This is a genomic window from Pseudomonas bijieensis, assembly GCF_013347965.1.
Taxonomy (GTDB): domain Bacteria; phylum Pseudomonadota; class Gammaproteobacteria; order Pseudomonadales; family Pseudomonadaceae; genus Aquipseudomonas; species Aquipseudomonas bijieensis.
On sequence record NZ_CP048810.1, the window covers coordinates 1,612,331 to 1,669,860 of the forward strand.

General features: G+C 59.0%; 54 protein-coding genes and 1 pseudogene (2 of these 55 running past the window's edge). 22 read left to right on the plus strand and 33 right to left on the minus strand.

Annotated features, from left to right (window positions below):
• From GN234_RS06735 to GN234_RS06755, 5 genes are all read left to right on the plus strand, one after another.
• A protein-coding gene (locus tag GN234_RS06735; RefSeq protein WP_116832069.1) for a polyphenol oxidase family protein crosses the window boundary here: on the plus strand, nt 1–126 show its 3' portion. Its footprint begins 606 nt before the window's first position; the window shows 126 of its 732 coding nt (coding positions 607–732); its start codon lies off the left edge, out of view; it ends in the stop codon at nt 124–126.
• Nucleotides 127–454: 328 nt separating this feature from the next.
• The gene (locus tag GN234_RS06740; RefSeq protein ID WP_176688127.1) at nt 455–925 is read left to right on the plus strand and encodes an SLATT domain-containing protein; all 471 of its coding nucleotides are present in this window, start codon (nt 455–457) and stop codon (nt 923–925) included.
• Entirely contained in the window at nt 922–1,980 is a 1,059-nt protein-coding gene (locus tag GN234_RS06745; protein ID WP_122425323.1) for a nucleoid-associated protein, read from the plus strand. The genes GN234_RS06740 and GN234_RS06745 overlap by 4 nt, the downstream gene beginning before the upstream one ends.
• Nucleotides 1,977–2,981 carry a GTP pyrophosphokinase gene (locus tag GN234_RS06750; protein WP_176688128.1) on the plus strand — a complete coding sequence of 335 codons (1,005 nt, stop codon included), beginning with the start codon at nt 1,977–1,979 and terminating at the stop codon, nt 2,979–2,981. Before GN234_RS06745 ends, GN234_RS06750 begins: the two co-directional genes overlap by 4 nt.
• A gap of 220 nt (nt 2,982–3,201) precedes the next feature.
• The gene (locus tag GN234_RS06755; RefSeq protein WP_176688129.1) at nt 3,202–4,044 is read left to right on the plus strand and encodes a hypothetical protein; all 843 of its coding nucleotides are present in this window, start codon (nt 3,202–3,204) and stop codon (nt 4,042–4,044) included.
• Nucleotides 4,045–4,238: 194 nt separating this feature from the next.
• Here GN234_RS06755 and GN234_RS06760 read toward each other — a convergent pair whose 3' ends face one another.
• The 10 genes from GN234_RS06760 to GN234_RS06805 form a co-directional block, all read right to left on the minus strand.
• Nucleotides 4,239–5,546, minus strand: coding sequence for a hypothetical protein (locus GN234_RS06760; protein WP_176688130.1), 1,308 nt, complete (start codon nt 5,544–5,546; stop codon nt 4,239–4,241).
• Nucleotides 5,547–5,982: 436 nt separating this feature from the next.
• A complete protein-coding gene (locus tag GN234_RS06765; RefSeq protein WP_163854189.1) occupies nt 5,983–7,401 on the minus strand; it encodes an aldehyde dehydrogenase family protein in 1,419 nt (472 codons plus the stop codon).
• 14 nt (nt 7,402–7,415) lie between these two features.
• Nucleotides 7,416–8,741, minus strand: coding sequence for an omega-aminotransferase AptA (gene aptA / locus GN234_RS06770; protein WP_176688131.1), 1,326 nt, complete (start codon nt 8,739–8,741; stop codon nt 7,416–7,418).
• A complete protein-coding gene (locus GN234_RS06775; protein WP_176688132.1) occupies nt 8,738–10,252 on the minus strand; it encodes a serine hydrolase domain-containing protein in 1,515 nt (504 codons plus the stop codon). Before GN234_RS06775 ends, aptA begins: the two co-directional genes overlap by 4 nt.
• A gap of 67 nt (nt 10,253–10,319) precedes the next feature.
• Nucleotides 10,320–11,600 carry an OprD family porin gene (locus GN234_RS06780; protein ID WP_109755231.1) on the minus strand — a complete coding sequence of 427 codons (1,281 nt, stop codon included), beginning with the start codon at nt 11,598–11,600 and terminating at the stop codon, nt 10,320–10,322.
• A 128-nt stretch (nt 11,601–11,728) separates the two neighbouring features.
• Nucleotides 11,729–13,360 (minus strand): ABC transporter ATP-binding protein, encoded by a 1,632-nt coding sequence (locus GN234_RS06785; protein ID WP_176688133.1) that lies wholly within the window; start codon nt 13,358–13,360, stop codon nt 11,729–11,731.
• 2 nt (nt 13,361–13,362) lie between these two features.
• Nucleotides 13,363–14,232, minus strand: coding sequence for an ABC transporter permease (locus GN234_RS06790; RefSeq protein WP_109755233.1), 870 nt, complete (start codon nt 14,230–14,232; stop codon nt 13,363–13,365).
• Nucleotides 14,229–15,170, minus strand: a complete 942-nt coding sequence (locus GN234_RS06795) for an ABC transporter permease (protein WP_116832059.1) — start codon at nt 15,168–15,170, stop codon at nt 14,229–14,231. Before GN234_RS06795 ends, GN234_RS06790 begins: the two co-directional genes overlap by 4 nt.
• An 11-nt stretch (nt 15,171–15,181) precedes the next feature.
• Nucleotides 15,182–16,750 (minus strand): ABC transporter substrate-binding protein, encoded by a 1,569-nt coding sequence (locus tag GN234_RS06800; protein ID WP_109755235.1) that lies wholly within the window; start codon nt 16,748–16,750, stop codon nt 15,182–15,184.
• A 126-nt stretch (nt 16,751–16,876) separates the two neighbouring features.
• Nucleotides 16,877–17,743 carry an alpha/beta hydrolase family protein gene (locus GN234_RS06805; protein WP_116832057.1) on the minus strand — a complete coding sequence of 289 codons (867 nt, stop codon included), beginning with the start codon at nt 17,741–17,743 and terminating at the stop codon, nt 16,877–16,879.
• A 131-nt stretch (nt 17,744–17,874) separates the two neighbouring features.
• Between GN234_RS06805 and GN234_RS06810 the strand changes: the two genes are divergently transcribed.
• Nucleotides 17,875–18,753 carry a LysR family transcriptional regulator gene (locus GN234_RS06810; RefSeq protein WP_116832056.1) on the plus strand — a complete coding sequence of 293 codons (879 nt, stop codon included), beginning with the start codon at nt 17,875–17,877 and terminating at the stop codon, nt 18,751–18,753.
• A gap of 244 nt (nt 18,754–18,997) precedes the next feature.
• On the opposite strand, the gene GN234_RS06815 is transcribed toward GN234_RS06810, so the two are convergent.
• Nucleotides 18,998–19,762, minus strand: coding sequence for an SDR family oxidoreductase (locus GN234_RS06815; RefSeq protein WP_176688134.1), 765 nt, complete (start codon nt 19,760–19,762; stop codon nt 18,998–19,000).
• Between the two features lie 25 nt (nt 19,763–19,787).
• The gene (locus GN234_RS06820) at nt 19,788–20,588 is read right to left on the minus strand and encodes an SDR family NAD(P)-dependent oxidoreductase (protein ID WP_176688135.1); all 801 of its coding nucleotides are present in this window, start codon (nt 20,586–20,588) and stop codon (nt 19,788–19,790) included.
• Nucleotides 20,589–20,698: 110 nt separating this feature from the next.
• Here GN234_RS06820 and GN234_RS06825 point away from each other — a divergent pair, with 110 nt between their 5' ends.
• Nucleotides 20,699–21,649, plus strand: a complete 951-nt coding sequence (locus tag GN234_RS06825; RefSeq protein WP_134923816.1) for a GlxA family transcriptional regulator — start codon at nt 20,699–20,701, stop codon at nt 21,647–21,649.
• Between the two features lie 81 nt (nt 21,650–21,730).
• Here the strand turns inward: GN234_RS06825 and GN234_RS06830 are convergent, their stop codons facing one another.
• Nucleotides 21,731–22,291, minus strand: a complete 561-nt coding sequence (locus GN234_RS06830; protein WP_116832052.1) for a TetR/AcrR family transcriptional regulator — start codon at nt 22,289–22,291, stop codon at nt 21,731–21,733.
• 81 nt (nt 22,292–22,372) lie between these two features.
• Here GN234_RS06830 and GN234_RS06835 point away from each other — a divergent pair, with 81 nt between their 5' ends.
• Together GN234_RS06835 and GN234_RS06840 are read left to right on the plus strand one after the other, a co-directional pair.
• Nucleotides 22,373–23,038: a DJ-1/PfpI family protein gene (locus GN234_RS06835; RefSeq protein ID WP_232200092.1), complete on the plus strand. Its 666-nt coding sequence runs from the start codon at nt 22,373–22,375 to the stop codon at nt 23,036–23,038.
• Nucleotides 23,039–23,155: 117 nt separating this feature from the next.
• Nucleotides 23,156–23,686 (plus strand): DUF2867 domain-containing protein, encoded by a 531-nt coding sequence (locus GN234_RS06840; RefSeq protein ID WP_109755242.1) that lies wholly within the window; start codon nt 23,156–23,158, stop codon nt 23,684–23,686.
• 90 nt (nt 23,687–23,776) lie between these two features.
• On the opposite strand, the gene GN234_RS06845 is transcribed toward GN234_RS06840, so the two are convergent.
• On the minus strand, nt 23,777–24,673 hold the full coding sequence (locus GN234_RS06845; protein ID WP_176688136.1) for a LysR family transcriptional regulator: 897 nt from the start codon (nt 24,671–24,673) through the stop codon (nt 23,777–23,779).
• Between the two features lie 227 nt (nt 24,674–24,900).
• On the opposite strand from GN234_RS06845, the gene GN234_RS06850 reads away from it, so the two are divergent.
• The 7 genes from GN234_RS06850 (at nt 24,901) to GN234_RS06880 (ending at nt 30,571) form a co-directional block, all read left to right on the plus strand.
• On the plus strand, nt 24,901–25,557 hold the full coding sequence (locus GN234_RS06850) for a hydrolase (protein WP_176688137.1): 657 nt from the start codon (nt 24,901–24,903) through the stop codon (nt 25,555–25,557).
• A gap of 103 nt (nt 25,558–25,660) precedes the next feature.
• Entirely contained in the window at nt 25,661–25,963 is a 303-nt protein-coding gene (locus GN234_RS06855) for an ArsR/SmtB family transcription factor (protein WP_163854209.1), read from the plus strand.
• A 61-nt stretch (nt 25,964–26,024) separates the two neighbouring features.
• Entirely contained in the window at nt 26,025–27,038 is a 1,014-nt protein-coding gene (locus GN234_RS06860; protein ID WP_163854211.1) for a zinc-dependent alcohol dehydrogenase family protein, read from the plus strand.
• Nucleotides 27,028–27,342: an antibiotic biosynthesis monooxygenase family protein gene (locus GN234_RS06865; protein WP_163854214.1), complete on the plus strand. Its 315-nt coding sequence runs from the start codon at nt 27,028–27,030 to the stop codon at nt 27,340–27,342. Before GN234_RS06860 ends, GN234_RS06865 begins: the two co-directional genes overlap by 11 nt.
• A 175-nt stretch (nt 27,343–27,517) precedes the next feature.
• Nucleotides 27,518–27,973, plus strand: a complete 456-nt coding sequence (locus tag GN234_RS06870; protein ID WP_176688138.1) for a GNAT family N-acetyltransferase — start codon at nt 27,518–27,520, stop codon at nt 27,971–27,973.
• 76 nt (nt 27,974–28,049) lie between these two features.
• On the plus strand, nt 28,050–29,903 hold the full coding sequence (locus GN234_RS06875) for an ABC transporter ATP-binding protein (RefSeq protein WP_176688139.1): 1,854 nt from the start codon (nt 28,050–28,052) through the stop codon (nt 29,901–29,903).
• Nucleotides 29,904–30,001: 98 nt separating this feature from the next.
• Nucleotides 30,002–30,571 (plus strand): DJ-1/PfpI family protein, encoded by a 570-nt coding sequence (locus GN234_RS06880; protein ID WP_176688140.1) that lies wholly within the window; start codon nt 30,002–30,004, stop codon nt 30,569–30,571.
• A gap of 114 nt (nt 30,572–30,685) precedes the next feature.
• Here GN234_RS06880 and GN234_RS06885 read toward each other — a convergent pair whose 3' ends face one another.
• From GN234_RS06885 to GN234_RS06920, 8 genes are all read right to left on the minus strand, one after another.
• Nucleotides 30,686–31,876: an ABC transporter substrate-binding protein gene (locus GN234_RS06885; protein ID WP_176688141.1), complete on the minus strand. Its 1,191-nt coding sequence runs from the start codon at nt 31,874–31,876 to the stop codon at nt 30,686–30,688.
• The gene (locus GN234_RS06890; RefSeq protein WP_176688142.1) at nt 31,873–32,847 is read right to left on the minus strand and encodes a CobW family GTP-binding protein; all 975 of its coding nucleotides are present in this window, start codon (nt 32,845–32,847) and stop codon (nt 31,873–31,875) included. Before GN234_RS06890 ends, GN234_RS06885 begins: the two co-directional genes overlap by 4 nt.
• A complete protein-coding gene (locus tag GN234_RS06895) occupies nt 32,844–33,143 on the minus strand; it encodes a hypothetical protein (protein ID WP_109755249.1) in 300 nt (99 codons plus the stop codon). Before GN234_RS06895 ends, GN234_RS06890 begins: the two co-directional genes overlap by 4 nt.
• Before the next feature lie 13 nt (nt 33,144–33,156).
• Nucleotides 33,157–33,906 carry an SDR family NAD(P)-dependent oxidoreductase gene (locus GN234_RS06900; RefSeq protein ID WP_163854228.1) on the minus strand — a complete coding sequence of 250 codons (750 nt, stop codon included), beginning with the start codon at nt 33,904–33,906 and terminating at the stop codon, nt 33,157–33,159.
• 136 nt (nt 33,907–34,042) lie between these two features.
• Entirely contained in the window at nt 34,043–34,804 is a 762-nt protein-coding gene (locus GN234_RS06905) for an SDR family NAD(P)-dependent oxidoreductase (RefSeq protein WP_163854230.1), read from the minus strand.
• 10 nt (nt 34,805–34,814) lie between these two features.
• A complete protein-coding gene (locus GN234_RS06910) occupies nt 34,815–36,155 on the minus strand; it encodes an MFS transporter (protein ID WP_176688143.1) in 1,341 nt (446 codons plus the stop codon).
• Nucleotides 36,156–36,183: 28 nt separating this feature from the next.
• Nucleotides 36,184–37,062, minus strand: coding sequence for a polysaccharide deacetylase family protein (locus tag GN234_RS06915; RefSeq protein WP_176688144.1), 879 nt, complete (start codon nt 37,060–37,062; stop codon nt 36,184–36,186).
• A gap of 41 nt (nt 37,063–37,103) precedes the next feature.
• The gene (locus tag GN234_RS06920; RefSeq protein WP_109755305.1) at nt 37,104–38,480 is read right to left on the minus strand and encodes an amidase; all 1,377 of its coding nucleotides are present in this window, start codon (nt 38,478–38,480) and stop codon (nt 37,104–37,106) included.
• A gap of 329 nt (nt 38,481–38,809) precedes the next feature.
• On the opposite strand from GN234_RS06920, the gene GN234_RS06925 reads away from it, so the two are divergent.
• Nucleotides 38,810–39,802, plus strand: a complete 993-nt coding sequence (locus GN234_RS06925) for a GntR family transcriptional regulator (RefSeq protein WP_411828804.1) — start codon at nt 38,810–38,812, stop codon at nt 39,800–39,802.
• Nucleotides 39,803–39,816: 14 nt separating this feature from the next.
• Here GN234_RS06925 and GN234_RS06930 read toward each other — a convergent pair whose 3' ends face one another.
• Nucleotides 39,817–40,269 carry a MarR family winged helix-turn-helix transcriptional regulator gene (locus GN234_RS06930; RefSeq protein ID WP_176688145.1) on the minus strand — a complete coding sequence of 151 codons (453 nt, stop codon included), beginning with the start codon at nt 40,267–40,269 and terminating at the stop codon, nt 39,817–39,819.
• A gap of 62 nt (nt 40,270–40,331) precedes the next feature.
• On the opposite strand from GN234_RS06930, the gene GN234_RS06935 reads away from it, so the two are divergent.
• Complete coding sequence (locus tag GN234_RS06935; protein ID WP_176688146.1) at nt 40,332–40,892, plus strand: PaaI family thioesterase; 561 nt, start codon at nt 40,332–40,334, stop codon at nt 40,890–40,892.
• 39 nt (nt 40,893–40,931) lie between these two features.
• A complete protein-coding gene (locus tag GN234_RS06940; protein ID WP_176688147.1) occupies nt 40,932–41,936 on the plus strand; it encodes an aldo/keto reductase in 1,005 nt (334 codons plus the stop codon).
• A 383-nt stretch (nt 41,937–42,319) separates the two neighbouring features.
• Here GN234_RS06940 and GN234_RS06950 read toward each other — a convergent pair whose 3' ends face one another.
• The 10 genes and pseudogenes from GN234_RS06950 to GN234_RS06995 form a co-directional block, all read right to left on the minus strand.
• A complete protein-coding gene (locus GN234_RS06950; RefSeq protein WP_176688148.1) occupies nt 42,320–43,861 on the minus strand; it encodes an amino acid ABC transporter permease/ATP-binding protein in 1,542 nt (513 codons plus the stop codon).
• A gap of 49 nt (nt 43,862–43,910) precedes the next feature.
• Nucleotides 43,911–44,708: a transporter substrate-binding domain-containing protein gene (locus GN234_RS06955; protein WP_109755259.1), complete on the minus strand. Its 798-nt coding sequence runs from the start codon at nt 44,706–44,708 to the stop codon at nt 43,911–43,913.
• Nucleotides 44,709–44,731: 23 nt separating this feature from the next.
• On the minus strand, nt 44,732–45,781 hold the full coding sequence (locus tag GN234_RS06960) for an isopenicillin N synthase family dioxygenase (protein ID WP_176688149.1): 1,050 nt from the start codon (nt 45,779–45,781) through the stop codon (nt 44,732–44,734).
• The gene (locus tag GN234_RS06965; RefSeq protein ID WP_176688150.1) at nt 45,774–46,631 is read right to left on the minus strand and encodes a sugar phosphate isomerase/epimerase family protein; all 858 of its coding nucleotides are present in this window, start codon (nt 46,629–46,631) and stop codon (nt 45,774–45,776) included. The genes GN234_RS06960 and GN234_RS06965 overlap by 8 nt, the downstream gene beginning before the upstream one ends.
• A 391-nt stretch (nt 46,632–47,022) precedes the next feature.
• A complete protein-coding gene (locus GN234_RS06970) occupies nt 47,023–49,293 on the minus strand; it encodes a molybdopterin guanine dinucleotide-containing S/N-oxide reductase (RefSeq protein ID WP_176688151.1) in 2,271 nt (756 codons plus the stop codon).
• 190 nt (nt 49,294–49,483) lie between these two features.
• Nucleotides 49,484–50,273: pseudogene (locus tag GN234_RS06975) on the minus strand (ABC transporter ATP-binding protein).
• Nucleotides 50,267–51,265: an ABC transporter permease gene (locus GN234_RS06980; RefSeq protein ID WP_109755264.1), complete on the minus strand. Its 999-nt coding sequence runs from the start codon at nt 51,263–51,265 to the stop codon at nt 50,267–50,269. The pseudogene GN234_RS06975 and the gene GN234_RS06980 overlap by 7 nt, the downstream one beginning before the upstream one ends.
• Complete coding sequence (locus GN234_RS06985) at nt 51,252–52,325, minus strand: ABC transporter substrate-binding protein (RefSeq protein ID WP_176688152.1); 1,074 nt, start codon at nt 52,323–52,325, stop codon at nt 51,252–51,254. The genes GN234_RS06980 and GN234_RS06985 overlap by 14 nt, the downstream gene beginning before the upstream one ends.
• A 29-nt stretch (nt 52,326–52,354) precedes the next feature.
• On the minus strand, nt 52,355–53,680 hold the full coding sequence (locus tag GN234_RS06990; RefSeq protein WP_176688153.1) for an LLM class flavin-dependent oxidoreductase: 1,326 nt from the start codon (nt 53,678–53,680) through the stop codon (nt 52,355–52,357).
• 12 nt (nt 53,681–53,692) lie between these two features.
• Nucleotides 53,693–54,634: an aliphatic sulfonate ABC transporter substrate-binding protein gene (locus GN234_RS06995; RefSeq protein ID WP_176688154.1), complete on the minus strand. Its 942-nt coding sequence runs from the start codon at nt 54,632–54,634 to the stop codon at nt 53,693–53,695.
• A gap of 389 nt (nt 54,635–55,023) precedes the next feature.
• Here GN234_RS06995 and GN234_RS07000 point away from each other — a divergent pair, with 389 nt between their 5' ends.
• The 3 genes from GN234_RS07000 to GN234_RS07010 form a co-directional block, all read left to right on the plus strand.
• Nucleotides 55,024–55,758: an SDR family NAD(P)-dependent oxidoreductase gene (locus GN234_RS07000; protein ID WP_176688155.1), complete on the plus strand. Its 735-nt coding sequence runs from the start codon at nt 55,024–55,026 to the stop codon at nt 55,756–55,758.
• A gap of 29 nt (nt 55,759–55,787) precedes the next feature.
• Nucleotides 55,788–56,624, plus strand: a complete 837-nt coding sequence (locus GN234_RS07005; protein ID WP_176688156.1) for a CmcJ/NvfI family oxidoreductase — start codon at nt 55,788–55,790, stop codon at nt 56,622–56,624.
• Between the two features lie 334 nt (nt 56,625–56,958).
• Nucleotides 56,959–57,530: the 5' portion of an ABC transporter substrate-binding protein gene (locus GN234_RS07010; protein ID WP_176688157.1), read on the plus strand. Its footprint extends 346 nt past the window's final position; 572 of the gene's 918 nt are visible here — the first part of the coding sequence; its start codon is at nt 56,959–56,961; the stop codon falls past the right edge of the window.

Genomic DNA, 57,530 nt, shown 5'->3' on the forward strand with positions numbered 1-57,530 from the left:
GTGCTTGAACATTGTACTTATTGCCACAGCGCTGATCTGGGCAGCTATCGGCGACGGAGCCATCAAACCGAGCCTAAATCCTTCCAGTATTCCTGGATAAGACGTTATCGGGATCCGGTTTGCTGAATGGCGATTTCAGCCGGTCGTCGCGACAGGCAGAAATCGGCCAATAGCTGCCTTTCGTGTAGAACGACTATCGACAAAGGCCATCTTCCGCCTAGTCTCGCGTCGACTTGCGCAGAAAAGCTGTATGAATGTACAGTTGCCTGGCCGTGCGGATCGTTGCCCCGGAATCTGCGAGATCGTGCGCAAGTGATTCTCCACATTGGTAACGAAGGAAATGATGATGCTAAAGAGCCATTACTTGTGATACGTTTGATTTCCACGCTTGGCAGGGACGTCTAAGCTAGTTGCGTACATCCCTTCCTCGCATTTTTTACACTAAGGGATGTACATGAGTTCTGAACTAGAGTTTCGGAGCAGCGCTGAAGTTTTGCAGCGCTGGCTCAAGCGATCCAGAGAGTCACAGCTGTCGCATCAGTTGATGGCAGAACGTCTAAGCTCGGTCCACCGCTGGCTGGGTGTGCTAACCATCGGCATCACTGCAATTGCAGGTGCCACCACATTATTGGCGACGCTTGGGGATGTATCCAAAGTGTTGCTCGCTCTCTTCACGCTGCTGGCAGCAATTCTCTCCTCATTACAAACTTTTTTGAAACTTGAAGATCGCACGAACCTTCACCGAATTTCTGGGGCTGGCTATGGCCATGTCCGTCGGAAACTGGAGTTAGCCATGGCACTCGAAAGTTCTGAAAAGGAAATCCGGTTGAAGGAGGCTGAGTTTGAGCTGAACAAACTGGCAACAGAAAGTCCGAGTGTATCAAAGCGGGTCTATGACGCTGCGTTGAAGAGGAATGGTCAATGAGCAATCCATTCAACAACTTGATCTTTGATCGTATTATTTTGCATAACGTACATAAGCCTAATGAGCATGGCGCTACGCCCGCCACAATCAGCCTTGAGTTGACTACCCTCGATCAAGCGGGTAAGCAAATGCTTCAGGAGCGGGTCAGCAAGGTTCTCGGGACAGGGTCAGGGTCGTTGGCAATGGATGTCTCCAACAAAACGACTGCGAGTTGCTACGAGTACTCTAAGCAACTAGTTCAAGCATCTGATCGGGGATTTATTACCACCTCGGCAGCGATTGCCCACCACCATACTTCCATCCACACCAGCAAACGCTGGCCTGGCGGCACTTTGGTGATTATTTCCGGGACCACGGACACAGACAACAAGCGGTGCTTGATCATTATCAAGGCCGAACAGCAAGCTGGTTTCACGGAAACGGAAGAGGATGGCAAGATCACTCTCGCCTACCTTGAAAACCTGATCCTCACCCCGCAATCTAAACTTTATAAGATCGGTATTTTTTACGAAACGGTTTCCAAAACTAGCGGAGCGGTTGTTGACCTTAATGCGCATGTATTCGACAGCAATATAAAATCCGATGACGATCGTCAAGCTGCGAAATATTTTTACTCCAGCTTCTTAGGGCTCAGAATTCCGGACAACGCGGTGCAGCGGACCCGCGATTTTTTCGATTACACCGCCGAATTTATCGGAGGGATGGATGTGCCACCGGAGCGAAAAATCGACTTGCAACAAGCGTTGTACACCTACCTCAAGACGGATACGTCGACCACAATCGAAGGTACCGAATTCGCTGAGCGTTATATGAGCCCTGAGGAATCGGATGATTTTGTGGGTTACATGGGAAGGAAAGGCTTTCCTGACTCTGCGATTGTCAAAGATACCAAGGCGATCAACAGGAAATTGGCCCGTCGCAAGCTAAGCTTCACCAATGATGTCAAGATCACCGCGCCGGCTGATACGTTTGCAGAGCTTGTGAAGGTGGTGGAAACAACTCAAACGCATACAACGCTGATGATCCAAGGAGCTCTTGTGAGCCAGGACAAATGACAGAGGAAGATTACCTCAGTCGGTTCCGAAGTGAGGCCCCATACCTTAAGGCTTGGGGCCAATTTGTCGTTGAAAAAATAACAGAAGCTATCACCTGTACTTTTGGCACTCAGGCCTATCAGAAGTGGGTGAAAATCCCGCCTGAGGTCAGGGTTAAGGACGAGAGCTCACTGATCGCTAAGGCATTTGTGCTTAACAAAGGCTGGTTCTCCAACTATGAGGATATTACAGATAAAGTAGGAGCCCGCTTTGTGTTGGGGTTGTCTGATCAGATTGTAGAGGTCTCAAGGCTCATTGAGGCATCGGATCACTGGCACACGATGAGTAGTAAAGAATTCGATGAGTGGCGTGAAAAAGATCCTCGAATATTTGACTATCAGTCCGCCCATTTCATCGTAACATCCTACAGTGAGTTATCTCACGAGGGAGTACTGATACCAGTCGGCACCAAGTGTGAGATACAGGTAAGAACTCTTCTTCAGCACGCCTATGCTGAGTTAAGTCACGATACTCTTTATAAATCAAACATAACCAGTCATCCCGATGTTCATCGATTGTTTGCCAAGAGCATGGCGCTTATGGAAACAACGGATGATATGCTGCTAAGGGCAAATAAAAGTACTTTAACATCACTCGCCACTGTCCAAGCTATTAAGGATGAGGTGGCTAAAGTAAATGCCTTAGAGCTTTCTGCTGTTGTTTTCGAGCCCAAGTCTCGCGAAAATGATTACATCATCGACCAATTACGAGTTGCTATCGGGAGTAATGGGCTCGAGGGGTATGGCACTTTTGTACAGAAATTTGCGAATGTCCTCAAGGCCAAGATAGAGGAGAGAAATGCAAAAGAAGCGATCTATCGTATTCCTGCAATTACTCTTATATATTTTCTTGTGAAAACTCGATCACGTTCCCTTCCTGGATGTTGGCCTTTTGATCTGCAGATGCTTGAGCCAATATACAGTGATCTGGGCATTGCGCCCCGGTGGACTAAAGATATCTGAATCTGTGACCGGCAACAGATCGACCGCAATTAGGCGATTTTTTGCCCTGCTTAGGGGATTAAAGCTACGAATAACCAGTTTCCTATCATGACCTGTCATTTGTTTTTCCGTGCGGTCGTAAAGCGAGATAAAAAATACAGCTGTTGAGCTTGGCTTATAAGTTAGGCATATTTTATATTTTATCGGTAGAAACCATTATTCATTATTTCGAGAGATTGACGTGTCAAACAAGAAGCTCATCTACTTAGATTACAATGTGTTTGCTTATTATCACGACAACAAAGATCCTAGGGTTCGTTTGCGCATTGATAAACTAAGGGATGCATATAGATTCTGTTACAGTCCCGCGCATTTGGAGGATATTGGATCTTCTCTTATGTGGAATAGGGGCCAAAATAAAGCTGAAGCCAAGAAGATTGCGAAACGAACAATTAACAAAGCTATAACTATTTCCAAAATCACTGAGGATCTTGAAGTTTTTCCAGGCACAGGGTGTGAGCCGGCAAAATTCATACGAGAGTTTCCTGCCAGATGTCTCGATCGTGTGTTGAAGCACGCTGATAGAAACTATTACCTTGACCCGAAAGAACGAAGCATGCTCGAAGGATTTAAAGCCCAAGACCCTAAGGGTGCAACTTCTAATGTAATGGCTAATATGCCGGTTGACTTTTTGTGTAAGCCAGAATATGAAAACCCTCTGTTGGAAAAGTTGAAGTCGAGTCTTTCGCTCGCAGAAAAATGCGCGCGTGCGGGGGTCACTAATTATACGTGGGAAAGCATATCTAAATCGCAAGAAGTCATGGAGCACGTTTTCGAGGTGGTATTCAATCACCTCGAGGAAATCCGATATAAGCCTGATGCTGTTAAAAAGTCCAGGTCGCGGATGCATGATGTTTCACACGCTATTTATGCGGCGCACGCAGATTACTTTGTGACCAATGACGGAGGCTTTTCAAGTAAAGCGCGCGTCGTCTACTCATATCTTGGCGTACCAACGGAGGTGGTGGATTATCTACACTTTATGGAGCACCCTGAACTCTTTGAATGCTGTGTAGACTCCTGAGCATTCCGCGGATCACTATGGATCAACGTTGGTATTACGACTGACAGGCTGCAATGGGCTGAAGGCCGCCGCCTACGAGTGGCAGCTTTCGGACCCATTGCAGCCGTTCGCTGACGACTGCAATGGGGCGTGAAAGCAGGCCGGTTTGTGTTAAGACGTCTATAGAAAGATCTCGCTGTGGATGCGTTCAGACGTTACTGGTCTTGAGACCCCAATACATTGATCCATGCACTGGGAATCTCGCGCCCCCAAGCGGAGTAAATTGGAGCAAACGCTACTTGCGCCTGATCTCGTAATATCTCCGTTTCTGCGAGGGTTGTAACATTATTATCCCGAATGATTTGGGCGTGTAATTGCACCGGATCACCAGTTTTACTCACAAGGGTGGCCGTTAGGAACTCATTTTTGTCGGGTGCATCCACTGCTCGACGATAAGGTTTGCTCGGATCAAAACGGGCGGACCAGACCTCACCAATAATGATTACAGCATCCGCTCCATGCTTGATGACCTCATTTGCGAGCACCCTCATGACAAGGTACTTTTCCCCGTGTTCTTGTACAGCCAAAGTGGAAATATGTGCGATATTGGTGCCCTTGAGTAGGAATGCAATGGTGATGTGATGACCATCTACTAAGAACATTTTGCGGGCAGTAGCAAATAGATCATTCAACTTCGATTCCGGGCCAGGGGCTGTTGATGGGAACATATCCTTCGGAGATAGCCCATATCTTTTGGCAGCTTGCTCCGTTTCAGCCAAGTCAATCTCGACTTCTTTTTGTGTCAGTTCCATTGCCTGCCCCGTCGCAAGCCATACATCGTGACTTCGGGATTCGCCGTGACCAATCATGCAGGGTAATCTGCCACCGCGTGACTCTCTGCCTGAAGTGTGATCAACATCGTTGACCATTGTGGAAGGCGGTTCCAAACCTAGCTCACGGTGAGCATCAACTACTAATTCAGCTATTTTTCCGTAAGCTATACCTACAGCGTCTAAAAGCTCGTAATCTGGCAAACTATTTTCTACCCAGCGTCTTTGTATACGCAGGATGCCATCTTTAAAGACATGCTTTCTTAGTTCTTCAGACTGAATACTGTTAATTAGTTCTGCTGGGCTTTGGAAGAGTTCTGCGGGCACGTCGATGCGCGGGCCCTCTTCGTAGTATGAAGCGACGATTTCGGCTCGAACGAAGCTATGCGCCTCCAGATCTCCCTGTTTTTCGATCCTGTTACGGGCATCCACCATCCAGCGCATCAACGGATCCGCGCGCAGCTTCAACTGCCAAGATTCATACCAAGGGTCAAAATTACTAAAAATCCGTTTATTGCTCTGCAAAATGAAGCTAACAGTGCGCAACGTTTGAATCGCAGTCTGGATCGCCACCCTAAATGTGTCAGGGTCGAAATATCCACGTTCAGCCTCATGCCAATGACGATGCACATCACTCAGTCTGCGATCCACTGCACTCAACGGGCAGTGATATTCATGTTTTTCTTCCGTCATTTACAACCACCTAACAGTTTATCGAAAGCCAAAGGGAGTAAACTCGGTTTCACGACCTCGAACATTTTGTGAACGCATTCGTACGTGATATTTTCGATTGATCCAAATGAAATGAACAAGAGCCCTGTTAAGGTGGCCACTGATTTCTATCTACCAGACTAACCGCACTTCCCTCGTGCCCCATTGCTAAAGTTCGACGCTACTGCTTTGCCATCATATTGTCTACCTTACTGATACGGACCGGTCTTGCCGGCACAAGCAAAACTCACAAGGGTCATGGCAAGAGTCATGTCTACCGGAGTTTGTCAGACCGGATCGACAGGCTGCTTTTGGCCGAAAGCAGCCTATCCAAAGCTCGATTATGGCCTCATATGAGCGCCAACCAGCGCGCAAAGGGGCCGTTGATTTATCGGTCCGTCGCGCACCTCTGAAGCCGTTAATACCCAAACAGCGACTTGCTCTCCAGGTATTCTTCAAACCCCATCTCCCCCCACTCGCGACCATTACCCGACTGCTTATAGCCGCCAAACGGCGCGGCCTGGTCGGCCCGGGCGCCATTGAGATGGACCATGCCGGTGCGCAATTGCCGCGCAACCCTGCGGCTGCGTTCGAGGCTGGTCGAGGTGACGTAACCTGACAAGCCGTAAGGGCTGTCGTTCGCGATGGCTATCGCCTCGGCCTCGCTGTCGTACGGCATGATCGCCAGGACCGGGCCGAAGATTTCTTCCCGCGCCACCAGCATGTCCGGGGTGACGTCGGCAAATACCGTAGGTTGCACGTAGTAGCCGCGCTCAATCCCTTGTGGTCGTCCCAGCCCTCCGGCGATCAATCGCGAGCCCTCGGCGATGGCTTGGGCGATCATGGCCTGTACCCGTTCGAATTGCAGGGCATTCGCCACAGGACCGATGGCGCAGGTCGGGTTACTGTCGTCGAAGCACACCTGCGCCAGCACTTCCCGGACGATATCAATCACCGCCGGTTGTTGCGCGCGCGGTACTAGCAGGCGCGTTGGCGCATTGCACGACTGGCCGCTGTTACGGATGCACGCCTGTACCCCGTGGCGCACCGCGCTCGGCAGGTAGGCATCGTCGAGCAGGATGTTCGCGGATTTGCCGCCCAGTTCCTGGGACACACGCTTCACTGTATCGGCCGCCGCCTTGGCCACTGCGATGCCGGCGCGGGTCGAGCCGGTAAACGACACCATGTCCACCTCGGCATGACTGGCCAGCGCAGCGCCAACCTCCGGCCCATTACCGTTGACCAGGTTGAACACCCCCTTCGGCACCCCGGCCTCATGCAGGATTTGCGCGACGATATACGCCGACAACGGCGCACACTCACTTGGCTTGAGTACGACCGTGCAGCCCACCGCCAGGGCGGGTGCGAGCTTGCAGGTGAGTTGATTGAGTGGCCAGTTCCAGGGGGTGATCAGGGCACACACGCCGATAGGCTCACGCAGTACCAGCGTCTGACCCAGGCGCCGTTCGAAGCGGTACTCGCGCAGCACTTCCAGCGCCTGCGTCAGATGGCCCAGGCCTGCCGGGACATGAGCGCTTCGGGCCAGGGACAGCGGCGCGCCCATCTCCAGATGAACCGCCTCGATCAACGCCTCGCTGTGGCGTTTGTAGGCTTCGATGATGCGCTGCAGCAAGTCGATACGTGCCTCGATCGAAGTCGCGGCGAACGCCGGAAAAGCCCGCCGGGCGGCGCCGAGCGCACGGTCTACATCGCGAGCATCGCCCAGGATGATGCGCGCAACCCCCTGCTCGGTGGACGGGTTTACCACGGTCTCGACGGTTTCGCCGTGGGGTTTGACCCAGGCGCCGTCAATGTAGAACTCAAACAAATCGTACATACCATCGACTCCCTTCAGGCAACCTGGTTCAAGGCAGCCGCCAAGGTGTCGAACACCTGGGCGATCTCCTGCTGGCTGATGACCAAAGGCGGCGAAATCACGATGGTGTCGCCCGAACCGCGTACCAGTACGCCGTGCTCAAAGCACCACTGCGCAACTTCACTGCCACGCGCGCCGGCGGCACCGGGGCGAGGCTCGAGTTCGACGGCGCAGAGCAAACCGATGGTGCGTACGTCCAGCAACGGCCCCACACCCTGCAGCGCCAGCGCGGCCGACTGCCAGGGCCCGCTGACCGCGTTGACGTGTTGATTGATGCCCAGTTCGCGATGCACTTCGATGGTCGCCAACCCGGCCGCACACGCCAGCGGATGCGCCGAATAGGTATAGCCGTGCATCAGCTCGATGACGTTCGCCGGCCCGGCCATGAACGCTTCGTACACCGCTCCGCTTACCAGCACGCCGCCCATGGGCACGGCGCCGTTGGTCAGGCCTTTGGCGGTGGTGATCAAGTCTGGCGTCACGCCGAACGCCTGGGCGGCGAAGCTGGCGCCGACGCGGCCAAAACCGGTGATCACTTCGTCGAAAATCAGCAGCACGCCGTGCCGGGTGCAGATCTCGCGCAAGCGCTGCAGATAACCCTGGGGCGGCGGGTACACCCCGCCGGAGCCTGTCACTGGCTCCACGATCACCGCGGCCACAGTGCTCGGATCCTGAATGTCCAACAGTTGTGTCAGCGCGTCGGCGTAACCTTCGCCCTGCTGCGGTTGCCCGGCGCTGAAACGCATACCCGCGTCGTAAGGCAGCGGCAGGTGTGACACTTCGCCCAACAACGGACCGAAGTCACGCTTCTGCCGGCCGATACCCGACACCGACAGCCCACCGAAACCCATGCCGTGATAGCCCTTGGCACGGCCGATAAACTTGGTACGGCGGCTGTCGCCGCGGGCCTGGTGATACGCCCGGGCAATCTTCAACGCGGTGTCGACGGCCTCGGAACCTGAGTTGGTAAAGAACACCTGCGCCATGCCGGCCGGGCTGATGTCGATCAGGCGCTCAGCCATCTCCAGGGCGTGGGGGTGGCTCATCTTGAATGACGAGACAAAGTCCAGGCGCCCCGCTGCCTCGCGAATGGCCTCGACGATTTTCGGCTGGCCATGCCCGGCGTTGACGCACCAGAGTCCCGCCATTGCATCGAGTACGCGACGCCCATCGGTGGTGGTGTAGTACATGCCGTCAGCACTGGCGAACATCATCGGTTGTTGCTGGAACTGGCGCATCGGGGTAAACGGTGCCCAGAACGCGCCACACTTGGAAGCTGTCGGGTTGGAAATATCGTTCATAGCGACTCCTGCAAAGCGGTTCTTGGGTGGCCGATCAGCGTCGGGCGCTGCAACGGGCCGGCGTTAACGTTGACGCTGCGGTCCACATACAACTTGCCGTGCTCAATACGGCAGCTGACACGGTCACAAAACGCCATCTCGACAAACTGCCAGGTCATGCTTAATACCCCGTCGTCGGTCCAGCGTGCCTGCGCCACCACCGGGGTGAGTTCCGGCTGGTATTGGTGATGCAGATAATGGCCGGTCATGCTGGTCTGGCTTTCGATGCCGTTGGTAATGCCGGCGCGAATGCAGTGGGTGCCACGGGGGTCGGTGAGGTAGAAGTCGCAGTGGTCAGGGCCAAGCACCAAACGTATTTCGCTGACTTGATCTTCGTTGGCCTCCACCACAAACCTGCCGTTGAACTCGGCGTGACGCGGCGAGGTCGACGCCCCAGAGAGAGCCGGCCGCCGCTGGCGTGCCAACAGCGCCGCCAACTCGGCATCCGCCGCGCCGTCGGCGGGTACACCCAGCGCCGGCAACAGATGTTCCCAGAGCAGGCTGTGCAAGCGCCGCTCGCCCAAGGGCAGCCCGGCGGTAAACGCAATCACCGCGTTATGGCGTGGCAAGACGATGCACTGCTGGCCAAATACTCCAGAGGCGTAGTAGCCACCGTGCAGGGTCATCCACCACTGGTAGCCATAGCCTTCGCGGCGCGTGACACCCGCGTCGCTCGAATCGCGGCCTTGGTAGCGCTTGCCGTCGAAGGCCCCCATCCATACATCATCGACATGCCCACGGGTGGCTTCGGCCACCCATTCCCGGGATAGCAACTGCTGCCCTTCCCAGTTGCCTTGTTGCAAGTGCAGCACACCGAACTTGAGCAAGTCCTCGGTGCTGCAACTCAGACCATTGCCGCCAGTGTTGAAACCACCAGGTGCCAGGTCCCACTTGATGCTCCCCATGGCCATGGGTTGGAAGATACGTGCGTTGCACAACTCAAAGGCCGTCTGGCCGCTGACCACGCTGACAATCGCCGAGAGCATGAAACTCGAGGCGCTGCTGTAGATAAAGTGCTGCCCGGGTGGGTCTTCAACCGGTTCATCGAGGAACAGCTTGACCCAGCTTTCACTGCGCCCACGCCAGGCCCCGCCGGAAATGCCCTGGCGATGGCCGGTGCGCATGGTCAGCAAATCGCGCACGGTCATGGCTGCCAGGTTTGCGCTGATAGTTACCGGGCAATCGGCGGCAAAAAAATCCACCACCTTGGCGTCCAGCGACAGCACGCCGTCATCCACCAACAGCCCGACGGCCATGGATACCCAGCTTTTGGTGACCGAATGCTGAACATGCAACCGCTCGGCGCTATAAGGCGCCCAAAACGCTTCGGCCACCACCGCGCCGTCGCGGTACAGCATGAAACTGTGCAACTCCAGGCCCGCAGCGTTCACCGCATCAATGAAATCACTCACGCCACGCGCCGATACGCGTTGTTGGCTGGGCAGTGCCCGCCGCAACGGCAAACTCGTCATCTGATCTATCCCCTCATTTCCACTGCCTTGGCGTGCGACAGGCTGCCCCTGTTGCACGCCGTTACCGCTACCAGAGCGCCACGGTGTAACCCAGGATCACTCGGTTTTCGTTGGTGTCACGGGTGAAGTTGCTGGTGGCGCTGGCGTTCTGCCAACGCACAGACACATCCTTGAACGTGCCGCTTTGCACGACGTAGCCGAAGCTGAAATCGCGCTCCCACTCGCGTCCTTCGCCCTCGAAGCCGATGACCTTGGCGTTGTCGCCCCTGGCGTAACGCGTCGAGAACAGCAGGCCCGGCAGGCCCAACGAGGCGAAGTCATAGTCATAGCGGGCATGCCACACGCGCTCGCCGGTCTGGGAGAAGTTGGCCAGTTGATACTCGGTGAACAGGTAGGTGTTGGTGCCGTCCACGTAGGTGAACGGCGTCGAGCCGTACTGTTCCTGGTACCCGCCGCTGAGGTTGTGGCCATAGAGGCTGTAGCCGATACGGGTACTCAATGCGCGGTTATCCACCTTGCCGGCCAGGGCCGCAGCGTCTTCGCTGGCGTTGAAGTAACGGATGTCGGTCTTGAACGTACCGGGGCCCCACTTGAAGCTGTTTTTCAAACCCAGGTAGTGCTGTTGGTAGAGGCTTTCCAGTTGCGCGTACTGATAGGTAACGACCGTGGTGGGCGTGAGCTTGTACTCGCCGCCGGCGTAGCGGAACTCATCACTTTTGGCGCTGCTTTTGTAGGCGCCGTACTGGCTGGTAAGGCCCATGTCCTCGTAGTGGGTCGAGTCGCGTTGCTTGACCTGGTCCAGTTGGCCCACGGTCAGGGTCAGGTTGTCGATGTCCTTGGAGGTGAGCGCCGTGCCACTGAAACTCTGCGGGAACAGACGGCTGAGGTTTGGCTGCAGGGTGGGCAGGTCCGGCACCATATAGCCCACACGCAGCTCGCTTTGAGCCATGCGCGCCTTACCGGTGATGCCGAGTTTGGAGTAGTTGTCATGGGCACGGCGTGCATAGCTGGGAGAGCCCGGTTCGGCCACGCTTGAGCGCGCCAGCAACCCGGTGCCGGAGTTATCCGGGCTCGAATCGAGTTTCACGCCCAGCATGCCGACCGCGTCCAGGCCAAAACCCAGCGTGCCGTCGGTAAAGCCCGATTGGAGGTTGAGAATGAACCCCTGCGCCCATTCGGCACGCTTGTTCTGTCCACTGGACTCGCGGTAGTCGCGGTTGAAGTAATAGTTCTTCAATTCAAGCGAGGCCTTGCTATCGGCGACAAAGTCGGCCTGGGCAAACAAGGGCATGAAACCGACGCCCATGACGCTGGCACTGCTGACAACTTTGTTGATGCGGTTATTCATGTGTAGCTTCCTGGCAGACAGGTTGAGTGGGGTTGTTTTTGTTTTCTTCGGCCATGGCTTCGCCCGCCTCGCCAATCACCGATTGACGAAGGGATGGGTTTCAAACATGGCCTGGGGTGCAGCAGTACCTAAATCACACCGGTACGGAGGCGGTAACTGCCATCCGCACGTTTCTCCAAGGGGCTGGCCGCTGCGAGCAGCCGGCGGGTATAGGGATGTTGTGGGGTGTCGAAAATGGCGTTACGCGGCCCCATTTCAACCACCTCGCCCTGGTTCATCACCGCCACGCGATGAGCGATGCGCTCCACTGCCGACAAGTCATGGGAGATGAACAGGCAGGCGAACCCGTATTGGCGTTGCAAGCGCTCGAACAATTCGAGAATCTGCTTTTGAATGGTCATGTCCAACGCCGAAATCGGCTCATCGGCAATCACCAGCTTGGGCCGCCGGACCAGCGCCCGGCCAATCGCCACGCGCTGGCGCTGGCCACCGGAGAGTTGATGGGCAAAGCGCCCACGGAACTGCTCGGGCAAGCCGACGTCGACCAGGGTCTCGGTGACCCGCTGACGTTTTTGCGCGGCCGTCAGCCCCGGCTCATGGCGTAGAGGCTCGGCAATGATCTGGCCGACGGTCATGCGTGGATCGAGGGATGAATACGGGTCCTGGAAAATCATCTGGCATTGCAGGCGGTGTGCACGGTTGGCGGCCTTGAGGATATCCACGCCCTGGAACAGGATGGCCCCAGCGCAGGGCGTGACCAACCCGACCACTGCACGCCCAAGGGTGGTTTTGCCCGAACCGCTGCCACCGACCAAGGCCAAGGTCTCGCCCGGTGCAATGCTCAGGTTCACCGAATGCACCACGCGCTTGGGTACGCTGCGCCCCCAGAAACTGCGCAGCCCCGGGTGTTCGATGCACACATCCCGGACCTGCAACAACGCGTTGTCGGTGGCCGGCAATGGCGCCAGTTCGCCGCGCCGTGGCAGCGCTTCAAGCAACTGTCGGGTGTAGTCGGCCTTTGGCGCGAACAGGATGTCTTCGATACGGCCCTGCTCCACCGCCTTGCCCGCACGCATCACCACTACCTTGTGGGCATAACGCGCCACCAGGGACAAGTCGTGGCTGATGAACAGAATCGCGGTGCCTTGCTCGCGCGTCAGCTCCAGCATCAACTCGATCACGTCCAGTTGTGCCAGGCAATCGAGCGCCGTGGTTGGCTCGTCAGCGATCAGCAGCGCCGGACGCAGCAACATCACCGAAGCCAGCATGATGCGTTGGCGCATGCCGCCGGAGAACTGGTGCGGGTAGGACTCCAGGCATTTCTCAGCATCCTTGATACCGATGCGTTGCAGCATGGCACTGCAGCGCTCGCGGATCGTCGCCGCATCCAACGCGGTATGCAGTTTGAGCGCCTCGCTCATCTGCCGGCCAATCGTCAGCGCGGGGTTGAGCGAGACCATCGGTTCCTGGAACACCATGCCGATCCTTGCTCCGCGCACCTTACGCATCGCCTTGGCGTTGCCGCTGTCCAGCGGTTCGCCCTGGAAGGTGATGCGCCCACCACACACCCGCATCGGTGCCGGCAGCAAGCCAATGGCAGCGCGTGCGGCCATGGTCTTGCCGCTGCCCGATTCGCCGACCAGCGCGACAATCTCGCCGGGGGCCATGGTGAAGCTGAAATCATCGACGGCCAGCGGACCGTCTGCACCGACGCGAATCTGTAGATTTTCAACGGCCAGTAATGGGACTGGAACGCTCATGCTCATTTCCTCATGCGCGGGTCGAGACGATCACGCAAGGCATCGCCGAACAGATTGATAGCCAGCAGCGTCAAGCTGATAAAAATGCCCGGGAAGATCCCCAGCCACGGCGCCGTCGAGATGTAGGTGCGGCTCGCCGAGAGCATGCTGCCCCAGGTCGCGGCCGGCGGCGGAACGCCCAGCCCCAGGAAACTCAGCGCACTCTCCGAGAGCAACGCCCAGCCGAACATGCTCGTGCCTAGCACACACAGCGGCGCCAGGCAGTTGGGGGTGATATGGCGGAACATGGTGTACAGCTCGGAGTTGCCGATCACCCGAGAGGCCTCGATGAACTCCAGTTCGCGCAACGACAACACACTGCCCCGCACTACCCGCACCACGGACGGGGTATAGGCAATGCCCAGGGCGAGGACGATGCCGTACTGGCTTGCACCGATGATTGCCATGATGCCCAGGGCCATGAGAATGCCCGGAAACGCCAGCAGAGCATCGTTGAACATCATCAGCACGCGGTCGGTCCAGCCGCGCAGGTAACCGGCAAGCATACCGATTACCGTGCCGCAGATAACCGCCACGCTCACCGAGAGCAGGCTGATCCACAGGCTGGTGCGCGCCCCAATAATCAGTCGACTGAACACGTCACGGCCGAATTCGTCGGTGCCCAGCCAGTGCGCAGCATTGGGCGCGTGCAGGCGCGACAACAAGTCCAGCTTGAGCGGGTCATAAGGTGTCCACACCACGCCGAGCAGCGCCAGCAATACCAGTGCCGCGAGTAAGCCGCCGCCGATCAACACATTCAACGGCGGGTAACGCCAGGTACGTCGAGGCTGGGTATCCAGCCCTGTCGGCAAGGCAGGAGTCTTGAGGTTCATAGCTTCACCCTTGGATCGAACAGCGGATACAACAGATCCACCAACAGGTTGACCAACACGTAGATGCAGGTGACCAGCAACAGGCAACCCTGCAGCACCGGGTAGTCACGGGAGAAAATCGCATCGACCATCAAGCGGCCGATACCGGGCAAGGTAAACACGGTTTCCAGTACCGCAATGCCGCCGAGCAAATTGCCGAGAATCAGGCCAATCAAGGTCCAGGTGGGCGCAAACGCATTGCGCAGAGCGTGTTTCCACAGTACCGCCCCCTCCGACAACCCCTTGGCCCGGGCATGGGCGATATACTCCAGGCGCAGCACTTCGATGGTGCTGGCCCGCGCCATCCGCGCAATGGCGCCGAACTCCACCAGGGTCAGGGTGATGATCGGCAGCACCACATAGGTCAACGCTTTCATCGGGTCGCTGGCAAAGCCGACGTAACCGATCACCGGCAACCAGCCGAGCTGGATGCCAAACACATAGAGCAACAACAAGCCCAACCAGAAACTCGGCACCGACAGCAGCAACGTCGCCGTAGCCACCAGGCCCAAGTCCAGCACACTGTTTTGCTTCCAGGCCGCGAGCAAACCCACCGGCACCGCGAGCAGGGTCGCCAGTAACACCGCGACAAGCACCACTGTGGCACTGACGCTGAATCGTTCGATCAGCAACTCCAATACCGGCTGGCGGCTGCTGATGGACATCCCCAGGTCGCCACTGAGCACCGACTTGATCCAGATCAGGTACTGGGTCACCACCGAGTGGTCCAACCCCAGGCTGCTGCGCATGTCGGCAAGGCTTTTGGGGTCGGCCATGTCGCCCAGCATCAACAACGCCGGGTCGCCGGGGATCAGCCGAATCAAGGCAAATACAATCACCGAGATCAACAGAAGGGTCGGCACCGCCATGCCGAGCCTGTGCAATATGAATCGAAACATAGCGGTACGCCTTACTTGGAAGTGTCGGCCAGCTTCACGCCCCACAGGCGCGGTTTGGCAACGGGCCAGGAGCGATAACCTTCAACGCGCTTGCCCATCGCGCCGATGGCGGTACCGTTGTAGATGACCACCATCGGTACATCCTTGAGCATCAAGGTGTGGAGCTTGTCGAACAGCGGCTGGCGCTTGGCGGGGTCAACCTCACGCTGGGCCTCGCGCAATATCGCCAAGGCTTCGGGGTTGTCCCAGACCTTGCGCGGCTCCTTCTGCTTGTCGCCGATCACTGATTCGAAGCTCTGCGCCGCATCGAAACGCCCCGAATAGGAGAAGGACATCATCTGGTAGCTGCCGGTCTGATAGCGCTCCAGCTGCGTGCCCCACTCCAGGGTTTCCATCTCGATATTCAGCCCCGCCGCCTGAGTCATGGCCTGGCTGAGCAAACCCATGTCGAACATCTGCGGGTAGCGCTTGTTGACCAGCATGCGGATTTTTTCGCCGCCGTAACCGGCCTCTTTCAACAGGCGCCGGGCCTCGTCGAGGTTGTAGGTGTAGCCCTGGCGCGCGGTGTCGTCGTAATACGGGCTGGCGGTGGGGATGACCGAGTTGTTGACCACCGACAAGCCATCGGACAAGGCCGCCACCATCTGGGCGTAATCCAGGGACAACGCCACCGCGCGACGAATGCGCACGTCCTTGAGCAACGGGTCACGGGTCTGGAACAGCAGGCCGCTGATGGTCATGATCGGGCTGACCTGGATCTGCAGATTCTTGTCCTGCTTGAGTTGTGCGGCGTCCATTGCCGTCACGTCCGGCAGCAGGTCGACGCCACCCGAGAGCAGCGCGGCCTTGGCCGAGGCCGAATCGGGGATCACTTGGAAACGCACCTTGTCGACAAACGCCTGCTTGTTGCCGGTGTACCCGTCCGCCTCGGCCTCGGCACGCGGCGTGTATTCCTTGAAGCGATCCAGTTCGACGTACTGGCCCTTCTGCCATTTGCCCAGGGTGAACGGCCCGGTGCCGATCGGTGCACGCCAACTGCCATCGGCGGCCAGGGAATCCGGGTGCAGGATGCCGCTGCCGGCACAATCCGGGCGAGCCATCGCCGCGAGAAACAAGCCGTTGGCCTGGTCCAGCGTGAACACCACGGTTTTCGGGTCAGGGGTGGCGACATCGACAATCCTGGCTGCGCCACGCCCGTCGAACTCCGCCAGGCAACGCCACTGGGTCTTGGGGTCCAGGTAGCGCTGCCAGGTCCATTGCACATCCTTGGCCGTCAATCGCTGGCCATTCTGGAAGTGCACGCCGTCTCGCAGGCTGAAGGTGTAGCGCAAGCCGTCCGGCGAGACAGCGACTGCACTGGCCAGCATCGGCGCGATGCTGGTGTCTTCGCGATACGCCACCAGCCCTTCGACGATGTGCATCATCACCGCATCGGTATTGTCGTCGCGGTTGACGCCCGGGTCGGTGCTGCGGATATCACCATTGAGACCAACGCTGATGACCTTGTCTTGCGCGACGGCCATGGAAAAGGTGCACGCCGACATCGCGACGGCCAGTGCCGTCTTTACGTAACTATTCACGGGAGAAAGACTCCTTGAAGAAATTTTCCGGTCAGTGGCGGGAGCCAAGGCAGGACCGGCATCAGAATGAGTGAATCCTTGATTATTGTTGTACGGCCTGTTCTGAGTGCATCTACCAGCGGTGTATCAGCCAAGGCTGCGCTTGCGGCGCAACACTTTGGCGAAAAAGTCCTGGGCAGCGGGCATCACCTTGATGCCCTGGTGCGCGACGTTGGGCAACAGGTCGAAGTGCACTTGCACACCGGCGGCTTCGAAACTCGCCTTCAAGCTGGCCAGGCGCTCCGGGCGCGTGCGTCCGGCAGCGTTGGCACCGGCCATGTAGTGTTTGCCCCCTTCGCGGTGGGTGATTTCCCAGGTTTCGAGGTCTGAATCGCCGACCACCATGTGCACCGGCAGTTGCTGCAAGGCTTGCAGGTTCAACGGTTTGCCAAAGCGCGTCGCAAAGTCCCGCACACCGACCCACCAGTCCTGCTCGAAATCCAGCAAGGTCACCGAGCCCGGCGCACCGATGGACGCCGCCCAGAGCTTCTCGGGGTGCAGGTAGCAGAACCGGTGGGTGAATTGCCCGCCGCCGGAATAGCCGAACAGCGCAAAGGTATCGAAGCGACGACCGTAGCGCTTGCCGACGCTGGCGATCATGTCGAGCAATACTTGGTCGTAACGGATATCGCCCTCGACCAGTTGCTTGTAGCCATCGCCGTTGCTGTCACCCAGCACGCCGACCGGGAACAGTGGCGACAGGATCACACAATCGTTCCAGCGGCCAAACTCCGCGAAGCCATTGCGATAAATCTCCATCGCACGGGTCGAGCCGTGCAGCGACACCACCAGATCCACGGGCCGGGAGCTGTCTTCAATGGTTTCGGGCACATAGAGGGTGTAGGCAAAACGGCTGTCCTCGTGGTGCGAGTACACCGTGGTAGCGCCGAGGTGATACACGTTTTTGGCCGCACGCAAGGCCGCGTCGATGGGGTTGGTATCTGGATTGCTCATCTGGAAAGTTCGCCGAGTCAGTTCGGACTTGAGTATTGGCCGGGCGCTATAAAAAGAAAAACTAATTAAACTTTATCCAGGACAAACAAAACCTTTACGATCAAATTCTACCCATGGCTGCGAGTTGACCCGTGAGCAACATTCGTTTTTTCAAGACGTTTATCGCCGTCGCCGAGTACGGCAGCTTTGCCGCCGCTGCCGACCGCGTGGCACTGACCAACGCCGCCGTCGGCCAACAAATGCGCGCACTCGAAGAGGAAATGCGCCGGCCGCTGTTCGACCGCAGCCAGCGGCAAATCAAGCTGAGCCGCGATGGTGTGTTATTGCTGCCCAAGGCCAAGCGTCTGCTGGCGGACTACGAGCAAATGATCGCCGAAGCCCCCGACGGTGAAGCCATGGAGGGCGAAGTGTCGATTGGCGGCATTACCTCTGGCATGGGCCTGCTTGCCAATTGCCTGGTACAACTGAAAAAGCTGCACCCCAGGATATCGGTCAACCTGATGACCGCCCGTTCCGACGAAGTGGTCAACCTGGTACAGGCCGCCAAACTCGACGCCGCGCTGCTGATCGAGACTGCGCGGCAAAACTTCGATGGCATGAGTTGGACCCTGCTCTACAACGAACCGATCGTCATGCTCGCCAATGCCACCCAGACCGCCGGCATCGACGACGCAGTGGAGTTGCTGAGAACCCAGCCGTTTATTCGCTACGACAGGTCCACGGCAGTGGGTCGCAAGGTGCAGTCGATCATCAAGAGTGAATCGGTCGAACCGCTGGAGATACTGGAACTGAACTCGATCATCGGAATCGCCGACCTGGTGCGCCAGCAAGTCGGAGTGGCGATTGTGCCGTTGCTGAAAAACTTCGACTGGCACAAAGACCCAAGCCTGCGCGTGCTGCCGTTGCCGGGCGACCTGGCGGTACGCCGGGTGGGGATACTGGAACAAGGCACCAAAAGTGCGATTACAGGGGAAATTCGCAAGTTGCTCATGTCGGCGGTGGCAACGTAATCCTTCCCTTGGCGCGGCTCATGGACGTCTGTCATCGGGAAAGGCCGTGAACTGCGCCCCTGGCGGCCGCTCTTTGGCAGAGTATGGCGTGCGAGATTACCAGTGTAAGAGGCAGCCGCTGATCAGCGCAGCCCGGGCGCGGATACCTGCACACGGACGCGCCACTCGGAGAAGCGCAGGCTGACGAAGGCAAGCAGCAGAAACATCAAAATACCCGACCTCCCAGTGAGGTCGGGCGCAGGGCTCAGGCAACGGGGATGGGATTGTCGATGATCGACTGGTTGAACTGCTCCACCAGGGCGTGCTCGTTCGGCCCGACGTTGGCGCGCAGCGCGGCGATGCCATCGACGATCACCTCGGTGGTCGCCGTCTCCAGCTTGGCCAGGGTCTCGGCGATGAAGGCATCCAGCGGCATGGCGCGCGGGTCGCCACTCTTGTGGACCAGATCGGTGTCGACCCATGGCGGTGCGATTTCCAGCACCTTGACGCTGGTGTCACGCAGCATGAAGCGCTGCGACAGGCTATAGGAGTGAATGGCCGCCTTGGTCGCCGAGTACAGCGCGGTGACGGCAATCGGAATGAACGCCAGCACCGAGCTGTTGTTGATGATGGTGGCATCCGGCTGACGCTTGAGGTGCTCGACGAAGGCCGCGCTGACGCGCACCGGGCCGAGCAGGTTGGTGGCCAGCAGACCCACCGCCTGCTCGTCGTCGAGATCACCCGAGGCGGCGTTATCGAACGGCATGATGCCGGCGTTGTTGATCACCACGTTGAGGTCGGGGTGACGCTCGATCACCTGCTGCGCCACCTGCTTGATCTGCTGCGGATTGTTGATGTCCAGCACCACGGTGTCGATACCGGGATTGGCCCGAGCGATCTCGTCCAGCAGGGCCTGGCGGCGGCCGGCGATGATCACCTTGTTGCCACGTTGATGGAAGGCTTCGGCCAGGCCGCGACCAATACCCGAAGTGCCGCCAGTGATGAAGATGGTATTGCCGTTGAGTTTCATGCTGTCTCTCCTGATGAGGGGTCGATCAACGCTCGGCGCTGTAGCGCGGCGCGGGTTGGTTGCTGGAAAGCTTGCTGAACATGGCCTTGCGCGCTGACTCGTAGACCTGCCACTGGCTGACGTCATGCAACGAGGGAATGGAGATCAATTCGCCGCGATCGAAGTCGATCAGCGCGGCGTCGACCAGGGCGCTGGCCGGCATCACAATGGCGGGGTCGAGGTGCTCCAGCGGCAGGCCGCCGTTGTCCCAGAACTCGGTGGCGGTCGCCCCTGGCAACACGGCCTGGATGCGCACGCCCTTGTCGGCCAGCTCGTGATGCAGCGATTGGCTGAAGGCGGTGACGAAGGCCTTGCTGCCGCCGTACACGCCGTTGAGCAACTCCGGGGCGATGCTGACGATGGAGGAAATGTTGATGATGGCGCCGTTGCCACGCTCGACAAACCCGGTGATGGCGGCATAGCTCAGACGCATCAGTGCAGTCACGTTGAGGCTGATCATCCGCGTCATCAGGCCGACGTCGCTGTCGAGCAGCGGCGTGTGGGTGCCGATGCCGGCGTTGTTGACCAGCAGGGTGATGCTCGCGTCTTCCTTGAGCTTGGCCTCGACACTGGCCAGGCTCTGGGCATCGCCCAGGTCGGCCTGCAGCACCTCGACCACGCGCTGGGTGTCATCGGTGATGCGGCGAGCCAGGTCGTTCAAGCGTTCGCGGTTACGGGCGACCAGGATCAGGTCGTAACCACGTTGGGCCAGGCGCTCGGCGTAAAGGGCGCCGATACCCGACGATGCACCAGTGACCAGTGCGGTGCCTTTGGATGCGTTGCTCATGTTGTGTCTCCAGGTGGGGTGGGCTTGGGACACATCATGGCGAGGATTGGAAAAGACCTAAATGACGTATACAGTCATGTTTCAGGACACGACCAACATGAGATCCGACCATGCACAGAATCGGCTACCTGCTCTCCGACGACTTCCAGGTGCTGTCGCTGGCCACCCAGACCGTCTTCGAGTACGCCAACATCGTGGCCGAGGCGCCCTTCTATTCCATAGAGTTCTTCTCCGTCGCCGGCGGTATCGTGCGCTCGTCCCTGGGCCTGGGTATCGAAACCCGCGCCCTGAACACCCCTGGCCTGGCGGACACCTGGATGATTGTCGGGGTCAACAAGCCCTTGGAAACGCCGCCGAGCGAGGCAGCCCTGGCATTCGTACACCAGGCCGGGCAGCAGGCGCGCCGCGTCGCCGGTATCTGCACTGGAGGCTTCGTGCTGGCCCAGGCCGGCCTGCTCGATGGGCGTCGCGCGACTACTCACTGGGCTTATGGCGCGGCACTGCGTCGTCTGTATCCACAGATCAGCGTCGAGGATGACCGCATCTTCATAATCGATGGCAACGTCTGGACGTCCGCCGGCATGACTGCCGGCCTGGATCTGGCCCTCGGGATGGTGGAGAAGGATCTGGGCCCGGAAGTGGCACGTTCGGTGGCGCATAAGCTGGTCATGCACCAGCGTCGTTCGGGCGGGCAATCGCAGCACTCGGAGATGCTCACCCTCGCTCCGAAATCCGACCGTATCCAGAACGCGCTGAACTACGCCCGGCAGAACCTGCACAAGCCACTCAGCGTTGAGGATCTGGCCGAGGCCGTGCACCTTAGCCCGCGGCAGTTCACTCGCGTGTTCACGACGGAAACCGGGCAATCTCCGGCCAAGGCCATCGAGCGTCTGCGCCTGGAGGCCGCGCGGGTGATGATCGAACAGAGCCGTCATTCACTGGACGTGGTCGCCAAGGAAACCGGCTTTCGTGATCGACGCCATATGCGCGAAGTGTTCATTCGCGGCTTTGGCGTTCCTCCCCAGGCGATACGACGAGATGTTCGCGGAGTGAACATTTGATCTGTCCGAAGCCAGACTTCACGCTTCTTTCCGTTGCATCCGCTCACTCGACAGCTTCCAACCTTGCGGCGAAATTTCAGCTCACGACTTAGGCCGCCACGGCGCAAGAGCCCCTTCGAAAAGTGAAAAGGCTCCATGCAGGAAACTGTTGAAGCGCGCGGCATCACGCCGCAGCCCTGCCTGTTGGCCACCAATCAGGCACAGATGGGCCACCTGACCAATCACTTCTGCCTGGCCTGGCATAGGGACCAAACGGCGGCATGTCCGTATCGCGAAGTCCAGTCGTCTTGTGTCAACACGCTGCTGAAACTCGCCTACCAACGGATCGTGCAACGACCAGGCGCGGATGGAAACTTCCCGCCCTGGTTGTTTCTCCGCGGCAATACTCAAGTAGCGTTGCAAGGTTTCGCCCGCGCTACGCCCCTGCGCCGCATAAGCGAGCATGCGCTCGGTGTAGTCTTCTTCCCAAGCGGCCAGCAAGGTGCGGACAAAGTCTTCGCGATTGCGGAAATGGTGATAGAACGATCCGCGGGTCACATTCAATCGGCGCGAGAGACTCTCGGCCGAAACACCGATATGCCCTATTTGGTCGAGAGCCTCAAAACCTGCCGCGATCCAATGGTGACGCGTTAGTTTTCTCACCCGTTATTTCGCTCCAGATCTGGCGCCATACAGACTGTGTATGGTGCGCAACCGATTGATACGCTGCAAACACCAGCAAAGATGGCCGTTGCGTTTTGCACGCCAGCACTTTTCATGGAGTTCGCCTTGAAGAAAATCGTTCTGGTTGCTTTCGACCAATTCACCGATATCGACCTATTCCTGATGTGGGACATTCTAGGCCGCAACACGCAGGACTGGCACGTCCGAATATTGGGTTCTAGCGCTATCGTGCGATCGGCGCACGGCCTGCCTGTTTCGGTGCACGGTCCGCTTTGCGAAGCCAATAGTGCCGACGCGGTATTGTTCGTCAGCGGCAAGGAAGGGATACCCGCTGCACTTGCCGCGCCGGATTTCCTGCCGTCATTTGAACTTGACCCCAGGCGCCAGCGAATCGGCTCCATATGCGCCGGAGCTTTCATTCTCGAACGGCTTGGGCTGCTCAACGGCCAGGCAACCACACACCCGGATGCGCGATCGAGCTTGCAGGCTCTGGGGCTTGAGCCCATGGACCAGCCGCTTGTATGCCAAGGTAACGTGGCAACCGCTGGCGGATGTCTTTCGGCACTCTATCTGGTGGGATGGTTGGTTGAGTCCTGGTTCGGTGTCGACAAGCGCCGTGCGACGTTGCTCCCTGTTCTACCCGCCGGGCAGCAAGCGCTCTATGATGCCTTGATCGGGCTCAGTCTCCGACAAGGAGAAGTTGGCACCTCAACAACATCCAGTTAATCCATGCTCGCTCAGCGAGGCCCTGGGCCTCAAGGCGTGGACATCGATAAACCACCGCAAAGGAACGCGACATGGCATGTCGTCCAATCAGTAGTTGGAACTCAGGAGAGATCACCGATGCCCCGGGAATTTGAGCTCATCATGTCTGTGCCAGTCCCCTCGAGGTCCGGCATCACCCACCTTTACAAGTCGCTGAACCTGGCGGACGCTTTTGCAATTCGGCTCCCTGCGGGCACTTCCAGCGATCCAGTTCTACTAGCTCGATTCATCCTTTCCCACCAGCCAGCCTGGATCGGATGGCTCATGAAAGTCCGAGACACTATCGTTGCCTGTTTTGGTCTCAAGACAGCCAGGCATTTGGCAACACTGGCTAACCGGATTGAAATCTTCAAGGTCTACAGCACGAACCAGACTGAAATCGTGTTGGGAGAGGACGACAAGCACCTCGACTTCCGGATATCGATCCTCTGTTCTGCAGAGGCAGAGCCAGAAGGCAGTCGCCAACTCGTTTTTTCCACCGTGGTCCACTGCCACAACCGTCTAGGCCGGGCCTACATCTTCGTGATTGCGCCCTTTCACCGCTTGGTTGTTAAAGCCAGCCTCCTGCGTGCAGCACGCATCGGTTGGCCTCTGGCTACCTGCCCCTAAGGCTCAGAGCGCTGTGTGCGCCTGAGGGCTAACCGTTCAATCGAAAGGCTGTCTGGCAAGCCTGGCCACGTCTCTCAGGTCAAAGCCTGATCAGATCCGGGCAGGCCCCGCAAAGTGCGGAGACTGTCCGAAAGACTCGATCAGCAGGTCCGTGAGCATTCGTATCTTGCGCGTGGGATGCTGGCTTGGCGGACGGACGACATATGCACCTGCCGGGGGTGGTGGATACCGAGTCATGATCGGCACAAGCGCCCCCGAAGTCACATGTTCGTAGGTCAGGCAATCTGGCAGGTACGCGATCCCGAGTCCTGCTGTTGCGGCAGCCACGAGCGCTATGCCGTTGTCAGCCTTGAAGCGTCCCTGCGGGCGAACCGCGATGATCTTGTCGCCATCCATGAACTGCCACGCTTCGGTACCCTGCAGGAGAGCCTCATGGGTAGCGAGCTGCTCCGGTGACTCTGGTACCCCATGCGCTTTTATGTAGCCCGGGCTCGCAACGAGCTTCGTGTAAATCGGGCCGATACGCCTTGCGATCAAATTAGAGTCCGGAAGATAGCCGACTCGTATCGCACAATCGAACCCCTCGGCAATGAGATCAACGAAGCGATCGCTGTAACAGGTCTGGATATGAAGCTCGGGGTGGCGTCGTGCCATTTCCGCGAGCATGGGAGCGAAATGCGTAGGGCCAAAAGAGAGCGGCGCCGCAACTCGTAAGCGGCCACGAAGGACTCCCGCCGGCAGGATCGTTTCTCTGGCGGCATCAATCTCGGCGCAGACCCTGGCTGCATAGTCTCGGAATGTGGCCCCGGCTTCAGTGAGCGCTGCCCCACGGGTGGATCGTGCAAGCAACTGGATGCCAAGTTCCGCTTCAAGCCGGGCGAGCCTGCGGCTGACGATCGACTTGGAGACTCCGAGCCGGAGTGCCGCCGGCGAAACACCTCCAGCATCAGCGACTTCTACGAAAGTTTGCAGCTCTTCGATATCCAAAACAGCGTTCCCCTTTGAGCGACACAGCTAGCCTCGGAATGCTACTACTGCGTCGAAAATGGGAACAGCATAATCCTCCCTTCCTGACAGCGTCGCCGTTGGCGCACGTTTCCCGGAAAACCAATCTACTAACAACATCAGTGGACGTGTCGTCACGGTCGCGCCTGTCCATCCGAACATGCGCTGGCCCTCCGACACGCGTGCATCACTGAGAAAAGGACCTACAGATGACAAGCGAGACTATACGCAACCCCCATACCGACCAGCTCTTATCGCCTGAGAATTCGGCGCTGATCATCATCGATTATCAACCGATCCAGGTTTCCTCGATTCGCTCGATGTCCCGCGACGAACTCGTCTTCAACATCACGAGCGTTGCCAAGGCGGCCGTCAACTACAACCTGCCTATCATTCATTCGACGGTTAACGTCGCTACCGGCCGTAACAAGCCGCCGATTCGAGAACTGCAGGACGTGCTCGGCCATCTACCGACTTATGACCGCACCTCTATCAACAGCTGGGAGGACACCGAGTTCAAACAGGCGGTCAAGGCAATCGGCCGTCGGAAGCTCATCATGACCGCGCTCTGGACCGAGGCCTGCCTGACGTTCCCTGTACTGGACGCGATCCAGGAAGGCTATGAAGTGTATGTGCCGGTCGATGCGGTCGGAGGCACGTCACCCGCCGCGCATGAGGCAGCCCTTCGCCGAATCGAGCAGGCGGGCGCAAAACTCATCAGCCGTGTGCAGATGTACTGCGAACTCCAGCGCGACTGGTCACGCGAGTCGACTATCCCCGGTTTTATGGGTGTATTCGAAAGTGCCGACGGTTTTAACGCCGAAAAGGCCGGTCAGGAAAAGACTGGAGACGCCCCTAGCCGTTGATACGTGAAGAAGGTGGGGCCCGCTATGCGGGCGCCATCTTCATTAGTACGGCCGGTGTTGATTACCGTATTGACATATCGATAAATCTCGATATGATCAGGTTATGGAATTGATCGAAATCTTCAAAGCCCTCTCAAACCCTACACGCCTTGAAATCTTGAAAGGTTTGAAGGATCCCGCAAAGAACTTCCCTGCGCAGGATGAAGGTGACGTTCTCACGGTGGGAGTCTGCGTCAGCAGTATCCAAGAAGGTATCGGACTGTCACAGTCAACGGTGTCTGGCTATCTTGCCACTCTGCAACGGGTGGGCTTGGTCGAAGTCAGGCGCATCGGCCAGTGGACCTACTACAAGCGGAACGAAGCAACCATCAGTGCTCTTGCCGAGATCATAGGGAAAGAGCTGTAATTTTTTACTGCAAAATATCGAGATATCTCGATATCCCTTTTTGTCGATACGAGGATTTACAATGAAAGCGATGATGCTTAAATCATTTGGCGGCCCGGAATCGTTCGAACTCTGCGACGTGCCCAAGCCTGTGCCGCAAACGGGACAAGTCTTGGTTCGGGTACACGCTACCTCCATCAATCCTTTGGATTATCAGGTCCGACGCGGAGATTACTCCGATCTGGTACCACTTCCGGCGATTACCGGTCACGACGTATCTGGCGTTATCGAAGAAGTCGGGCCGGGTGTGACGGCTTTCGCGCCCGGCGACGAAGTCTGGTACACCCCGCAAATATTTGACGGCCCGGGGAGTTACGCCGAATACCACGTTGCTGCCCAAAGCATTGTCGGGAAGAAGCCCGCCTCGCTGAGCCATCTCGAGGCGGCAAGCCTGAGCCTGGTCGGTGGAACAGCGTGGGAAGCACTGACCGTGCGAGCGGCGCTTAAAGTGGGCGAAAGCATTCTGATACACGGCGGCGCGGGAGGCGTAGGTCATGTAGCGATCCAGTTGGCAAAAGCCATTGGAGCGCGGGTCTTCACGACCGTGCGCGAAGCAAACTTTGAGTTCACACGCAGCATGGGTGCCGATGTGATCATCGACTACGAAAAGGAGGATTACGTCGACGTCATCAATCGGGAAACGGAAGGCCGCGGAGTCGATGTGGTGTTTGACACCATCGGCGGCAACACATTATCCCGCAGCCCGGATGCCCTCGCCCAACTTGGCCGAGTTGTCAGCATCGTGGACATTGCCCAGCCACAGAACCTCGTTCAGGCCTGGGGCAAGAACGCGAGTTATCACTTCGTTTTCACCAGACAAAACCGCGGCAAGCTGGATGAGTTGAGCACGTTGGTAGCGCGCGGTCAGCTGCGCCCGCACGTTGGCGCCGTCTATTCACTTGCCGACCTTGCGCTCGCCCATGCGCGGCTGGAGAGCCCCAACAACGGTCTTCAAGGAAAAGTCGCGATTGCAGTCACGCCGTCGCCTCATCTCGCAAGCGTTGAACCCACTTCAGGGGAATCCCATGATTTATGAGATCGCTCTACTGCCCGTTTACAAAGAACACATTGAAAACTTCAGGCACGCATTTGCCGAGGTGGCTCCTTTGCTCTGCCGCGCTAAAGGTTACTGCGGGCACATGCTGGCCCAAGGGATCGAAACCCCGCAACAATTCAACCTGATCGTGCGTTGGCAATCACTCGAGGATCACACTCCGGGCTTCGAAGCGAGTGAAGACCATCGGGTGTTCATGATGGGCCTGCAGAAATACTTCTCGGAGGAACCGCAGGTCTATCACATTGAGGGAGCGGCTTTTGCTATAGGTGATCCTGCTTTCTAAGGCTTTCACAATGCCAGGACTCATCGGGTCAACTGACGCTTGCGCTCACTGGCCCGATACGAATATGGATTCTCAGATTTATTTACGCAGAGGTCGGCCATAAGCAGTCATTCCCACAACGCCCTGCTGAACGGCCCACACTAATGAACTGGACACACGCACGGAAGAGTACCCAATGGACTGTATGATTCGAAGCGCAATGAGCACGGACGCCATAGCAATAAGCCAGATCGTAGTGGCCGCGCTGCGTGAATCCAATGCTCAAGATTATTCGCCAGACATCATCAAACGAGTGCAACTGAGCTTTTCACCTTCGGCGATCCTGCACCTTCTAACCCAGCGTCAGGTGTATGTCGCATGCATTGACGGTCATGTCGTCGCAACCGCAAGTCTCGATCGAAACACCGTCCGAAGCCTATTCGTCGACCCGGTTCATCAGGGGAAAGGCCTAGGGAGTCGACTGATGGCGACTATTGAATCAATGGCCGTGCAGAGCGGCGTAAAGCTGTTGCGTGTCCCCTCCTCGATCACGGCAGAAGGGTTTTATCTTGCCCTGGGTTTCCTGAAAATCAGGGACGAATTTCACGGCGCCGAGCGCACCATCATCATGGAAAAAGTCCTGGGCGATTAACCTTGCTCTCTCACAAAACCCTCAAAGCAACCTTTGCATGCCAGAATCTCCTCACTGGATTGTCTTGGAGACCACCATGCTGCGCACGTTTGAAAAATGGCTCGACCCCTTCCCGCCCGACGAGGTACCGCCGCCGCCTGAAGGCTTGGCGCGATTTCTCTGGGCCTGCACGCGCGGCGCCCGCGGCTATATTCTCGCGCTGGCGCTGCTCAGCGCCGGTGTGTCGATTTACGAAGCCTGGCTGTTTTCTTTCCTCGGGCAGGTCGTGGACCTGCTGTCGACCTGGCAGGCCGGCGGCGATGCGGCGATACAGGAAAGTCGCGTGCTGTGGGGCATCGGCATCGTATTGCTGACCAGTATCGGGCTGGTCGCGTTGCGCACGATGGTGCAGCACCAGATATTGGCGATCAACCTACCGTTGCGGCTGCGCTGGGATTTCCATCGGTTGATGCTGCGACAAAGCCTTTCGTTCTTCTCCGATGAGTTCTCCGGCCGCGTCACCACCAAGGTGATGCAGACGGCGCTGTCGGTGCGCGAGGTGCTGTTCACCCTCATCGAGATCGCACCGGGGATCGGCGTTTACTTCATCGCGATCATCGCCCTGGCTGGCGGCTTCGACCTGAAGCTGATGCTACCTTTCATTGCCTGGGTCGCGTTGTTCGGCCTGGCCATGCGCTACTTCGTGCCCCGCCTGGGACAAGTCGGGCAGGAACAGGCCAATGCGCGGTCATCGATGACCGGTCGCATCTCCGATGCCTATACCAACATCACCACAGTGAAGCTGTTCTCGCACTCCAAACGCGAAGCCCACTTCGCCCGCGCGGCAATGGAGGATTTCAAGCAGACCGGCTTGCGCCAGATGCGCCTGGTCAGCCAATTCGAAATCGTCAACCAGGCACTGGTGGTCGCGTTGATCATGGGTGCGGGCGGCTATGCCCTATGGCTGTGGCACCAGGGCGAAGTCGGCGCGGGTGCCGTGGCGGCGATTACCGCGATGGCGTTGCGCATCAATGGCATGTCGCACTGGATCATGTGGCAAATGACCTCGCTGTTCGAGAACATCGGCACCGTGCAGGATGGCATGGCCACTTTGACCCGCGGCCCCAAGGTGCAGGACGCGCCGGATGCGAAAGTGCTGGTGACCACTGGCGGAGCGGTGACCTTCGATAACGTGAGCTTCAACTACAACGGCGAACGCCAGGTGCTCGATGGGCTGAGCCTGAGCATCCGCGCGGGGGAAAAAATTGGCTTGGTGGGTCGCTCCGGCGCCGGAAAATCCACGCTCATCAACCTGCTGTTGCGCTTCTATGATGTGGACAGCGGAGAGATTCGCATCGACGGGCAAAACATCGCGCACGTCACGCAAGACAGTCTGCGCAGCGCCATCGGCATGGTCACTCAGGATACGTCCCTGCTGCACCGCTCCATTCGCGACAACATCGCCTATGGTCGCCCCGATGCAACCGACGAGCAGATCCGTAGCGCCGCCATCAACGCCCAGGCCGATGGCTTCATCAGCCAACTGAGCGATAAGCATGGCCATTGCGGCTACGACACCCTGGTCGGCGAGCGTGGTATCAAGCTTTCGGGCGGCCAGCGTCAACGCGTCGCAATTGCCCGGGTGATGCTCAAAAACGCCCCGATCCTGCTGCTGGACGAGGCCACTAGCGCGCTGGACTCGGAAGTCGAAGTGGCCATCCAGGAAAGCCTCGATGACATGATGCAGGGCAAGACCGTGATTGCCATCGCCCATCGCCTGTCCACGATTGCGGCCATGGACAGGCTCATCGTCATGGATGACGGGCGCATCATAGAACAAGGCACCCACACGGAACTGCTCGGGAAAAACGGTACCTATGCGCGGTTGTGGCATCACCAGAGCGGCGGATTTCTGGGCGAGGATCAAGGGGTGGTTGAGGCAGTGGAATAGGCATGGGCGGTTTGGGCGATCATTGACCGCCCGAAGCAGCCCTTGATGTCCGTTTTTCGTCGCCCTATGTTATTGGCATTCATGGAGGATTCTGACTGATGGCACGTGTGGGTTTGATACTGACACCCGGTTTTGCGGACTGGGAATATGCTTTCATCGCAGGGACTGCCTCTCCTTTTTACGGGATCGACACCAGGTTTTTCACTTCTGCCACAGGGCAATTCCGCTCGCAGGGTGGATTGGCCGTAACGGTCGATAGCAGTTTGCAACAATGCCTGGGCTGGAAGCCGGACGTTGTCGTCGTCATTGGAGGAATGATCTGGGAACGTGCAGAAGCGCCCGATATTCGAGACTTTCTTCATGCCAGTCGCTCAAACGGCGCGACGATTGCCGGTATCTGCGGGGGAACGCTGGCGCTTGCGAGGGCCGGCTTGCTCGACACGGTTGCTCATACCTCGAACAGCGCAGAGTTCTTGCAACAGAATGCCGTAGGTTATGCAGGGCAGGCGCTTTATCGAAGCAGCCCGGTAGCCGTGGTCGCAGACCGCATCATAACGGCTCCAGGCCCCGCACCCGTTAGCTTCACCTGCGCAGTGTTCGAAAGCGCCGGGTTATCTGCAGAGGTCATTTCTCAATTCAGGTCAATGTTGGCAGCGGAACATGGGTGACTGCTTCGTCCTGAGAGGGTTTTGAGTGGCCGTTCATGGCAGATTTCTGACGGCCACGACCGACAGGAAACGCTTGATTTCTCCGGCTCTTCGTTGACCGTGCAGGTTGGAAACTCACCGTCTGGGAAAGTTTTTCAACCCCGCCCGTAAAATATCGCCCCAGCGCCGCACCAGATAATTGTGCTCATCCATCACCGAGTTCCACACGGCGATATGGCCCATGCGCTGCTCATAGGAACCACCATCGCGCACGTCACCAATGTCAATCAGCGGCAAACTATCACTGCCCAGTAACTCCTCCCGCGCCGGTTGACCGGCGTACCAGTAATCCCACTCGGCACTGCTCAGATGGTCGCGGCTGCGCGCCGGGTTGCCGATGTAGTAACCCTGGCGCGCCATCACCGCGCCGGGCCAGCCGGACAACCACCAGTTGAGGTATGCATAGGCCGCGTCCAATACCGGGCCCTGGGCGTGGCGCGACAATGACAAACCGCCGAACCAGGCGCGGTACCCCTCGCGAGGCACCGCCAGACGGTATTTCACCCCGGCGCGATGCAGGCGCATCAACGTCGGCGACCACAGGCTCTGGATATCGATGTTCGGGCTGAGCATCAATTGCGCAGCCTCCTCGTCATCGGACCAGAACGCCGCGAAGTGACCTTCCTTCTGTTTGCGCACCAGGATATCGGCCAGCACATCGATCTCTTCGATGCTCATATTGCCGATGTCCTTGAAGCGCGCCAGTCCCGCGCCCTGCACCGCCAGCGCGGCATCCAGGGCGCCGATGGCAGCGTCGCTCTGCAGTGCGGTGCGCGCGCGCCAGGCCGGGTCCAGCAGCCAGCCCCAGCTTTCGTTGTCGGGGCGAAAACCCTCGGGCAAGCGCTCGGGGCGGTAGGCGAAACTGTCGGCGTTATGGGTCAGGGGTAGCATGCTGATGCGCTCGGTGACCGTGCTGCCGAGGCTGCCATCGTGCTGCACGAACAAGCGCTCGCTAGGCACGCTGCCACTGCCCAACCGATCATTCGCGGACAGGCGACCGCGCTTGGGCAGGTCGTTGATCTCATGCCACAACGCAATGCGCCGCGTGTCGATGGGCTGGATCGCCCGGGCCGGCCATACGAAGTCGACGTTATGGAACCATTGATCGTACAGGTCATAGCTGTCGGGCTGCATCACCGCGATGCGCTGGGCCTGCTCGACATCGTGCACCTGGTACACCAAGTGAATGCCCAATTCCTGTTCGGCACGAACACGCAGGCATTCGAGCAAGGTCACTGAAGTGCCGAGGACGCGGAGTGTGATCATGCGGCGAACCGCCGAGAGAACACGGCAAAGGAGCGCCGCAGCAGCGCGGGGTCGAGACCACGCAGGATAAACACCAGGCGCGACTGCCGATCAGTGCCCGGCCAGGCGGGCAAGTGTACCGGGGCATGCAGGCAATGCTGCACACCATGAATGACGATCGGAGCGTTACTGCTGTTCACGTTGAGCAGTCCTTTGACACGTAGAATTCGTTCGCCGTGGCATCTTAACAGCATCGACAACCAAACCCCGAAGCCGACCCAATCCAACGGCTGATCGAAGGTCAGGCTGCACACCTGCGCGGCGCCGTGGGTGGCGCTGGTACTGCGATGCAGTTGCCAGCGACTGACTTCCACTGCTGGTTCGGCACTGCGCAAACCTTCACCCAGCAACAGTTGATCGCCGCTATGGACGTCACAGGTATTGAGGACCGGCGTACCGGCATTGAGCGCTTGCAGGTGCATGCGCAGTGGGGCGCAGTCCTTCACCAGGTCGGTCTTGCTCAACAGCAAGCGGTCCGCGGCGGCGACCTGGGCCAGCCATTCCGGATGCAAGCGCTCTTGCAGAGTGGCGTGGCTGGCATCCACCAGGGTAATCACCAGGCCGATATGAAAACGCCCACGCAGTTGCGCGTCGTTGTTCAAGGTGGCGAGGATCGGAGCCGGGTCGGCCAGGCCGGTGGTCTCCAGGATGACCCGTTTGAACGCCGGGATTTCGCCGCGCTCACGGCGTTGCAACAGGCCGAGCAATGCGTCCTTGAGTTCGCCACGAATCGAGCAACAGACACAGCCGCTGGGCAGCAGCACGGTATCCGGGGCGACTTCTTCCACCAGCAGATGGTCGATGCCGACATCGCCGAACTCGTTGATCAGCAAAGCCGTATCGCCGAGGCTTTCGCCTTGCAGCAGGCGCTTGAGCAAGGTGGTTTTGCCGCTGCCGAGAAAGCCGGTGATGACATTGAGAGCGATGCTCATACGGCTGACTCCAAGTGATCCAACAGATGCGGGTCCAAGGGATCCAACGGGCGGCCGAGCATGATTTCGGCCGCTCGCCAGAGCTGATCCAGGCCACTCGCCAGCGCTTGCTTACCGGTCGCGCCGAGCAGCAGGTAAGAGGCGCCCTGAAAGTCTTCGACCTTGAGCCGGAACACCGCCAGTACCTGATTGATCGCAGCGATGCGGCGCAGGCGTTCGCGGCGCCTGGGCAGCTCATCGCCCAGGGGATCGCTCCAGTGCAGATCCTCGCCGAGCAAACCGCAGAGTCCACACATGGCTACACCTCACTCATGGCATGACATCGCCGGAATTCGGGCCGAGGGTCTGGCCAACGAACAGGTTGCCACCCGGCTCGCTGGCCAGCAGCACGGCGGTGGGCGCCACTTCATCCGCCAGGCCGAACCGACCGAGGGGCAACTCGGCGGCCTTGGCGCGTTTCCAGTCAGCGCTGATCCCGGCGACCAATGGTGTTTCAATCGGCCCCGGAGCGATGGCATTGACCAGTACGTTGTCCTTGGCGACTTCCAGCGCCAAGGACTTGGTGAAACCGATGACCCCGGCCTTGGCCGCGGCGTAATGGGTAAGCTCGGCGCCGCCCTTGATGCCCAGTTGCGAGGCCACGTTGATGATCCGCCCCCAACGCTGGGCGAGCATATGCGGCAAGGCGCGCTGGCTGGCGACGAATACGCTGGTAAGGTCGACGCGCAGCATGTCGTTCCACATCTCGATCGTGAGGTCGACGCAACGTGCCTGGGTGAGCATGCCAGCGTTATTGACCAAAACGTCGATGCCGCCGAAGTGCTCGACGCAACGGTCGACACCGGCCTGGGCGCCTTCGACGGTGCCTACATCGGCGAGGCACTCCACCACTTCGGCGCCGAGGTTGCGGCAGGTGATCGCGGTTTCGGTGAGGCTGACGGCATTGCGGTCGGCCAGCACCAGGCGCGCGCCTTCAGCCGCATAGGCACGGGCAATGGCAGCGCCGATACCGCTGCCGGCGCCGGTGATGACGGCGCGGCGGTTGATAAGTTGAGGCATGTAGAATCTCCTGAAGCAAACACAGGTCCCAGGTGGGAGCGGGCTTGCTCGCGAATGCGGTCTGTCAGTCACACCTGATTTATCTGAAACACCGCATTCGCGAGCAAGCCCGCTCCCACATTTGAATTGAGTACAGTCAGTCGGGCCAGCGTACGGTCAGGCCACCGTCGATGACGATGCTCTGCCCGGTCAGGTAACTCGACGCATCACTGGTCAGGAACTGCACCAATGAAGCCACTTCATCCGCGCGCCCTACCCGCCCCAACGGGATAGCCCTCGCCGCCTTGGCCAAACCTTCCGGACCCAGTGAGTTCTTCACATCCAGTGACTGTGGCGTCTCGATCAACCCTGGGATCACCGCATTGCAACGAATGCCCTTTGCTGCCAACTCCACCGCCAGCGAACGACACAAGCCCGGCACGCCGGCCTTGGCCGCTGCGTAATGGCTGTGCTCTTGCCAGCCATACACGCCGCCGGCAATCGACGAAATCGCTACCAACGCACCGCCCTCGCCCATATGCCGAGTCGCCGCGCGAAAGGTACGCATCACTCCCGTCAGGTCAACGTTGAGCATCTCGTCCCACAGCGCATCGCTCATTTCCAGCAACGGTGCACGGCGCAGCAAACCAGCGTTCGCCACGGCGTAATCCAGGCGGCCGAAGCGCTGCACGGCGTGTTCGGCCAGTGCATCCACCGAGGCGGTATCACCCACATCCAGCGGCAACATCAGGCACTCGCCACCGGCTTCTTCCACCAAGGCCACCGTGGTCTGCGGGTCATGGGGATCGGCCGGGTAATACCCGCCGACGACCGCCACACCATTGCGCGCATAGACCACAGCGAGGGCTTGGCCGATGCCGCTGGCGGCACCGGTAATCAAGGCAACTTTACGGCTCATCTAGAAATCCTCACTGAACGGTTTCCGGACGCACGTGGCGTGCGGCGAACATCAGCGCACCGGACAAGAAGCACGGCACGGCACCGAACCACAGTGCGGCGGTCTGCCAGTCACTGCCGGCGGACAACACCTGGGTGGCGCCAAACCCTGCGACCACCGCGCCAATCGGGCCCATGGCATGGATGATCGCGCCACCGGTGGCGCGGATGCTGGTAGGGAAACTTTCACTGATAAAAAACAACGCCGCCGAATAGGGCCCGATCAGGAAGAACAGGCCCAGGCTGTAAAGCCCGACCACCATCGCCATATTGCTCGGGCCGAACAGCATCCCGGCAAACGACAGGCCGCCAAGCATCCAGCCCAGGCCAATCACGTTGCGGCGGCCAATCTTGTCGCCCATCCAGCCGTGGCTGAGGTAACCGCAGTAACCCACCAGGTTCGACAGCACCAGGATGATCAGCGAGTTCTCGAAGGAGATGTGGTGCACGCTGACGATCACTGAAGTACCGAGCACGCTGAACACCTGGATCGCCGCCCAGTTGAGCAACAACGCGGCGCCGATCACCAAGGTGGCGCGACGGGCCGGACCACGGAACGCGGCCTTGAGGCCGGCCTTGCTGTGTTCGTCGTAGTCCACGCCGTAAGTCACGGCGACGTTTTGCGCTTCTTTCACCGCGCCGTTTTTACGCAACTCAGTGATACGCTGATGGATCTGAAACTGCGGGCTCTCCTTGAGCTTGCGCGCCAGGATCGCAATCATCACCGCTGGGATCGCGGCGAAGATGAAGCAGCCCTGCCAGCCGATGATCGGCAGCAGCAGCGCGGTCAAACCCGCCGCGATCAACGCACCGACTGGCCAGCCGCCCTGCACCAGGCTGTAGATAAAGCCGCGACGTTTGGTCAGCCGCGGGTCTTGCGAGGCGCCATACAACTCTGTCAAGTAGGTGGCGTTGACGGTTTCTTCGGCATAGCCCAGGCCGCCCAACGAACGGATCAGAATCAGCGGCGACTTGCCCCACGCCCCGCCAATCGCGGTGAGCGCCGAGCACAGGGCGGAACCGGCCACCGTGAAGATAATCCCTTTGCGCCGCCCCAGCTTGTCGACGATCGGGCCGATGGCCAACGCAACGACGGCGGTACCCACCGCCACCCAGGTCGCGATTTCGGCCTGCTCCACTTCACTCCAGCCAAAGTGCCGGCCGATCTCGGGTAGCAAGGTACCGAACAGGATGAAGTCATACACCGCAAACACCCAGGCGAAGAAGGCGATCCAGGTGGCGAAGCGGACTTCCTGGGACGTCAGTTGCCGGGGTTTCCAGCCAGTCAGGTCAAGCTTGTTGTAGATAGACATGAATCGCGCCTCGGAAGGTGGGTGGGTATCAGGTACGCGGCTGGCGGCGGATAAAGTCGTCGGCGATTTCGTCGAAAGTGACGAAGCGCACGCCGGTATGGCTCTGGATGTGTTCGATCAGACGCTCAAGCATCAGCAACACTTGCGGCCGACCGGATACATCGGGGTGGATGGTCATGGTGAACACCGCGTATTCATGCTCGCGGTAGACCCAGTCGAATTGGTCGCGCCACATTTCCTCGAGATGGCGCGGGTTAACGAAACCGTGACTGTTGGGGGCCTTTTTGATGAACATCATCGGCGGCAAATCGTCGAGGTACCAGTTGGCCGGGATCTCCACCAAGTCGGTTTCTTCGCCACGTACCAGGGGTTTCATCCAGGTGTCGGGGTGCTGGCTGTAGTCGATCTTGGTCCAGCTGTCGCCCTTGCGCACGTAGTAGGGGTGGAAGTCGTTGTGCATCAGGCTGTGGTCATACTTGATGCCTTTTTTCAGCAGCAATTCGTTGGTGACCTTGCTGAACTCCCACCACGGGGCGACGTAGCCGGTGGGACGTTTGCCGGTGACCTGGGTGATCAGCTCGATGGATTTATCGAGGACGATTTCTTCCTGCTCGGCGGTCATGGCGATGGGGTTTTCGTGGCTGTAGCCGTGCACGCCGATTTCATGGCCGGCGTCGGCCACCGCCTTCATCTGCTCGGGAAAGGTTTCCATCGAGTGGCCGGGGATAAACCAGGTGGTACGTAAGCCGTAACGCTCGAACAGCTTGAGCAAGCGCGGGGCGCCGATTTCGCCAGCGAACAGGCCGCGGGAAATATCGTCAGGCGAATCCTCCCCACCATATGAGCCCAGCCAGCCTGCCACGGCGTCTACGTCGACGCCGAAGGCGCACAGAATTTCTTTAGCCATCATTGTTCTCCTGCGGATTTATCAATCAGTCATGGGATTTTTCAGGGCTGGCGCAACGCGGCTTCCACTGCCAGCGCCGCGCGCAACAATCGAAAGTCTTCGCCGGCAGGCGCGCTAATCAACATGCCGGTGGGCAAACCGAGCGCATCGCAGCCACTCGGCAGGGACACGCCCGGCAGATCCAGCAAGCTACCGGGCATGGTCAGGCGCAACGTCGCGAGATTGGTGCGCACGAACAGTTCGTCGTCGGCCTCCAATGGCGCCAGGGGTGGCGCGACATGGGATACGCTTGGCGTAATCAAAAACGCCCCATCCAGCTCATCGGCGATTTGTTGCTGCAGCCGGTCGCGTGCGCTGTAGAGGTTGACCAACTGGCTGGCGGGGAATGTACGTGCGCTTTCCAGACGGCGCCGCACGCGCGGGTCGAGTCGGGCGGCCGCCTCGCTGTCGAGCAGCGGCTGATGCAGCGCGAAAGCTTCAGGGGCGCCAAGCCAGCCTTGTTGCTCGATGAGATGGAGCGTCGCTTGGAAGGCTGGCGAAGGCCGCAGGTCAATCTGCGCACCGTGAGTTTTCAACACGCTCAAGCAGTTCAGCAGGTTGTCACGCACCGCAGGTTCTACGCGTGGATCATCAAGGACCGACGGGTCGACCCAAAAACGCTGCCCTGCCAGACCGCGAGGGATGAGTGAGGTCGACTTCGTACGCCCGCACAGGATGTCGTCGATAGCCAAGGCATCGCGCACGCTGCGCGTCAAAGGCCCCACGCTGTCGAGGGTATGCGCGAGTGGGAAGACACCTTCACGGCTATAGCGCCTGCAACTGCTGCGAAATCCCACCACCCCATTGAAGGCCGCTGGAATTCGGATAGACCCAGCGGTATCCGTGCCCATGGCAATCGGCACGATTCCCGCCGCGACCGCGACCGCTGAGCCTGAGGACGAGCCACCCGGAATGCGTGGCTGGTCGAATCCGACAGGATTGTGCGGCGTTCCAAAATGGGGATTGAGTCCAAGGCCCGAGTAAGCAAACTCGCTAAGGTTAGTTTTCCCGACACTGACCATTCCGGCTCGTGCCAGCAGACCTACGACATTGGCGTCGAGCAGCGCTGGCGTAATGTCGCGGCGCACGGCTGCGCCTGCGGTAGTTGGACTGCCTGCGACGTCGAACATGTCTTTCCAAGCAATGGGAACGCCATCCAGTGCGCTTGCCGGTTGTCCGGCCTTCCAGCGCGCAGCTGATGAATGGGCTTCGCGAAAGGCACGCGCCGAGCAAAGAGAGATGAACACGTCATCGACTTCCGCCACCCTGGCCAGCATTTCTTCCAACGCCTTGACCGGGTCGCTGCTACCCGAGGCGAATGCATCCGCCATGGCCAATGCATCGGCTTCAAGCGGTAATTGAGGACTGGCGTAGGACATCTGATCCACCAAAAACGTATTCATTATTAAAATGTACATTTTATAGAGCAGATAGCGTGCCAAACAGAGTGCTGAAGGAACGCCAAGGCGAAAGCAATCCGCGTCTAGCCTACGGACTAGACGCCTTTCCAAACGGGTAGATATTCCATTTTGCGGAGCCTTTTATGCGGGACCAGCCAGCAACACAAATAATGTATTAATTAAAAAATATCCGTTTTGGTGCAGAACAGTAACAACGGCCCCAGGAACGCGCACAAAGGACGTGGTCCACGGTGACAACCGACTTGTGCGAGAATCTTCCCCCGCCTTTCGAGAAGCGTATGAGATCGATGACCGCCGAGGATTACCGCACTGCATCCCGCTACGCCATGATCCGCCAGGTCCTGCGCAACGCCATCGTTGATGGAGAGGTGGCCCAAGGACTTGTCCTGCTCGAAGCGCCTCTGGCCGACCTGTTCGGAACCAGCCGCGTACCGGTGCGCAAAGCATTGGACCTGTTGCATAAGGAAGGCTTGATCAGTCGATTCGATGGTCGTGGTTATCTGGTCAACCCAAAGGGGGTTGAAGTGGAGCCACTGCGGCTGGCCGTAACCCACAAGCAACTCGGTCTTGATAGCAGCGAAGAACTGGTCGATACCCGGCCGCTGGGCGAGCGGATGTTCGACGAGATTGGTTCAGCCTTATCGACCTGTATTGCTTTCGGGCACTATCGACTCGACGAGCAAATGGCCGCCGAGCATTACGGCGTCAGTCGGGCGGTGATACGCGAGGCATTGATGCGTCTGCGTGACCGCGGCCTGGTGGAAAAGGAACCCTACTCCCAATGGCTGGCCGGCCCGCTCACCGCCAGGGAGATCACCGAAGACTACGAGCTGCGCGCGTGCCTTGAACCTGAGGCGTTACGCCAGAGCGCACCCGGGCTCAGCCGGGGATCCCTTGAAGCCATGCTGTCGCGGGTTAAAGAGGCACAGAGCAACCCACGCTGCAGCCTGGCATGCATCGAGCAACTTGAAGAAGACCTGCATTACCACTGCCTCGCCGGAATAAACAATCGCAAGATCGCTACGCTGATCCGGCAGGCCCAGAGCCCCAGGATCATCAGTCGGATTTTTTACAGTCAGTTGGGCCTCGGCCCCGACGAAGCCATGCTGGCCGAACACCGTTTGATTTTAGAGTTGCTATTGCATGGCGCATTCGACGCAGCAGCGCTGAACCTCAAGGAACACCTCCACCGCGCCCGCCAACGCATGTTGCAACGGTTGAAAGTTCTGTCAGTGCTACCTGAGCAGCAAGTACCGGAGTATCTGACCAAGCTGAGCTGAAAATCGTCTACCAGTCAGTCCGTACACGTTTCAGGCTCATCATCAAGGCACTCGATACATGCATCCAGCAATTCATGGAGCGCCGCAACGCGATGCACGCCGAGTCGCTCATTAAGTGCCAATTGCGCTTCTTTCCAGGCGCGCCGCCCTTCGGCTTGCTTTTCCAGTCCCGCTTCGGTCACTTGGACAAGGCGGCTGCGCGCGTCGCCACCCGCCCCGACCGTCAGCCAGCCTTGAGTGACCAGTGGCTGCATATTCCGTGTCAACGTCGAAGCCTCCATTTGCATTCGCCTGGCCAGGTCGCTCGGGCGAATGGGACCCAGTCGAACGACGTGGGACAACAATGCGTACTGCGTGTTTTTTAATCCGGACTCGGCGATATAGCGATCGTAGTGACGCGTCACCATGCGATTGAGCTGGCGAATCTTCAGATTGGTGCAGCCCTGTGGCTTGGTCATATTTTTCATGGTATAGATTGTATCTACAAGTATTGCATATGCAAGTATCTGGAATGATAAAGGAGTCCGTGATGGAGGCTGACCAGGTCGTTGCGCGGTGGGACGAAGAGGAAAAAGCGATTCGTGCCCGTTGGAACACCTCCCACACCGCAACGCACAAACAGATCACCAGCCTGACGGGCATGGAGTTGTTCGAGGCAATCTTTGCCGGGGAACTACCGCCCGCCCCCATCGGCGACACGCTCGATTTCCTGCCCATTCACATGGAACCAGGCATAGCGATCTTCCAGGGTCGACCGCAACGAAGGCACTACAACCCGCTGGGAACCGTACACGGCGGTTGGTTTTCCACGTTGCTCGACTCGGCGGTAGGTTGCGCCGTGCATTCGACCTTACCCGCAGGCAAGGGCTTCACTACGCTGGAGCTGAAAGTCAACATGGTCCGCGCCTTGACCGACGCGGTACCGCTAGTACGCGCCGAGGGAAAGTTGATCCATGCGGGAAGCCGGATTGCCACGGCCGAAGGCCGAATCGTTGGCCCCGACGGCAAGCTGTACGCGCACGCCACCACGACATGCTTGATCTTCGATTTCCCTGCACCTTCCCCGAGGCGTCCACATGAGCAAGTCTGACATTGCTCTCCGCGCTGCGGCCCGACAATGGAGAAAGTCATGAAATACACATCCTTTGGCAAGACCGGCCTGCGGGTTTCGCAGGTAGCGCTCGGTACGGGCAACTTTGGCACGGGTTGGGGCCATGGCGCCGACCCCGATACCAGCAAAGAGATGTTCAACGCCTATGCCGAGGCTGGGGGCAACTTCATCGATACAGCGGATGTCTACCAGTTCGGACAATCGGAGGAACAGATCGGCATCCTGCTGGAGGGGCGGCGCGAAGATTTCGTCATTGCGACGAAGTACAGCAACGGGGCGCAGCCGAATGCCAATAGGCTGGTCACCGGCAACAGTCGCAAGGCCATGGTCGCCTCCGTGGAAGCGAGCCTGAAGCGACTCAAGACAGATCGGATTGACATCTACTGGGTGCATCATCCCGATGGCCTCACGCCAGCCGAGGAAATCGTCCGTGGCTTCGAGGACTTGGCACGCGCGGGCAAGATCCTCTATGCAGGCCTTTCGAACTTCCCCGCCTGGCGACTCGCCCGTGCAGTGACCCTGGCCGAACTGACTCGTACCGTTCCCATCGCGGCTGCGCAGTTCGAGCACAGCCTGGTCCATCGCGAGCCCGAAGCCGACCTGTTCCCGGCATCGCACGCGCTGGGCCTTGGTATCGTCACTTGGTCGCCGCTGGGCGGCGGCATGCTGACGGGCAAGTACCGCCAAGGGGAGAAAGGTCGCGCCGAAGGTTTGGGCGGCCGGGTGTTCCAGCCGGAGAATTCGGCGCAGCGTACGCAAATCCTCGACACCGTCATTGCCATCGCGGGCGAGATCGACGCCAGCGCGGGTCAGGTCGCCATTGCCTGGGCAGGCACCCACGGGGCAGTGCCGATCATCGGGCCACGCTCAATGACCCAGCTCACCGACAACCTCGGCGCGCTGTCGCTTGAGCTTTCACCCGAGCACATCAGCCGCCTCGATACAGCAAGCGTCCTGACACCCTCGGCGCCAGCGCGGGCGGTAATTCCCTGGGGCGAGAGCACGGATCGGATCGTGGCATAGCGCCATGGGGGCATTGGCCCGCAGTTTCTTGGACAACGGCCAACTCGACACCCAAACCTTGAAAGCCCACACATACGGCGAATTGAACGCTTTGATGGCGGCGAAAACCGAGTGATGCTGCCCCGCGGACGAGGCCAAACGCCAGTCTGAATTGAAAGTGTCCAGTTCTGAAATAGGCTTACACCGGTTTCAGGGCTAGGACCACCGAAAGCAACCGCCCCCAAACCTGTACGGACACCGCTAACTTGTGCCCAGGGAATGGGCGAGTCCATCGACCTGTTTTACCAGGGATTCGAGGGTGAAATATTCGATCGCGCGGGCACGCCTTGGCCCGAGAGCGATGTGACCACGATAAGCGGATCGTGCGACCAAATGCGCTCAATTCAGCTCATCAACAGGCAACGCTCCTCCTCTGATTCTTCCAACCCGATAAACCGTCGCACCCGTTGGGCTCCATGCCCTGCGCGGATCGCCTCTGGCGAGGCATCCAACTGCACGTTGCCGTTTTCCATGAAAATCACCCGGTCAGAGATCGACAGGGCAAATTCCATTTCGTGAGTGACAATCAGCAGGGTCATGCCTTCGCGAGCCAGGTCGGCGATCACCGTAAGTACCTCGCCGACCAGTTCCGGGTCCAGCGCCGAGGTTGGTTCGTCAAACAGCAGGATGTCCGGGTCCATGGCCATGGCCCGGGCGATCGCCACACGTTGTTGCTGGCCGCTAGACAGTTGATGCGGATATTTGTGAACGTGGGCCAGCAGGCCGACCTTGTCGAGCAGTTGGCAGGCCCGTTGCTCGCTCAGTGCGCGGTTGACGCCATGATAACGAGGGGCGAGGCAGATGTTGTCCAACAGTGTCCGGTGTGGAAACAGGTTGAAGTTCTGGAACACCATGCCGATGCGCTGTACGCCCTGACGAACCCGACGCCCATCCGGTTTGTCCTCGGCATTAATGAAGCCCTCCCCGAACAACAGGATTTCACCCTGATCGATGCGTTCCAGGCCATTAATGGTGCGGATCAACGAGGTCTTGCCGGAGCCGGACGGGCCGATGATGGAAATCACCTGGCCGCTTTGCACCTTCAGGTCGATACCTTTGAGCACATGATGATCGCCGTAGCGTTTGTGCACGTCCTGCAGGTGCAGGGCCGGGGCCGCACCTTTGGCTGGGAGGCTGACCTTGCTCGATACCCTAGGTGCCAGACTGTCACGCAGCACTTGTGTCGAGGCGCTCTCCAGGGTTTGCGGTGTACGCAGGTTCAGGTCCAGGTAACGTTCCAGACGCTGCAAGGCGAAGCCAAACACTGTGACGATCAGCACGTAGTACAGGCCCACAGCCGCCAGGGTCTCCATGACCAGGAAGTTCTGGGCATACAGGCGCTGGCCGACAGTCAGCAGTTCGGTCAGTGAAATCACCGAGATCAACGAGGTCAGTTTGACCACCGTGATGTATTCGTTAATCAACGTCGGCAGTGAGATGCGAAACGCTTGAGGGATGACGATTAGACGTTGCACGCCAAGCAGCCCGAGCCCCAGGGCACGGCCCGCTTCCTTCTGGCCTTTGGCGATCGAAATCAGCCCGCCACGATGAATTTCTGCCATGTAGGCGGCCTCAGTGACCACCAGCGCCAACAGACCGGAATAAAATGGCACCGACAGCACCGGCCCGGCACCAGGCAGCAACTGCGGCAGGTTGTAGACGAAGACCACCAGCACCAGCAGCGGAATGCTGCGAAAGAACCAGATGTAGAGTGATGCGGGTATGCGCAGCCAGCGCACGCTCGACAGTTTGGCCGATGCCAGGACGAAACCCAGCAGCATGCCCAGGAACCAGGCCAGGGTGCTCAGTTCGATGACGGTCAGGCTCGCCGCCCAGAAGTCAGCCAGGGTGAACAGCGAAAAAAAGTAATCCCAATCGAATTGCATAGACACCTCGCGCAAGCCGCGCCCCCGATCGAGGGCGCGGTTTCAGGCATTACTCAGAGACCGGTTCCAGGTCATACGCCTTGAGAATGGCGGCGTACTCGCCGTTGGCCTTGCTCTCAGCCAACGCCTTGACCAGCGCCTGATAGGTCGCGTCGGCGTCTTTCTTGACGTAGATGCCCAAGGTTTGCGGGTAAACCAACTTCTGCGAGCTGACGATCACACGGCCGTTGGTACGCTGAGCGATCATGTGCGCGGCGCCGGCAATTTCCACTTGAGCCTGGATGTTCTTTGACAGCAGCGCCTGCGTCACCTCGGGTGCCGAGGGAAACTCACTGACGGTGATGGCACCCTTGTTGTTCGGGACGCAGTAGTCGCTGGACAACTGACGGAACTTGCCGACCCAGGTGGTGCCCTGCTCCAGCCCGATTTTCAGGCCACACAGGTCTTCGGGAACCTGCGGGTTCAGCTCACTGCCCTTGGGCACCATGATCGCCGCGCCGGTGTTGGCATAAGCAATGGTCCGGGCCTGGGCCTGGCGCTCCGGGGTGATGTACATGCCGGAGATGATTGCGTCGTAATGCCCGGCGTTGAGGCCGTTGAGCAGATTGGGAAACTTGGTGTCGACGAAGTTGGCCTTGACGCCCATTGCCTTGGCCAGAGAATGGGCCAACTCCGGGTCGGAGCCGACCACGTTCTTGTTGGCGTCATAGGATTCGAACGGCGGGTAGGTGATTTCCATACCGACCTTCAATACACCCGGCGTCGCGGTGCTGGCGAAGGCGGCACTGGCACAGAACAGACCAGCGGCGAGCAGACTCAGTCGGGTCAAGGCGTAGGGGGTTTTCATGATGGGAAGCTCCGTTGGTTTTTTTAGGAATGAGAGGCAGTGTTTTTCAGGCGACCGAAGCTCGATGGCTTGCGGGCTCGGGATGGCAGCTCAAGCTCGCCGTTCTCGACGCGTTTGCGCAGGTACTGATAGGTCTGCAGGGCTTGACTCCACATGTGTTCACCAATCGTTAGCTCCTCGTAGACCTGAGCGTCATTGATGAATGCCGGCAACGGCTTGATCAGCGTGTGGTAATCGCAGGCGTAAAACAGCGGGAAGCTATAGCGCTCCTGAGCCACCTTGCGCACTCGGTGAGCGGTGGCCACGAAGGTCCCGGAGGTCATGACTTCCAGCATGTCGCCGATGTTCACCACAAACGCACCGGGCATTGGCGGTGCATCGATCCACTGATCCTGGTCGTTCAGCACCTCCAACCCTGGCTGATCGGCGTGCAGGATGGTGAAGCACTCGTAGTCGGTATGCGCGCCGATGCCTGGAGCATCCACGGCAGTGGCGTCGAAGGGGTAATGGATCAGCCGCAGCTTGGAAGGCGGACGGGTGACCAGTGCGTCGAAGTAGCCCTCTTCCAGGCCCAGAGCCAGGGCGAAACCATCGAACAATCGACGGCCCAGGGCAAACACGGCCTGATAGTAATTTTGTACCGCAACCTGAAAACCCGGCACGTCGGGCCAGTGGTTCGGGCCCAGCAGCGGCGTTCGACTCAGGAATAGCGGATCGTCCACCGGCACTTCGAAACCGATGTCGAAGGCCTCTTTGTGGTCCGGCTTGCCCTTGGAGTACACCTCCTCTCCTTCGGGCACGAAGCCCTTGTGGCTTTCCGAGGCGCCGATGTAATGGCGCATCTTGGTCTCCAGGGGCTGCGCGAAATAATCCTTGCTCGCCTGGCGCAGGCCCTCGATCAGTGCCGGATCAATGCCGTGCCCGGTGATGTACAGAAACCCCACATCGCTGGCGGCACGACCCAGTTGCTCGGCCACGGCGAGGCGATGCTCCAGTTCGATACTGAAGAGGCCGGCGATGTTCACCACCGGAATGCTATTGAAGTTGGCCTGGGTCAGCGAAGTCTTATTCATGGCGGGCTCCTTCACAGGTAAAACGGTTGAAGTGTTCGCGCTCGGTTCGCGCCATCCACTGGTTCAAGGTCCAGAGATCGGCCACCGGCATGTTGGTGAAGGGCAAGTGATGCAGATACCCGTCGGCACCGAACTCCGGGGTCAGGGTGCTGACTGCATAGCCACGCTGAATTTGAGAAGCCCAGACCGCCTCCCAGTGATGCTGGTGAAACATCAGTTCACGGGCATATTCCGGAGCGGCGGGATGGGGAACTTGCGGGCCCTGGTCATAACCGACCCGAGCTTGAATGTGATGAACGCGCTCGACGAAGGACGACAGATCGTCGGCCGGGTCGTCCAGTAACCGCTCACAGCACACCACCCAATGGCTGATGTCACTGGTGAAACGCAGTTCCGGCAGTTGGCGAATCAGTTCCAGCGTCACCCAAGGGCTGTACAGGGAGCGGGCGCGGTGAGTCTCGAAACTGCAGAACACCCCGTGCCTGGCGGCCAGTTCCAGGGCCTGACCGAAGAACTCGACCTGCTGCGCCAGAGGCCAGCGATCATTGCCCGCAAGCAGATTGACGAAACGGGGGGTCAGCTCCGTGGCCCAGCCGAGCTTGCGATCGATGTCGACCAAGTGCTGGGCAGGCGTAGCGCGCTGATCAGGCAGGACATCGTAGGCACTGAACAGGGTGCAGATGTAGGGGACGTGATTGCTGCGCAGGAAAGCGCCGAACTCGCCACGCGCATTGGCCTGCAGTGGCAGGCGTGCTTCGATCCCATCAAAACCGGCGACGAGCAGTTCATCCAGCGCGGATGAATGGCTGGCGGTATAGCCCCATAAGGTACGGAAAATCTCTAGCTTCATGCATTCCTCTCGACTGCTTCGGGCCACTAGCGGATTGGGCTGGTGGCGTTGCTGGGCAGTCGAAAAGGGGCTGCTGCGGGCTGCTGCTCTGATGGCGGCAGTCCCGTGTGGAGGATCCTAAGGCCATCGTGACAAATGATTGAATAGGCTGTAGCAAATAGTTAGTTCAGAAATCCATGAACTAACGCAAGGCGGGTTTCGCGGGAACGAAAAATGAGGCCAACACCTGCATGGCACTTACTTGACCTTCTTCGGTGTCCATTCCTCCTGACCAGTTCTTGCTGATCGACATGTGTTCATCAGCATGGGGTAAGGTTTAGGTCTTCGTTTCATGACACGCGGCTCAATCCTGCCCTGACACGCTCGACGACATCCCCAACAGCGACAACCGTCAAGTCATCGACGGTGGCTCGAAAGCCGTTACAGGCGGCAACGCCTGATCCCACTTCACAATGTCCACCGAGGCGGTTTGCGCCGAACAGCCCTGGGACAGACTCGATGAGCCGACATCAGCGGTGATCATGTTCGGGTTGCCGTGTTTATCAAGGCTGTTTCGCTCACCGTTCACCAACGGATCAAACCAGGCACCCGTGGCGATCTGCACGACACCCTGGCGGATTCCATCGCTGACAATCGCCCCGGCCAGAAAAGCCCCGCGCTCGTTGAACACCTTGACCACGTCGCCATCGACAATACCCCGGGCGTGCGCATCCGCCGTGTTGAGGGTCAAGGGCTCACGCTGCCGGATTTTCGAGGAGCGGCTGTAGGCGCCGTGATCGTATTGGCTGTGCAAACGGGTTTTCGGCTGGTTCGACAGCAGTTGCAACGGGTACTGCGCCACCGGCTTGTCCAGCCACACCGGGTGACCCGGGCAATCGGCGTAGCCAAAACTCGCGATGCGTTCGCAGAAGATTTCGATCCGTCCCGAAGGCGTCGGCAGCGGATTGGCCTCGGGGTCTTCGCGGAAGGCTTTGAGCAATACCGTATCGGTGTCGGGGTAGGTAATTTCGAACAGGCCATCTCGCCAGAACGTGTCGTAGTCCGGCAACTCAATACCTTGCTCCTGCGCCCTGCCCCGGGACTCGTCATAGGTAAAACGCAGCCATGCCTCGGCGTCACGCCCCTCGGTGAATGACTCACCGAATCCCAGACGCTCGGCGACTTGCGCCAGAATCCAATAGTCGTCCCGGGATTCGCCCACCGGCTTGATCGCTTGCTGCATTGCGATCATGAAGCGGTCCGACGCGGAGCTGCCGATATCGTTGCGCTCCAGGGCCGTCGTGGCTGGTAGCACGATATCCGAATACTTGGCCTGGGCAGTCCAGAACTGCTCATGGACGATGAGGGTTTGCGGTCGCTTCCAGGCCTCCAGCAGACGGTTGAGGTCTTGATGATGGTGGAAAATATTCCCCCCCGCCCAATAGACCAGACGTATGTCCGGGTAATGCATCCGCTTGCCGTTATAGTCGAACGGGGCTCCTGGATTGAGCAGCATGTCGGTCACTCGCGCCACCGGAATGAAGTCTTTGACCGGATTGACCCCTTGGGAAAAGCGCGGCCCGGAAAACGCTTTGCGACCGCTGCCCGTGTTGTTCATGCAGCCATAGCCAAGGCCGAATCCGCCGCCAGGCAGGCCGATCTGCCCAAGCAGCGCGGCCAGCGTTACCGTCATCCAGAACGGCTGTTCGCCGTGCACCGCACGCTGCAAGGAATAGGCAATGTTGATCATGGTGCGCTGGCGGGCCATGCGCCGCGCCAAGTCGATGATTTGCGGTGCCGGGATGTCTGTCAGGGTCTGCGCCCATAACGGATCCTTGGGTTGGCCATCGACATGACCGAGCAGGTATTGGCGAAACCGCTCATAGCCGACCGTATAGCGCCGGATGAAGTCCTCATTGTGTAAACCTTCACTGACCAACACGTAGGCCAACGCCATCATCAGCGCCGTATCGCTGCCGGGGCGCACCGATAACCATTGATTATTTGTCGGCCCAACCAGGTCTTCGCGCAAGGGACTGACGTTGACGAACTGCACGCCGGCCTCGGACATATTTTCGAGTGCTCGAGACAACAGATGCTCGCTGGCCCCGCCGGGGCTGGTCTGGGCGTTTTTCGCCGGCAGGCCACCGAAAGCGACAAACAACTCACAATGCTGCGCCAGGTTTTGCCATGAGGTATGCGCGGCCAGCAACCAATCCATGTTGCCGACGATATGCGGCATCAACACCCGCCCGGCGCCAAGGCTGTAGCTGTCCATGCTGAACACGTAGCCGCCGAACAGATTGAGGAAGCGATGCAGCTGACTCTGGGCGTGATGGAAGCGTCCGGCACTGCCCCAGCCGTAGCTGCCGCCGAAAATCGCCTGGTTGCCATGCTCGGTCTTGACCCGTTTCAGCTCCCGGGCGACCAAGTCCAGCGCCACTTCCCATGACACTTCGACGAAGGGTTCCTGACCGCGCCGCTCGGGGTGAGATCCGGGCTCGGCGAGGTAACTGCGGCGCACCGCCGGCCGCATGATCCGCGTCGGCGAAGTAATGGCCCCGGGAATCGAAGCACCGATGGGCGACGGATCTGAGTCCCATTCAACAGGCACCATCGCATCCAGTTTTCCGTCGACGACCTGCGGACGGTACGCGCCCCAATGCAGTGAAGTGAAACTCATGGCGCGATGAACTCCCAATGGAATACGGTCGATAGCACGCAACAGATCTGATGTGGGAGCGGGCTTGCTCGCGAAAGCGGTGTGTCAGTCGCCATCAATGTTGAATGCCAGTCCCCTCTTCGCGAGCAAGCCCGCTCCCACATTTGTGCTCTGTTGTCCTGCAAAGAGTGCTCGGGCACTCAACCAATAATTACCAGCTCTCACCCAGCCCCAGCAACCCTAGGATCTGGCGTCTCAGATCCACCAGATAAGGATCGTCGCGATGACGCGGATAAGGCCGTTCGATGGTCAATTGCGCTTTAATCGCTGCCGGTCGGTCACTGAATACGATCACTCGATTGGCCAGCAGCAAAGCCTCTTCAACATCATGGGTCACCAGCAGCGCGGTGTAACCCCTGACGTTGCCACAAATCGATCAACTCTTTCTGCATGGCAATGCGGGTCAGCGAATCCAGCTTGCCTAATGGCTCGTCGAGAATCAGTAGCCGCGGTTCGTTGACCAACGCCCGAGCCAACGCAACACGCTGGGCCATCCCCCCTGACAGCTGCCGTGGATACGCTCGGGAGAACGGGCTGAGACCAACTTTTTCCAGTGCCTCATCGACCTTGGCGGAATAGGTTTTGAGCAGGCCCTGGGCCTCAAGGCCAAGGGCGACGTTGTCCCACACGCGCCGCCACGGGTACAGCGTCGGGTCCTGGAACACCACGACCCGGCTCGGGTCCGGCCCCGTAATCGGCAGGCCATCAGCCAGCAAAGCGCCCGAATCGGCAGGCTCCAGCCCCGCCACCAGGCGCAACAATGTGGACTTGCCGCACCCTGAAGGCCCGAGCAACGCGACGAACTCGCCGGGCGCCACGTCGAGGAAAACCCGATCCAGTACCGGCAAGTGCTGACCGTCCAGGGCAAAACCGTGGCTCAGGTTGTCAATGCGCAGGGCCAACCCTGCCGAGGCCGTTGCTGCGTGTGCCAGCGCTACCATTTCATCGCTCCTTTTTGCCAGGCCAACAACCGGTCACGGATCAGAAACAGCGCCGAGATCAACCCCGAGCAGGCCAGTGCCATGATCAACAATGCCGCGTACATATTGGCGTAGGCCGCCCAACCCTGGGCCCATTGCAAGTACCAGCCGATGCCAGATTTGACTCCCATCATTTCCGCGACCACCAGGGTCGAGAACGAGGCGCCCAACCCCATGAACAAACCGACAAACACGTGGGGCAAAGCGGCCGGGATCGCCACTTTGAAAATCAGAAAGCCCTGCTTCGCGCCCAACGTCCGGGCCACGTCGTAATAGGCTTTGTCGACACTGGCCACACCGGACCACGTCAACACCGTCACCGGAAACCAGGTCGCCAGAGCAATGAGAAAGACACTGGCACTCCAACTGGTGGGAAACAGAAAGAAGCACAGTGGCAACAGCGCCGTCGAAGGCACCGGCCCGAGAATGCGCAGGACCGGGTGCAACCAGTAGCCGATACTGCTCGACCAACCGATCGCAACTCCGGCCACAAAACCGGTCGCGGCACCCAGCGCCACTCCACTTCCAAGCAACAGTGCCGAATGCAGCAAGCTGTCGGCCAGGCGTGGCCAGTCATCGACGTACACCGCGAGCAACGCTTGCGGCGGTGCAAAGAATGGCACCGGCAGCAGGCCCAGCTTGGCGGTGAGCAGTTCCCAGATGCCCAGCAGAATGGGCAGTGCGATCAACCAGGCGCCTGCTGCCCGTAGGCGCGTGGCGAGCTTCGCCGACCAGTGACCGACGATGCCCAGCAACCCGATCAATGTCGCCACGGCCAGGCATAGATTCGCCAGGCCTTGGGTCATTGGCCAAAGGCGCGTGGCGTTGGGCCAATAGCTGATCAACAATGCAACCGCCACCCATGCCGTCACCGCGACCGCACCTTGGCGCCAAAGCTTGAATACCCACGGCCTGGCGGATGCGGCCAACGTCGAAACATCAGCTGAAGACATCGGCGGTGATCTCCTTGGCGAACGCTCCGGCGTCGGTCCCCTGACCGATCACCTCCACGGTTTTCAGGTCGGTGACGTAAGTGGTGATCTCCTTAGTCAGCAACGGGCCAACGGCATGGTGGCCGTGGGTATGGTCGTGCAGGATGGCCTCGACTTCTTCGGTGGAGGTATTGAGCGCATAGGCCTGGAAACCCTTGGCCACGGCCCCGGGATTTTTCACCGAATAGTCGTGGGCCTCGAGAATCGCCTGGGTCAGGGCTGCGACCACGCGTTTGTCCTCACGCACCAGTTTGCCGGTGACGCCGACGACGCAGCAGCTGAGGTTGGCGTACTCCTCGACCAGATTGGTGGACAACTCCTGGGCTTTGCCGGTCTTGATCAGGCGGTACATGAACGGATCACTGCCGCTGACTGCCTGCACTTCACCACGCTCCAGCGCCGTGCCCAGCAGGTCGGCCGGGTACAGTCGCCATTCCACATCCCGCACCGGATCGATGCCGTGCTTTTTCAGCAGGATCGAGAAGAAGTTACGGTCCGGGCTGGCCATGTCGGTGACGCCGATGGTTTTGCCCTTGAGGTCTTCAAGCTTATGCACGTTGCCGTTTACTGCGCTGAGCAAACGCAGGCAACCGCCGTGAGTGCCGGCGGTGAGTTTGACGTCGAAGCCCTGCTCCAGCGCCTTGAGCCAGCGCAATGCCATGCCGACTCCAGCATCGGCCTTGCCGGTGGCGATGGCTTCAAGTAGCACTTCGGTGGAGTTGCCAAAGTTGACCAGTTCGACATCGAGGTTGTGCTTCTTGAAGAAACCCTGACCGTGGGCGATGACCACTGGCGCCAGACAAACCGCATTGAGGTTGACCGCCAGTTTCAGCGCGCGCGGGGCATCCAGGCGAATGAATTCGCCCGTGCCGGCGGGCTCGCTGGAGCTATCGATAACATGGCCGGCGTGCTCATCCGCCGCCCGGCTAAAACGCGGCAGCGACATCAACAACGGACTCGCCAGGGCAACACTGGCCAGCCCCAGCAGGTGACGACGGGTCAAACGTTCGAAAACAGCCATTCAAATATCCCTTTGGTTGGTAGAAGAGTTCAGTTCTTCAGCTCGCCGAGCCCCAGGTGCTCACGCAAGGTCGAGCCTTCATAAGCGCGACGGAACAAGCCTTTGCGTTGCAGATGGGGAATCACGCTTTCGACGAATTCGCTGAACGATCCCGGCAGGTAACCCGGCGAGATCACGAAGCCGTCGCAACCTTCGCCCTGGAACAGCTCGGCCAGTTGGTCGGCGATTTGCGCGCCGGTGCCCACCAGTTGCGGAACGCGAACGCTGCTGGCGAAGATCCGCCCCAGTTGCTCCAGCGTGGTCTCGGCACCCTGCATCAGTAGTTTTTCAGCAGCGGCCGGATGGATCAGCGGCGATTGGGCTATCTGCGCCAGCGTCGCAGATAACGGAAACGGTGACAGGTCGACATTGAGCTGTGAGGCCAGCGTGACCAGCCCTAATTCGGGACGTGCCAGTGCGTTGTGTCGATCGCGTTTGGTCCTTGCTTCGGCTTCCGTGCCGCCAATGAACGGCATGACCGCTGTCAGCACTTTGCAGCTGTCAGCCTCGCGCCCTTGTTGCACGACCTGCGCACGTACGTCGTCGCGGAAGGCGCGCATGGCGCTCAGGTGCGGATGAATGGTAAAGATCGCTTCCGCCCAACGCGCCCCGAAACGCCGACCGCGACCGGACGAACCGGCCTGGATCAGCACCGGTCTTCCTTGGGGCGTGCGCGGAATATTCAGGGGACCTTCGACCTTGAACCACTCGCCACGGTGCTGCACCGACTGGATCTTCGATGGATCGGCCAGCTCCCCGCTTTCGCGATCGAGCTTGAGCGCGCCAGGTTCCCAACTGCGCCATAGCTTCAACGCCACTTCGACGAACTCGTCGGCACGGTCGTAACGCAGGTCGTGCTCCAGATGCTTGTCCTTGCCGAACAGCCGACCTTCGCTGTCGTTCATCGAGGTGACGATGTTCCACGCCGCGCGGCCCTTGGACAGGTGATCCAGGGTGGCGAATTCCCGGGCGATATGTGCAGGCTCGTAATAGGTCGTCGAACGAGTTGCACCCAGACCCAGTTTGCTGGTTTGGCCGACCAGGTAAGACAGGATCGGCAAGGGGTCCAGACGTGTCGCGTCCTGAGCGCCATAACGCAATGCCAGATCCCGGGAGCCGCCCATTTGATCACCCACTGCGAGGCGATCGGCGAAGAACAGAAAATCAAACAACCCCTCCTCCACGACTTTTGCGACGCGCGCGTAGTATTCGGGATCGAGGTAATTGCCGACGGTTTCAGGGTGACGCCAGACGGCGTGACTGTGAACGACAGGCCCCGTCAGCAAGAACGCTGACAGGTGAATTTGACGACTCATGCCAACGCCCCCCTACTTCGCCTTCGGCGTCCAGACTGCGATATCGGAAACCTTCAGAGGCTTGGGCGTGAGCTTCGCCGCGTAATAGGTATCGGCAATCCGTTGCTGCTCGGCCAGTTCATCAACCTTGACCGGGACGATGTCATAGCTGCGGCGGGTGTTCGCCAGCTCCACAGTGGCGGAAGGAATGTTGCCCCACAGCGGGCCGAGTATCTTCGCGGCCTCTTGTGGGTGCGCTTTGACCCACTGCCCCGTCTCGCGCAAGGTGTCGAAGGTAACTTGCAATACGTCCGGGTGCGCGCTGGCGAACTTTGCCGTCGCCAGGTAGAAGCGGTTGTAATCGGCCAGGCCGTCCTTGCCGTCAGCCAGCACGCGCACGTGATGATCCAGTTGTTGGGTCGCCAGGAACGGGTCCCAGATAGCCCAGGCATCGACACTGCCGTTGGCGAATGCCGCCCCGCCATCCGGTGCTTCCAGGTAACGCGGGGTGATGTCGGCGAGCGTCAGACCGGATTTTTTCAGCGCCGAAATCAATAGGAAGTTGCTGCCCGAGCCTTTGGAAACCGCGACGGTCTTGCCTTTCAGATCGGCAACACTATGGATTGATGAATTGTCCTGAACGATGATCGCCTGAGCGCTGGACGATGGGTTTTCCCGCGCGTAATAGGTCAGTGGCGCATCGGCAGCCTGGGTGAACAGCGCAAAGGCGTCGGCGACATCGGCATGCAAATCGACACTGCCGGCGTTCAGGGAACTGAGCAGGCCAGTGCTGAATTCATGCCAGTTGACAGTGAAGCCCAAGGGCTTCAGTCGCTCTTCCAGTTGGCCGTTTTGCTTGAGCAATATCCATAAGGTCGAGGAACGCTGGTAGCTGATATCAATGGCTTGCTGGGCATTTACCCCGGCGGCGGCAAACAACAGGCTGGCGGCGATGATGAGTTTTTTAAACGTCATGAAAGGCCTTTATAGGGGGTGGGCGGCGTGGCTGAGGGAAAAAACCGAGTCAGCAGTGTTGCGTCCAGCAAGACTCGAAGGTCGAGGCTGAAAGCAACAATGATTATATTAATGATGAAATATTATGAAAGAATCATATAACGCTAAGGTTATTCCTGTTTAAGCGTCTGGTCCTGACGTGGGCAGGTGGGGCCGCTCAGCACAACGTAAAACTCCGTGTCCAAGATGATCCCGAGCATCGACGCGACGCGAGAGCAGGTTCGAGTTATTCATGAATATGACGGTCATCACAGTCACTCATCCGATCTATCGTTAGCGTCCAAAATTCTAATCTGCGATTTAAATAGGGCGTTACAGTAAGTTCCTTCTTGCCCTTGAAGGACGCCAGCATGTCATTAATCGCAGAAGTTGCCTGGGTAAACGGTGTCGGTGCTGTCGAAGGATTAGGCGCGGCGCTGGCACGACGATTCGCCAAAGGTGGATATAAGGTCGCCGTGAGCGGTCGCAGCCCCGATAAGCTCAAGGCCGTCGTCGAGAGCATCCAGGCACAGGATGGCGATGCGGTGGCGTTGCCGGCAGACGCAGGCAATGAAGCCGATATCCTGGCTGCGATCAAGGCTGTCAGGGAGCTTGGCCAACTGAAGGTCGCGATCTTCAATGTGGGCAACTCTGTGTCATCCCCCAGCCTTGAACTCAGCGCCGGCCTGTTCGAACAAACTTGGCGAGCTTCGACCCTGGGCGGTTTTTTGTTCGCCAGAGAAGCCACCCGCGCGTTGCTTGAAAACGGTGGCGGCACATTGCTGTTCACGGGGGCCACGGCCTCCTTGAGGGGCAAGCCACCGTTCGCGGCGTTTGCAGCGGCGAAGGCCGGACTGCGCTCGTTGAGTCAGTCCTTCGCTCGTGAGTTCGGCCCGCAAAATGTTCACGTCGCGCACGTGGTGATCGATGGCGGCATCAATGGCGAACGCTTACGCAGCCATGCTCCGCAGCGTCTTGAGCAGCTAGGCGCTGAGGGCGCATTACAGCTTGAGGATATCGCCGAAGCTTACTGGTACCTGCATACACAACCGCGCAGCGCATGGACGCAGGAATTGGATTTGCGGCCGTTCAAGGAATCATTTTAAAGCGGCTCGCATCGAGCCAAGGAGTTCTTATGGGAACCCATCAGCAAGACATTGCACCTGTATCCGTAATCGGCGAGCTCAACTATCTGCTGGACAATGGCATACGTCCGGTCAATTACGCATTCGCGCAGCCCGACGGCCAACCACAACGCACGGGTGTCCTGCAGCCGACTCGGGTCAATATTCATAACGCACGCCTGCTCGACACTCCCGCCACCCTCGATGTGCAAGGCTTTGAGCGAATCGAGCGTCCAAGTGCGGTGCCTGATCTGGAAGACGAAACGCAAGTTCGCCTGCTCTATTACCCCGAGGCTGACGCACTGATTCGCGAGCAAACGGGCGCCATCAAAACCGTGATCTTTGACCACACCATTCGTGTTGATCAGCCTGGCAGAGAGGCTGCAGGAGTGCGCGAACCGGTGCGTTATGTTCATAACGACCAGACTGAGCGTTCCGCCGTGCGCCGTGTGTGCGATCACTTGCCCCCGGAAGAAGCCGAGCAACGTTTGCTCAAACGCTTTGCAATCATCAATTTGTGGCGTCCCATCGGGGGACCGGTCTTTACCACACCGTTAGCGCTGTGCGATGCCAGCACCATCGATCCTGCCGACTTCCTGCCCAGCGACCTGGTGTATCGCGACAAAGTCGGGGAAACTTTTTCCGTGCGCGCAAACCCGAATCATCGCTGGTATTACTACCCCCGCCTACGACCTGAAGAAGCGCTGCTGCTCAAGATCTTCGATTCGCGCACCGATGGTGTGGCACGAGCGGGTGCACACACCGCTTTCGATGATCCTTCTACGCCACGTGATGCTCCTCCAAGGCGCAGTATCGAATTGCGTGCATTGGTGTTCTTTGCCCACTAGTTCACGACCGTAGTTCTTCTCCCCTTCGGTGCGCCTTCACTGGCGCCCGCTCTCAGTCCTGATCTGTCGATCCGGCTTGCGGCCGCCACTCGCCCGATCACCTAGCCGTATATTCGCGCACTGAGCCGCCCCCCCGGCGACATGATCACACCCTCAAAACCTACGAACCCTGGCGAAGCCAGGATCTGCGTGGCTTTGCTCCCGCGTTGAACATTCCAGGCATATCCATAGCAATAAAGGATATTGGTATATACCAGATTGCCTCGCTATAAATCGCCGCAATCAAACACAGTGCCTTGCGTCCATACGCGACGTCAGGCTGGAGTCGATAGCGATGATTTCTGTAAGGGTAATGCTGGAGTACTTTCATCCCTGGCCTAATTCGGCAGGTTTGTATCTGGCTCGCGAACGCGGCTGGTACCAGGAGGCAGGGCTGGATGTCGAGCTGGTGGTGCATGACCCTTGGCGCGGCGACACCCTGGATCATTTACTGTCCGGGGCTGTGCACTTCGGCGTGTTCCCCAGCAACCGACTGCTCGTACGCCGCAGTCTGGGGCAACCGTTGCGGGGAGTGGCAGCGATCAACCACCGTGGCCTGGAGTCAATCCAGACCCTCACCGATTCGGGTATCCAGCGGCCACGGGACCTGGTGGGACGGCGTCTGGCACTCAATCCCACCCCTCGCGGGCTGGCCATGGTCCGGCATTTGGTGCGGGTCGATGGTGGTGATCCCGATGCGCTAATCCTGGTAAATAGTGGTACCCGCGAACTGCGCCCCGAACAACTGGCTGCCGGTGTCGCTGATGCAAGTTTTGGCGGCTACTGGGCATGGGAAGCGCTAATGTCCAGCCCGGTCGAAGCTGAACGGCGCGTAGTCTGGCCGGTCGATGAGCTCGGAGCACCGGC

Bases quoted from the DNA above. Each gene is read 5' to 3' on its own strand.
- GN234_RS06745 (WP_122425323.1), top strand. From the start codon at position 922: ATGAGCAATCCATTCAACAACTTGATCTTTGATCGTATTATTTTGCAT.
- GN234_RS07000 (WP_176688155.1), top strand. From the start codon at position 55,024: ATGTCATTAATCGCAGAAGTTGCCTGGGTAAACGGTGTCGGTGCTGTC.
- GN234_RS06940 (WP_176688147.1), top strand. From the start codon at position 40,932: ATGAAATACACATCCTTTGGCAAGACCGGCCTGCGGGTTTCGCAGGTA.
- GN234_RS06850 (WP_176688137.1), top strand. From the start codon at position 24,901: ATGACAAGCGAGACTATACGCAACCCCCATACCGACCAGCTCTTATCG.
- GN234_RS06805 (WP_116832057.1), bottom strand. From the start codon at position 17,743: ATGAGCAATCCAGATACCAACCCCATCGACGCGGCCTTGCGTGCGGCC.
- GN234_RS06825 (WP_134923816.1), top strand. From the start codon at position 20,699: ATGCACAGAATCGGCTACCTGCTCTCCGACGACTTCCAGGTGCTGTCG.
- GN234_RS06965 (WP_176688150.1), bottom strand. From the start codon at position 46,631: ATGAAGCTAGAGATTTTCCGTACCTTATGGGGCTATACCGCCAGCCAT.
- GN234_RS06995 (WP_176688154.1), bottom strand. From the start codon at position 54,634: ATGACGTTTAAAAAACTCATCATCGCCGCCAGCCTGTTGTTTGCCGCC.
- GN234_RS06920 (WP_109755305.1), bottom strand. From the start codon at position 38,480: ATGTCCTACGCCAGTCCTCAATTACCGCTTGAAGCCGATGCATTGGCC.
- aptA (WP_176688131.1), bottom strand. From the start codon at position 8,741: ATGAACGATATTTCCAACCCGACAGCTTCCAAGTGTGGCGCGTTCTGG.
- GN234_RS06890 (WP_176688142.1), bottom strand. From the start codon at position 32,847: ATGAGCATCGCTCTCAATGTCATCACCGGCTTTCTCGGCAGCGGCAAA.
- GN234_RS06760 (WP_176688130.1), bottom strand. From the start codon at position 5,546: ATGACGGAAGAAAAACATGAATATCACTGCCCGTTGAGTGCAGTGGAT.
- GN234_RS06900 (WP_163854228.1), bottom strand. From the start codon at position 33,906: ATGCCTCAACTTATCAACCGCCGCGCCGTCATCACCGGCGCCGGCAGC.
- GN234_RS06895 (WP_109755249.1), bottom strand. From the start codon at position 33,143: ATGTGTGGACTCTGCGGTTTGCTCGGCGAGGATCTGCACTGGAGCGAT.
- GN234_RS06880 (WP_176688140.1), top strand. From the start codon at position 30,002: ATGGCACGTGTGGGTTTGATACTGACACCCGGTTTTGCGGACTGGGAA.
- GN234_RS06915 (WP_176688144.1), bottom strand. From the start codon at position 37,062: ATGGCTAAAGAAATTCTGTGCGCCTTCGGCGTCGACGTAGACGCCGTG.
- GN234_RS06865 (WP_163854214.1), top strand. From the start codon at position 27,028: ATGATTTATGAGATCGCTCTACTGCCCGTTTACAAAGAACACATTGAA.
- GN234_RS06855 (WP_163854209.1), top strand. From the start codon at position 25,661: ATGGAATTGATCGAAATCTTCAAAGCCCTCTCAAACCCTACACGCCTT.
- GN234_RS06820 (WP_176688135.1), bottom strand. From the start codon at position 20,588: ATGAGCAACGCATCCAAAGGCACCGCACTGGTCACTGGTGCATCGTCG.
- GN234_RS06765 (WP_163854189.1), bottom strand. From the start codon at position 7,401: ATGTACGATTTGTTTGAGTTCTACATTGACGGCGCCTGGGTCAAACCC.
- GN234_RS06955 (WP_109755259.1), bottom strand. From the start codon at position 44,708: ATGAAAACCCCCTACGCCTTGACCCGACTGAGTCTGCTCGCCGCTGGT.
- GN234_RS06815 (WP_176688134.1), bottom strand. From the start codon at position 19,762: ATGAAACTCAACGGCAATACCATCTTCATCACTGGCGGCACTTCGGGT.
- GN234_RS06905 (WP_163854230.1), bottom strand. From the start codon at position 34,804: ATGAGCCGTAAAGTTGCCTTGATTACCGGTGCCGCCAGCGGCATCGGC.
- GN234_RS06790 (WP_109755233.1), bottom strand. From the start codon at position 14,232: ATGAACCTCAAGACTCCTGCCTTGCCGACAGGGCTGGATACCCAGCCT.
- GN234_RS06835 (WP_232200092.1), top strand. From the start codon at position 22,373: ATGGCCGTTGCGTTTTGCACGCCAGCACTTTTCATGGAGTTCGCCTTG.
- GN234_RS06960 (WP_176688149.1), bottom strand. From the start codon at position 45,781: ATGAATAAGACTTCGCTGACCCAGGCCAACTTCAATAGCATTCCGGTG.
- GN234_RS06740 (WP_176688127.1), top strand. From the start codon at position 455: ATGAGTTCTGAACTAGAGTTTCGGAGCAGCGCTGAAGTTTTGCAGCGC.
- GN234_RS06985 (WP_176688152.1), bottom strand. From the start codon at position 52,325: ATGGCTGTTTTCGAACGTTTGACCCGTCGTCACCTGCTGGGGCTGGCC.
- GN234_RS06885 (WP_176688141.1), bottom strand. From the start codon at position 31,876: ATGATCACACTCCGCGTCCTCGGCACTTCAGTGACCTTGCTCGAATGC.
- GN234_RS06775 (WP_176688132.1), bottom strand. From the start codon at position 10,252: ATGACGAGTTTGCCGTTGCGGCGGGCACTGCCCAGCCAACAACGCGTA.
- GN234_RS06950 (WP_176688148.1), bottom strand. From the start codon at position 43,861: ATGCAATTCGATTGGGATTACTTTTTTTCGCTGTTCACCCTGGCTGAC.
- GN234_RS06990 (WP_176688153.1), bottom strand. From the start codon at position 53,680: ATGAGTCGTCAAATTCACCTGTCAGCGTTCTTGCTGACGGGGCCTGTC.
- GN234_RS06930 (WP_176688145.1), bottom strand. From the start codon at position 40,269: ATGAAAAATATGACCAAGCCACAGGGCTGCACCAATCTGAAGATTCGC.
- GN234_RS06870 (WP_176688138.1), top strand. From the start codon at position 27,518: ATGGACTGTATGATTCGAAGCGCAATGAGCACGGACGCCATAGCAATA.
- GN234_RS06910 (WP_176688143.1), bottom strand. From the start codon at position 36,155: ATGTCTATCTACAACAAGCTTGACCTGACTGGCTGGAAACCCCGGCAA.
- GN234_RS06925 (WP_411828804.1), top strand. From the start codon at position 38,810: ATGACCGCCGAGGATTACCGCACTGCATCCCGCTACGCCATGATCCGC.
- GN234_RS07005 (WP_176688156.1), top strand. From the start codon at position 55,788: ATGGGAACCCATCAGCAAGACATTGCACCTGTATCCGTAATCGGCGAG.
- GN234_RS06840 (WP_109755242.1), top strand. From the start codon at position 23,156: ATGCCCCGGGAATTTGAGCTCATCATGTCTGTGCCAGTCCCCTCGAGG.
- GN234_RS06780 (WP_109755231.1), bottom strand. From the start codon at position 11,600: ATGAATAACCGCATCAACAAAGTTGTCAGCAGTGCCAGCGTCATGGGC.
- GN234_RS06795 (WP_116832059.1), bottom strand. From the start codon at position 15,170: ATGTTTCGATTCATATTGCACAGGCTCGGCATGGCGGTGCCGACCCTT.
- GN234_RS06935 (WP_176688146.1), top strand. From the start codon at position 40,332: ATGGAGGCTGACCAGGTCGTTGCGCGGTGGGACGAAGAGGAAAAAGCG.
- GN234_RS06860 (WP_163854211.1), top strand. From the start codon at position 26,025: ATGAAAGCGATGATGCTTAAATCATTTGGCGGCCCGGAATCGTTCGAA.
- GN234_RS06750 (WP_176688128.1), top strand. From the start codon at position 1,977: ATGACAGAGGAAGATTACCTCAGTCGGTTCCGAAGTGAGGCCCCATAC.
- GN234_RS06875 (WP_176688139.1), top strand. From the start codon at position 28,050: ATGCTGCGCACGTTTGAAAAATGGCTCGACCCCTTCCCGCCCGACGAG.
- GN234_RS06980 (WP_109755264.1), bottom strand. From the start codon at position 51,265: ATGTCTTCAGCTGATGTTTCGACGTTGGCCGCATCCGCCAGGCCGTGG.
- GN234_RS06970 (WP_176688151.1), bottom strand. From the start codon at position 49,293: ATGAGTTTCACTTCACTGCATTGGGGCGCGTACCGTCCGCAGGTCGTC.
- GN234_RS06785 (WP_176688133.1), bottom strand. From the start codon at position 13,360: ATGAGCGTTCCAGTCCCATTACTGGCCGTTGAAAATCTACAGATTCGC.